This is a genomic window from Chitinophaga arvensicola, from assembly GCF_900110835.1.
Taxonomy (GTDB): domain Bacteria; phylum Bacteroidota; class Bacteroidia; order Chitinophagales; family Chitinophagaceae; genus Chitinophaga; species Chitinophaga arvensicola.
In genome coordinates, this window is record NZ_FOJG01000001.1 from 1,109,707 (window position 1) to 1,167,377 (window position 57,671).

General features: G+C 46.0%; 36 protein-coding genes (2 of these 36 only partly in view). 21 read left to right on the forward strand and 15 right to left on the reverse strand.

The genetic code is table 11. The annotated features are described in order from the left end of the window. Positions 1-534 carry the 5' end (the start) of a M13 family metallopeptidase gene (locus BMW79_RS04800; RefSeq protein ID WP_089891260.1) on the reverse strand. 1,515 nt of this gene lie to the left of the window's left edge, so the window shows 534 of its 2,049 coding nt (coding positions 1-534); it begins with the start codon at positions 532-534; its stop codon lies beyond the left edge, outside the window. Positions 535-675: 141 nt separating this feature from the next. Here BMW79_RS04800 and BMW79_RS04805 point away from each other — a divergent pair, with 141 nt between their 5' ends. The 3 genes from BMW79_RS04805 to BMW79_RS04815 all read left to right on the forward strand — a co-directional run bounded on the left by BMW79_RS04805 (position 676) and on the right by BMW79_RS04815 (position 2,519). Continuing rightward, positions 676-1,863 carry a DUF5009 domain-containing protein gene (locus tag BMW79_RS04805; RefSeq protein ID WP_177192041.1) on the forward strand — a complete coding sequence of 396 codons (1,188 nt, stop codon included), beginning with the start codon at positions 676-678 and terminating at the stop codon, positions 1,861-1,863. 155 nt (positions 1,864-2,018) lie between these two features. Beyond that, positions 2,019-2,264 carry a hypothetical protein gene (locus BMW79_RS04810; RefSeq protein ID WP_089891266.1) on the forward strand — a complete coding sequence of 82 codons (246 nt, stop codon included), beginning with the start codon at positions 2,019-2,021 and terminating at the stop codon, positions 2,262-2,264. A gap of 6 nt (positions 2,265-2,270) precedes the next feature. After that, positions 2,271-2,519 (forward strand): hypothetical protein, encoded by a 249-nt coding sequence (locus BMW79_RS04815; protein WP_089891269.1) that lies wholly within the window; start codon positions 2,271-2,273, stop codon positions 2,517-2,519. A 19-nt stretch (positions 2,520-2,538) separates the two neighbouring features. Here the strand turns inward: BMW79_RS04815 and BMW79_RS04820 are convergent, their stop codons facing one another. From BMW79_RS04820 to BMW79_RS04840, 5 genes are all read right to left on the reverse strand, one after another. Further along, on the reverse strand, positions 2,539-4,431 hold the full coding sequence (locus tag BMW79_RS04820) for a monovalent cation:proton antiporter-2 (CPA2) family protein (protein ID WP_089891272.1): 1,893 nt from the start codon (positions 4,429-4,431) through the stop codon (positions 2,539-2,541). A gap of 4 nt (positions 4,432-4,435) precedes the next feature. Next, entirely contained in the window at positions 4,436-5,038 is a 603-nt protein-coding gene (locus BMW79_RS04825) for an NAD(P)H-dependent oxidoreductase (RefSeq protein ID WP_089896779.1), read from the reverse strand. Positions 5,039-5,111: 73 nt separating this feature from the next. Then, a complete protein-coding gene (locus BMW79_RS04830) occupies positions 5,112-6,965 on the reverse strand; it encodes a chloride channel protein (protein ID WP_089891275.1) in 1,854 nt (617 codons plus the stop codon). A 16-nt stretch (positions 6,966-6,981) separates the two neighbouring features. Then, complete coding sequence (locus tag BMW79_RS04835; protein WP_245752379.1) at positions 6,982-7,902, reverse strand: transglutaminase domain-containing protein; 921 nt, start codon at positions 7,900-7,902, stop codon at positions 6,982-6,984. Positions 7,903-7,923: 21 nt separating this feature from the next. Further along, entirely contained in the window at positions 7,924-10,521 is a 2,598-nt protein-coding gene (locus BMW79_RS04840; protein ID WP_089891281.1) for an NACHT domain-containing protein, read from the reverse strand. Positions 10,522-11,313: 792 nt separating this feature from the next. On the opposite strand from BMW79_RS04840, the gene BMW79_RS04845 reads away from it, so the two are divergent. The 3 genes from BMW79_RS04845 (at position 11,314) to BMW79_RS04855 (ending at position 27,392) form a co-directional block, all read left to right on the forward strand. Further along, positions 11,314-24,177, forward strand: coding sequence for an Ig-like domain-containing protein (locus tag BMW79_RS04845; RefSeq protein ID WP_089891283.1), 12,864 nt, complete (start codon positions 11,314-11,316; stop codon positions 24,175-24,177). 89 nt (positions 24,178-24,266) lie between these two features. Continuing rightward, positions 24,267-25,274 carry a PorP/SprF family type IX secretion system membrane protein gene (locus BMW79_RS04850; protein ID WP_089896780.1) on the forward strand — a complete coding sequence of 336 codons (1,008 nt, stop codon included), beginning with the start codon at positions 24,267-24,269 and terminating at the stop codon, positions 25,272-25,274. Between the two features lie 63 nt (positions 25,275-25,337). Next, positions 25,338-27,392: an OmpA family protein gene (locus BMW79_RS04855; protein WP_177192042.1), complete on the forward strand. Its 2,055-nt coding sequence runs from the start codon at positions 25,338-25,340 to the stop codon at positions 27,390-27,392. Positions 27,393-27,654: 262 nt separating this feature from the next. Here the strand turns inward: BMW79_RS04855 and BMW79_RS04860 are convergent, their stop codons facing one another. Next, positions 27,655-28,158: a hypothetical protein gene (locus tag BMW79_RS04860; protein WP_089891289.1), complete on the reverse strand. Its 504-nt coding sequence runs from the start codon at positions 28,156-28,158 to the stop codon at positions 27,655-27,657. Between the two features lie 433 nt (positions 28,159-28,591). Between BMW79_RS04860 and BMW79_RS04865 the strand changes: the two genes are divergently transcribed. Further along, the gene (locus tag BMW79_RS04865; protein ID WP_218150279.1) at positions 28,592-30,007 is read left to right on the forward strand and encodes an MATE family efflux transporter; all 1,416 of its coding nucleotides are present in this window, start codon (positions 28,592-28,594) and stop codon (positions 30,005-30,007) included. Between the two features lie 80 nt (positions 30,008-30,087). Continuing rightward, positions 30,088-31,011, forward strand: coding sequence for a PfkB family carbohydrate kinase (locus tag BMW79_RS04870; RefSeq protein ID WP_089891295.1), 924 nt, complete (start codon positions 30,088-30,090; stop codon positions 31,009-31,011). 90 nt (positions 31,012-31,101) lie between these two features. Here the strand turns inward: BMW79_RS04870 and BMW79_RS04875 are convergent, their stop codons facing one another. After that, positions 31,102-31,893: a S1/P1 nuclease gene (locus BMW79_RS04875; protein WP_089891298.1), complete on the reverse strand. Its 792-nt coding sequence runs from the start codon at positions 31,891-31,893 to the stop codon at positions 31,102-31,104. A 103-nt stretch (positions 31,894-31,996) separates the two neighbouring features. Between BMW79_RS04875 and uvrB the strand changes: the two genes are divergently transcribed. From uvrB to BMW79_RS04895, 4 genes are all read left to right on the forward strand, one after another. After that, positions 31,997-34,051, forward strand: a complete 2,055-nt coding sequence (gene uvrB / locus BMW79_RS04880) for an excinuclease ABC subunit UvrB (protein WP_089891301.1) — start codon at positions 31,997-31,999, stop codon at positions 34,049-34,051. Between the two features lie 409 nt (positions 34,052-34,460). Next, on the forward strand, positions 34,461-35,852 hold the full coding sequence (locus BMW79_RS04885) for an ammonium transporter (protein WP_089891305.1): 1,392 nt from the start codon (positions 34,461-34,463) through the stop codon (positions 35,850-35,852). Between the two features lie 287 nt (positions 35,853-36,139). After that, positions 36,140-37,225 carry a porin gene (locus BMW79_RS04890; RefSeq protein WP_089891308.1) on the forward strand — a complete coding sequence of 362 codons (1,086 nt, stop codon included), beginning with the start codon at positions 36,140-36,142 and terminating at the stop codon, positions 37,223-37,225. Positions 37,226-37,378: 153 nt separating this feature from the next. Further along, on the forward strand, positions 37,379-38,038 hold the full coding sequence (locus BMW79_RS04895; protein WP_089891311.1) for a DUF2461 domain-containing protein: 660 nt from the start codon (positions 37,379-37,381) through the stop codon (positions 38,036-38,038). Positions 38,039-38,118: 80 nt separating this feature from the next. On the opposite strand, the gene BMW79_RS04900 is transcribed toward BMW79_RS04895, so the two are convergent. Both BMW79_RS04900 and BMW79_RS04905 read right to left on the reverse strand, forming a co-directional pair. Next, positions 38,119-38,370 carry a hypothetical protein gene (locus tag BMW79_RS04900; protein ID WP_079471700.1) on the reverse strand — a complete coding sequence of 84 codons (252 nt, stop codon included), beginning with the start codon at positions 38,368-38,370 and terminating at the stop codon, positions 38,119-38,121. A gap of 316 nt (positions 38,371-38,686) precedes the next feature. Then, positions 38,687-39,676 (reverse strand): aspartate-semialdehyde dehydrogenase, encoded by a 990-nt coding sequence (locus BMW79_RS04905; RefSeq protein WP_089891313.1) that lies wholly within the window; start codon positions 39,674-39,676, stop codon positions 38,687-38,689. 146 nt (positions 39,677-39,822) lie between these two features. On the opposite strand from BMW79_RS04905, the gene BMW79_RS04910 reads away from it, so the two are divergent. The 3 genes from BMW79_RS04910 (at position 39,823) to BMW79_RS04920 (ending at position 44,216) form a co-directional block, all read left to right on the forward strand. Next, entirely contained in the window at positions 39,823-41,529 is a 1,707-nt protein-coding gene (locus BMW79_RS04910) for a lamin tail domain-containing protein (protein ID WP_089891315.1), read from the forward strand. A 93-nt stretch (positions 41,530-41,622) separates the two neighbouring features. Further along, on the forward strand, positions 41,623-42,291 hold the full coding sequence (locus BMW79_RS04915) for a DUF5606 family protein (RefSeq protein WP_089891318.1): 669 nt from the start codon (positions 41,623-41,625) through the stop codon (positions 42,289-42,291). A gap of 203 nt (positions 42,292-42,494) precedes the next feature. Then, positions 42,495-44,216, forward strand: coding sequence for a M3 family oligoendopeptidase (locus BMW79_RS04920; RefSeq protein ID WP_089891321.1), 1,722 nt, complete (start codon positions 42,495-42,497; stop codon positions 44,214-44,216). Between the two features lie 45 nt (positions 44,217-44,261). Here BMW79_RS04920 and BMW79_RS04925 read toward each other — a convergent pair whose 3' ends face one another. Both BMW79_RS04925 and BMW79_RS04930 read right to left on the reverse strand, forming a co-directional pair. Further along, positions 44,262-44,696: a Fur family transcriptional regulator gene (locus BMW79_RS04925; RefSeq protein ID WP_089891323.1), complete on the reverse strand. Its 435-nt coding sequence runs from the start codon at positions 44,694-44,696 to the stop codon at positions 44,262-44,264. A gap of 14 nt (positions 44,697-44,710) precedes the next feature. Then, positions 44,711-45,337 carry an SCO family protein gene (locus BMW79_RS04930; RefSeq protein ID WP_089891326.1) on the reverse strand — a complete coding sequence of 209 codons (627 nt, stop codon included), beginning with the start codon at positions 45,335-45,337 and terminating at the stop codon, positions 44,711-44,713. 201 nt (positions 45,338-45,538) lie between these two features. Here BMW79_RS04930 and BMW79_RS04935 point away from each other — a divergent pair, with 201 nt between their 5' ends. The 3 genes from BMW79_RS04935 (at position 45,539) to BMW79_RS04945 (ending at position 49,978) form a co-directional block, all read left to right on the forward strand. Further along, on the forward strand, positions 45,539-45,952 hold the full coding sequence (locus BMW79_RS04935; protein WP_089891329.1) for a MerC domain-containing protein: 414 nt from the start codon (positions 45,539-45,541) through the stop codon (positions 45,950-45,952). A 248-nt stretch (positions 45,953-46,200) separates the two neighbouring features. Continuing rightward, entirely contained in the window at positions 46,201-47,385 is a 1,185-nt protein-coding gene (locus BMW79_RS04940; protein WP_089891332.1) for a GTP-binding protein, read from the forward strand. Positions 47,386-47,515: 130 nt separating this feature from the next. Further along, positions 47,516-49,978, forward strand: coding sequence for a TonB-dependent receptor (locus BMW79_RS04945; protein ID WP_089891335.1), 2,463 nt, complete (start codon positions 47,516-47,518; stop codon positions 49,976-49,978). A 6-nt stretch (positions 49,979-49,984) separates the two neighbouring features. Here the strand turns inward: BMW79_RS04945 and BMW79_RS04950 are convergent, their stop codons facing one another. The 3 genes from BMW79_RS04950 to BMW79_RS04960 form a co-directional block, all read right to left on the reverse strand. Further along, positions 49,985-50,656 carry a hypothetical protein gene (locus BMW79_RS04950; RefSeq protein ID WP_089891337.1) on the reverse strand — a complete coding sequence of 224 codons (672 nt, stop codon included), beginning with the start codon at positions 50,654-50,656 and terminating at the stop codon, positions 49,985-49,987. A gap of 55 nt (positions 50,657-50,711) precedes the next feature. Continuing rightward, the gene (gene purN, locus BMW79_RS04955) at positions 50,712-51,281 is read right to left on the reverse strand and encodes a phosphoribosylglycinamide formyltransferase (RefSeq protein ID WP_089891340.1); all 570 of its coding nucleotides are present in this window, start codon (positions 51,279-51,281) and stop codon (positions 50,712-50,714) included. Positions 51,282-51,433: 152 nt separating this feature from the next. Continuing rightward, entirely contained in the window at positions 51,434-52,183 is a 750-nt protein-coding gene (locus BMW79_RS04960) for a copper resistance protein NlpE N-terminal domain-containing protein (protein WP_089891343.1), read from the reverse strand. A gap of 447 nt (positions 52,184-52,630) precedes the next feature. On the opposite strand from BMW79_RS04960, the gene BMW79_RS04965 reads away from it, so the two are divergent. The 3 genes from BMW79_RS04965 to nrfD all read left to right on the forward strand — a co-directional run. Further along, positions 52,631-53,905 carry a c-type cytochrome gene (locus BMW79_RS04965; protein WP_245752380.1) on the forward strand — a complete coding sequence of 425 codons (1,275 nt, stop codon included), beginning with the start codon at positions 52,631-52,633 and terminating at the stop codon, positions 53,903-53,905. A 70-nt stretch (positions 53,906-53,975) separates the two neighbouring features. Continuing rightward, the gene (locus BMW79_RS04970) at positions 53,976-57,044 is read left to right on the forward strand and encodes a TAT-variant-translocated molybdopterin oxidoreductase (protein WP_089891346.1); all 3,069 of its coding nucleotides are present in this window, start codon (positions 53,976-53,978) and stop codon (positions 57,042-57,044) included. 110 nt (positions 57,045-57,154) lie between these two features. Next, positions 57,155-57,671, forward strand: the 5' end (the start) of a protein-coding gene (gene nrfD / locus BMW79_RS04975) for an NrfD/PsrC family molybdoenzyme membrane anchor subunit (RefSeq protein WP_089891349.1). It continues 920 nt past the right edge of the window; only the first 517 of its 1,437 coding nucleotides appear in the window; it begins with the start codon at positions 57,155-57,157; its stop codon lies off the right edge, out of view.

The window sequence follows — 57,671 nt, forward strand, 5'->3', positions numbered from 1 at the left end:
ACCTTGTTCCAGCTGTACTACTATCACATCGCTGTTTTTTGCATCTTGCCCGATATACAGGCTACAGAAGGCACCGGTATGAACGTTTAGTTTCGATGCCAGCTGCACCAGCTGTGCAGTATTGGTAACTGCATCAATGGCTTTTAATTCGGCTTCAATAGGTTTGATGCCTTCTGCATTGATACGAACGGAATCCATACCACTGGTCCAGAAGGCGGCTATTTTTTTAGAGATGGGATCGTTCGGATTTTCGACTGCTTTTTCATTGATGATGCGCAGGCGTTTGTATAATTCCTCCTGCACCAGGTTGCCGATGCCCCAGGAACTATATTCCGAAGGGATAGGATTGCGTTTTATCCAGCCACCGTTGGCGTAATCAAAGAAATCCTGTGCGGGATTTACGGTGCTGTCAACGTTTGCTGCTACAGCATCTGGTGTTGGGGTATTGGTATCGGTGGTAGGGGCACCCTGGTTACATGCGGCAAGGCATACTATGGCAGCCAAACCTGTTCCGGTGAGGATGGACTTAATCATAAGCTGTTGTGATTTTTATTAGCGGAAGAAAGGTAATTATTTTTTGCCACCCCGGTTATTAAAATGGGCTCAACGGCAGGAAGAGAATTTAAAGTAAATATTGTATTTTGTTACAAAGTCATCTCCTTACCTGCAACGCTTATGATAAACAATTTAAAGACCGGCCGGATTTTATCTATCGACGCTTTCCGTGGTATCACGATTCTTGTCATGATTTTCGTTAATAGTGTAGCGGGTGTGAATGGCATTCCCACATGGATGCAGCATGCACATGGGAATGAAGACAGGATGACTTTTGTAGACGTCGTATTCCCTGCTTTTTTGTTTATTGTTGGGATGTCTATTCCTTTTGCTGTCAATAGCCGCCTTGCGAAAGGAGATAGTTTCTGGCAGCTGCAGCAGCATATTGCGTGGCGTACCATCGGCTTATGGGTATTGGGTATTTTCATGGTGAATGCGGAACGTGTGAACGAGGCCGCCACCGGGATGAATGGTGCATTATGGGCGCTCCTGTTTTATATCTGTGCAATATTGGTATGGAATGTTTACACGTTTAAAAACAAATGGATTACCTGGTGCTTTAAAGCAGTGGGCATCATTGGATTGGTAATCCTCGGAATAATTTTCCGTGGAGGTGAAGATGGCACAGAGCGGCTAAGTCCTCACTGGTGGGGAATTCTCGGGTTAATAGGTTGGGCTTATCTGTATGCATGTATTTTTTACCAGTTGTTTAAAGGCCTAGCCGGGGCTATTATGCTGATGATCGCTGTTTGCATCGGCTATTATATTTTATGTAAACAACCCTTTATGTCACAGGGGGAATGGAGCTGGCTGACTTCGCAGGCGGGTAATGCAGCGCATACCGCTATTGTGTTGTCTGGTATGTTGCTCACCCTGTTTTATTTTGATGAAGACCTTGGTCTGAAAGGGAGTAAGCTGGTAGCCCGGGTTACGGGTTATACCGCTTTGTTGCTGATCGCCGGTGTGATGTTAAGACCTGCTTACAAACTTTCGAAAATTCATGCAACACCCACCTGGTGTTTGTATTGCAGCGCCATTTGTGTAGCAGTATTTTCTCTTTTGTATTACCTGATAGATGTAAAACAGGTGAGTAAGTGGACTACCTTTTTCCGTCCTGCAGGTTCCAACCCGCTGCTCACTTACATATTGCCTGATATTGTTTTCTTCGCCATGCTGCTTACCGGAGTTACCTTGCCGGCGGTGTTGGGAGAAGGACTGCCAGGCATGCTCTGGTGCGCCTTTTTCGCAGTACTCATGCTTTTCCTGGTAAAGGGATTAAACAAGCTGGGAATCCGTTTACAACTGTAACAATCTTACACGTTACCACGTTTTAACGCTCGTAATGTAGAGAAATATCTACGTGAAATACATCCGTAAGTGGCTGTAGCGCGTAGATATGATGTGGCATTTCGTTTGACCCTTTAAACGCGGAAACAGATTTTTACATCCCAAATAGTTCCCCCATGAAAAAAATTGCAGTTGTATTAGCGTCAGCAGGAGTGATTTTAGCTATCTTAGCGCAGTATGCCTTAACCAACGACTGGATGTGGTTTAAAATATTCCACACCCTTGGTTTCATCGGCTACATATTCATCATCAGCGGACTTGCTTGTTTTTCCCTGTGGTTGATTCATCAGTTTTCCCGTGATGAAAAGAACAGGATAAAACGTTACTACCACCGGGAACAAGGTAATGCTGCACAACGGTAATATTTTATGTCAGACCTCTTCACACTTAAGTTCGTATACAAAGGCCATCCACACATACTGGAAGTACAAACGGCTAATCAGCAATTTAAAACCGTATACAAGGTGATTGTGGAAGAACACGAAATTACTTTTGAACCCGATGAAGAGGGTTTTGTACGCGCTGTTTCCAGTAAACCGATGCACGATCATTTAAATACCGTGGACGTTGGTTTACTACATCATGTGGCCGAATTGATTATCCAGCATATTCAATAGGCAGGAGTTTCCCTGAAAATTATGCTTCGTCACTTTTTTCACCCCTGATTTCGTCCCGTAATGTTTCAGGGTCCCACCCCTGACCTTCATCTACCCAGGTTTTTATCTTGTCGGAGGTGATCAGTTTTTCCATTTCATCAATACGCTCTTTCATAGAGCTGATATATTGTTTTTTATCATCACGGAGGGCGGATAATCCTTTGAGCGAGCGTTCATCCTGACGGAAGAAGGTGCGCGCAGCGCGTTCACTGTGGTAAGCCCGTGTGCCCAGCATCCTTAGGGCATCTACGCCTACCCTGAGGGAGGTATCTACTGTTTCCCGGTAAATATGTAATACACCGAGGTCCATCAGCTCAAAAGTATCTTCATTATTTTCTGCTCTCACCAATAACTGGAGATGCGGAAAATAGCGTTGTGCAATCTTCACTATTTCCAGGGTTTGCTCTGCGTGATCGGTAGCAATGATCAGCATTTTGGCGTCAGCAGCGCCCGCAGCAGCGAGCAGATCATAGCGGGAGGCATCTCCATAATATACCTTGATACCCAGGTTATGCAGGGCATCTACCCGGTCGGAATCCAGGTCAAGGATGGTGGCATTAATGCCATTCGCCCGCAGGAAACGGCCTGTCATACTGCCAAAGCGGCCAAAGCCGGCAATGATCACGGCATTCTTCTCGTTGATTTCATCGGCTTCGCGCTCGGCTTTTACTTCAGAGCGGGTATAATGTGGTTGGATCACTTTTTCATATAATAACATGATCAGCGGTGTCATCGCCATACTGATCGCTACCACAGCGGTCATCATCGCGGTCATCTCTTCACTCATCAACCTGGTCTGATGGGTAAACGATAAAAGCACAAAGGCAAACTCGCCGATATCCGCCAGGGCAAAGGCAAATAACAGGTTCTGATCGGTGCTCAGTTTGAAAATTTTCCCCAACATCAGCAGCACAATAGCTTTCAGTGCCATGATACCCACTACCAGTCCCATGATCAGCCACGGCTGTTCCATGATGAGTTTAAAATCTATAGAAGCGCCAACAGCGATAAAAAATAAGCCCAGTAACAATCCCTTGAAGGGTTCTATATCACTCTCCAACTCGTGGCGGTATTCGCTGTTGGCCAGTACAACTCCGCCGAGAAACGCACCCAGCGCAGAGCTCAGCCCCACCAGGTTCATAAGTACTGCAATGGCCACTACCATCAGCAAAGCCGTGGCGGTAAACAACTCCCGCACACGTGTACGGGCAATGATGCGCATCAGCGGACGCACCAAATATCTGCCGGCTATAATGATAGTGGCTACGGCTCCGAGTACTACCAGCGTCTGACCCCAGCCAGGAAGATTATCCCGCAGGGAAGTAGCGTGCGCAGTGGCTTCTGGCGCAGCATTACCTGCCAGCAAAGGAAAAATGGCCAGCATCGGGATCACCGCAATATCCTGGAACAGCAATACAGAAAAAGCGCTCTGCCCGGCGGAAGTACCCATCCAGCCTTTTTCATTCAGCGTCTGCAATACAATAGCGGTCGAAGACAACGACAAAATCATTCCCAATGCAAGCGAAGTATTCAGCGGTTGTCCTATCAGGAACGCAATGCCGGCAATGGCGGCCGCACTTAATACTACCTGTAGTCCTCCCAAACCAAGTATGGATGAGCGAAGCCGCCATAGCAGCGCAGGTTCCAGTTCTATCCCGATCAGGAAAAGCATCATAACCACACCGAATTCGGCAAAGTGCATGATGTCTTCTCCTTCCCTGCCTATAAATCCGAGTAAGGACGGACCAATGATAATACCCGCTATCAGGTAGCCCAAAACAGCGCCCAGTCCCATTTTCTTGGCTAATGGTACAAATACAATGGCGGCCGCCAGGTATACCATCGACTGAAATAGTAAAGAATGTTGATCCATATTATCAGGTTTGAGCGGGTAGTTGAAGAAGTTGGTTCAGGTTAGCAAGACCAGGCAAAGGTGTCAGATCAAATTTATCGTCCCGCAGGCGTTCCAGTACCTGCTTCAGTTGTGCGGCATCTTCCTGTATATCAGAGAGATCCTGCCGGTGAACGCCATATAACACAAAGGGCGCGGCATACTGCATGTTACACAATTTCGCCGTTTGAATAAATGGTAACAGGAAATCATGGATGGTATGCCCGTGATGACCCTCCAGCGAATAGGAATGTTCTGATCCGCCAGCAGAAATGATATTGCTGAAATACTTGCCTGTCAGGGCTTTGCCTTTATGCCCGTATGCCCATCCATGTTCCAGCACCAGGTCCATCCACTGCTTTACAATCGCCGGAGCGCTGTACCAGTAAAAAGGATGCTGCATGAAAATAATATCGTGCTGTTCCAGGAGTTGCTGTTCACGGGCAACATTGATGTCGAGGTCAGGATATTGCTCATACAGATCGTTGAAAGTCACACCTGGTATATGCTTGACAACCCGCAGCAACTGGGAATGTACCCTGGATTTTTCCAGGGCCGGATGCGCAAAATTTATCAGAACTCTGGCCATTATCGGATTTTCGTATAAAGAAATGTAGGTATTTTTTTCAAAAGTTGCCCTTCCGGGCAAATGCATAATGCCCTTAGCCTTCCGAATATTCCTGTAATAGTAAGCGGTATTTATTAAGAATACTTGATTTGGAGATAAAGCCCATCAATTGCTTATCCTGCACTACCGGCAGATTCCAGGCATGTGCGGTATCAAATTTTCTGATTACCGTGTTGATATCGTCTTTCAGCGAAACAACTGCGGGTGGCGCATGCATCAGTTTTCTGACGGTAATGTTGTCGTATAACGCTGGATTAAACATAATGGGCCGGATATCATCCAGCGTAATAATGCCTTCAAACAGTTGTTGCTCATTGACCACTGCAATAATATTGCGGCTGCCTTCCTTTACCAGTTCTATGATCTGTCGTAAAGTGGCGTTAATAGAGATGGTCTGTACATCTTTTTCTATCAGGTCGTCCATTTTCAGCAGCAGCAGGATGTTTTTGTCGTGCGCATGGGTAAATACTTTTCCGTCTTTTGCCAGTTCTTTGATTTCCGGAGAGATGGGAGAAAACCATTTGGCCATCAGGAAGGAGATCGTGGAAACGATCATCAGCGGAATAAAAAGATCATACCCGGAGCTGGATTCGGCTATCAGGAAGATGGCGGTAAGTGGTGCATACATCACCCCGGCCATTACCCCGGCCATGCCTACAATTACGAGATTGGTCACCGGAATATCGGTAAGCCCCGTCTGTTGGCAAACCATGGCAAAGAAAAACCCAAGAAAGCCGCCTGCAAAGAGGGAGGGCGCGAAATTACCACCATTACCACCACTCTGGATAGTAACAGAAGCGGCAAATGCTTTCAATAAACACACGCAACCGGTGAATACCAGCAACATCCAGCTTTGTATGGGCAGGTACCGGAAGAAACTGTTCTGCAGAATAGCTTCGCCATGCCCCGCTGCCAGCGCTTTTACACTGGTATAGCCTTCTCCGAATAAAGGAGGCAGCGCCACGCAGAGTGCCGATACCAGTATACCGCCAAGGATAGCACGCTGCAGCACCGACCATTTGAGGTAGTGGTGAAAAAAATGCTCTACTTTCTGGGAGATGACGACGTAATACCTGGCGTAAAAGCCACTGAGAATGCCCAGCACAATATAATAGGGTACGTTGTGATAATTGAAGGCTACGCGCGATTCAAAATGAAACAATGCTTCTTCCTGTAAAATAATCTTCGACAGCAGGCTGCCACAAACAGCCGCTACGATGAGGGGCATGAAATCCGAAAACACTACACCGGTTAGCAGGATCTCAAAGGCAAACATCATCCCGGCAATGGGCGCATTGAAAGCAGCGGCGATCCCGGCAGTAGCGCCGGCAGCCAGTAAGAGGGTCCGTTCTTTATAGCCGAGCTTGTAGATCCGTGCGTAGTTGGATCCCAGGGCCGCACCCGTAACAGCGATGGGGCTTTCCAGTCCGGCAGAACCGCCTAAGCCCACCGTGATGGCGCTTTGCACAACCTGGGAGTACATTTTCACCGGTGGAATAAAGCTGGAGTTGCGGGCTATTTCATGCAGAATAGCAGGAATACCTTTTCTCGATTGTCCTTTGAAAAACCATAATACCATCAGGGTGGTCAGTACAATCCCCAGGAAAGGAAATACAATATAAAAGAAGAGTTGGGTACTGAAATGTACTTTATAGGTAATTACATAATGGATGTAGTGAACCAGGCTCTTGAGAATTACCCCCGCTAAGCCGGCGGTACAGCCCACTAAAATACCGGAAAGCAACAGGAACTGGTTGCGGTTCATTTTGCTGTGCAGCCAGTGCAGGATGAGTTCATAGCTTTTCGCGCTTTTTAAGCTGTATTGTTCGAAATCCTTTTTAAATCGAAAAAAGCTATGGTATTTCCGGAGGCGGTTAAACTTGCTCATGCGGCAAATTTAAGGATCAGAGCTCAATCAACCCATAAACTTTATCATTCAGATACGGACCGCCGGGATGCCTGGCGGAATAATCCAGGTTGATCCAGTACTCCCCTTTCAGTTCGTGGTAATAGATTTCTTTCACTGCAGGCCTGGGGAAAAGTGTGATGATGGCCTGTTTCATGATTTCAAATTCTTCTTTGGTGCCGCAATACAGTTCAGGGTAAGCATGACCTTTTATCAGTACAATACGGCATCTGGCGCCGATCGATTGCAGGCACGACATCATGAGAATGGAGTGATCATCACAGTCGCCGCCCAAACCATTCTGGATGGTTTCCTGTGGTGTAGCAAAATATTCATCTCTCCGGGAGTCGAGTACGTATTTGAACTGGCTGTTGATCACACGGAACAGGGAAAGGAAGCGGGTGATCTTTCCATATTTATAAAAATATTCGTCATAATAGTCCAGGGAGTGCTTTACCGAGAAGTTGCGGACTACAGAGTCCTGGAAATTGATTTTCTCCCGCATACCCCGCACGGTTTTATCGCGGTAGCTTTCCACCCTTCTGGGGTAAAGACTGAGGATATCCAGTTGTTTGCTGCCTTTGGTATTCAGGTTGCCCTGTACCATTCCTTTATAATCGTTGAGTACATTATAAAAGGTATATCGGTCGGTAAACTTGTTAACGACCATCACGGTGCATACGAGTAAAAAAACAGGAATGATAAGTGGCCGGAATACCCATCGGAGTAGATAAACAACCACGAAACTAGCCACCACGGCGAGTAACAGGTCAATGTGCCAGCCATTGGCTACCAAAGGGGGTGTGAAGCGGTTGATATAAGGAGCCAGCAATAATAAAGTCAACAGGCTCAAGGTGTTGAACAATATTTTTTGTACTACGGTATATTTGCTTTCGTCTATGGCCATTATGCTACGCAATAAAGCAAAATTATGCCATAATCACCTCGCAAAGTTTGGAACGGCCTGTTTAAAGGATGTACTTTTTCTGATCAGTTCTATCTGCTGTACGGTATCGTTTTTCTGTTTATCCATCTGTAATTCCTGATAGATTTTATTTAACAGGCCGAAATTCATCAGCGCCAGTACTTTGAAATCCAGTTTTTGTGCGTTTTCCACGGCGGTTTCAGCAGTACGAATGGCTTTGTTGAATTCGTGTTCATTAAAATATACACCGGCGTACAGTAATTTCTGTACTGATTCGAGGTATTTTCCACCAAAATAATCTACAGAGTATTTCTTGATTACCTGATCGGTATGGCGGCAAATTCGTGCAGCCGATGCCGTTTGACCTAAGCCGAGGTAGGCCTGGGCCTGCCAGCAAAGCAGTTGAAGACGCAGGGAATCTGTTTTACGATGTTGTAAAGAAGGATATGTTTCAAAGATCCGGGTGGTAAAGCTTAGCAGGTGCTCGTTATCTCCCAGCAGGGTGAAAACGATTCCCATATTTCGGAACACGATTTCCTGCGGCTCTGTGATGGGCTTCTTGCCTCCGCCTGTCCAATAGCGGAAATAGTTATAGATCTTCTCCCGGATATTTTCGTTAATAATGCCAAATTTAAGGAACTCGTAAATGAAGAGCTGTATTTCATAAGGTGTTACCCATAGCTCATCTTCGAATTCGTCGGCGGTGTAGATCTTCTTTATATTATTGAGTTCTATTTCACACTGTTCTGCATCCAGCTGGAGCAGGGCCATGGTAAAAAGCTTACTTCTGATTTTGAGTTTATCTTCCCGGGCTTCAGCAAGTCCCAGCAGCGCGGTGAGTACTTTGCGTTTTCTGAAGTGAATAAATTCGTCGCTGATGAAGGGGCCGATGGGATTCTTCTTGAAGAAGCCTGCCGGGAAGATAGATTTAAGTTCGCCTTGATTGTTGCCGTCGTGCTGGTAGTGTAATACCAGGTATTCCAGCAGGTGGGATTTTTCTATATTGGATAATGGTAAATGCAACATTTTGATGATGCCGTCTATCTGTGCGTGGTTGATAGCGTAGCGCAGCAACCATCTGAATACGCCTATACGGTAGGGCGATTGCGGCAGATGTTCCAGGATGGCCATCAGCAGGGGTTCATTGATTTCCTGGCCGTTCTGTTTCAGGTAGTGCATGGCCACAAAATACTCCAGGAGCATGGTGTGGGCAAAGCGCACCTTCACATTGAACATGATTTCCTGGCTCAGGTTTTCTTCTACCAATATATTATCTGCCAGCAGTTCCTTGTAGGCGGGGAACAGGTCTGCGTTTTGGGTGAGCAGCAGGTTTTTATCTGCATAAATGCCTGTTCTGCCTAGGTCCAGCAGGGTCAGTAATTTCTCTATGATTTTGATTTTGAAAGAATTGCTTTGCGAGTTGAATACCCGGTTCTGGATGAAGCGGGATACAATTTCGAATAAGCTGAGGTGTTCATCTACAAAAGTCTGATCCGGGCCGGTGTTCAACTGGCAGAACAATTGAAGATAATATGGATACCGTAGTTTTTGAAGGAAGTTTTCTGAAAAGAGGCGTACGGTTGCAGGATCGAACTGGTGATTATAAAGGATTGATTTTACTTCCTGCTCTGTTAGCTGGGGCATGTTGATATTGGTTTCCTCATCCATTTCGGCTCCCAGGTACCAGTAGCGCCGGAAGGCGGGGTATTGCTGGGAGTGCTGGAATATTTCTGCCCAGGTGCTGCTCCGGATGGAAAGGATCACTTTCACCCACGGGTACAGGTCGTTGGAGTACACGAAGTCTTCCAGTTTGGAGTAGAGGAGGCGGAGTTTTTCCCCGGCTACGGCAATTTCATCGAAACCGTCTATTATTAATATAAGGCGTCCGCCTTTTTTATCGAAGTGACTGGAGAAATATTCCCGGAAGTTCTCGCCATTGCCCAGGTTCATCTGGTTGTCCAGCCAGGAGGACAGGGAAAACCCTTTGAGCAGGAGGCTGCCGGCAGCATGTGCATGGATAAACCAGCATACATCCTGTTTATAGCGGGCTTCTTTTCCGAACCAGCAATGTTCTGCGAGATGTACCAGTGCGAGCGACTTTCCCCAACCGGAGGGAGCTATCAGGGCGGTGGCGGCGTAATCGCTTTCGAGGAATTTTTCAATATGTGCGTTACAGAAGGGCCTGTGCACAGTGTACGGGAATGCGATGCCAGAGCGGTTTTTGAGGGTGAGCATGGTATAATGGGAAACGGCGTCTGCTTTGCTTTTCAGATCGGACCATTTACTATTATCCAATGCTGCGGCCGAGGGGGACGCATTCGTGGATTTAGAAGCGGTGTTGAGCTTCCGGTAGTGATGTTGCTGAAAATCTTCCCAGTCCTTATACTGACAGTATTGCGAAAGCGTATTAAGGGTATATCTGGAGAAGCTGTGTTGAGCGACAGCAAATCCGAACACCCGTTTAAGCGTAGTTTCGCTTACCAGTTTCGTGGTGTCATCCAATATGGACTGAGAGAGATGTTTGCAATCTCCTGGCAGCATGACTTCAACACCAAACCTGCGCAGAACTTCATTCTGGAGGGTAATGATAAAGTCATAGGATAGATCAATCATAGGGGACAATAAATGGATTTTCGAATTGTCGGTACCTGTTTAATTACGTATGCTATTTGCGTTTAGATTTTCCAAAACACGAATGAACAAAATGAACAGAAAACATTAAATCGAATTATATATATAAATATAATTAATAAGAAATTTGCTCCACTTAATTGGTATCTGTATATCATATATAAATATGATGATGTACAATATAGTATTATTATATAGAATATTATAATATATTAAAATTATTTTATTTAGCAGTAAAATAGAGCCCTCTAACTGCTGACAATGCTGTTTTAAAAAAATCTGCCGGTACGGATTAAAGTGTCAATCTTTTTTATTTCCTCTCCCCTTTTTTTGTTTTTACTCCACGTTAAATGAACGAAATGAACAGCAAAAATCAAAACTGAACAAACTGAATTGATCGAAAGAAATGAACGAAAAAGGCACATCCATAAACCACCCCTTCAATATACATTCGTAGCGTTTTTGTAACATTCTTTTAACAAATAACCGCAAGGAAGCATACTTTTTTATCAACCAGTATCCTTTCCCGAAGCCATTCCTAACCTGCCTGCCTCCCTTTAGAGTTTTGTTGTATCGCAATGAAACCGAACAATTTTTATTCAAATATTTGATGCTATGCATTCAAAAGCTACTCCTAATTGCCCTTTTACTGCTCTTTCCTATTTCCCTCGCCCCACAGGGAAGGCTACTGTGAAAACCAGTATTGCTCACTTTTTTCATAAAGCTGGTTCGTTAGCCTGGAAAAGCCTTTTGTTACTGCTTTTGTTATTTGGTATGTCTACCCACTACGGCTGGGCGCAAACTTATAATACACGTGTATATGCGAATACCCAGGCTAACCAGGTTGTGGGACTTTGTGTCTGTAGTGTTTCCAATCCGGCCAATGCAGTAGATGCCGGTACGGCGGCCCCAGGTTTCCTGAATACCGCGTCCACTGTATCTGCTGATGTCAGTCTTCTCGGAGGAACTGTTTATCAGGAGTATATTTTTTCCGGCGCTACCCCGAAGCCCGCAGTTACGCAGGGTATCATACTCAAAGTCGGTTCCGGTAGTGTATTATCACTCGCTTTATTAAACAGTATTTCTTTACAGGCATATAATGGCGCTACTCCCGTAGGTGCTAAAATACCTTTGTCAGGTGGTTTGTTAAACCTTAACCTTTTAGCCGCAGGTAACCAGGCAGAATTATTCTTTCCTGCTCCGGGTGGCACCGGCACCTACGACAGGGTGAGGATAACTATCGATGGCGGACTGGCATCTGTATTAGTTAGCCTGAATGTATATGCAGCCTATTATGATGTACCTGCTACCGGTACCATCGCCTGCGATAAGCCGATCGATGTGCTGGGAGGTATCAATGGAAGTGTGGGTGCACTTGGAGGTGTTACAGACGCATATAAAGCAGGTGATGGGGACCCCGCCACCTTTGCAGCGTTAAGTGCCGCTGTTTCCGTGGCCGGTTATGCCCAGGCTACCGCAATTTTCCCAGGACTATCTGCTCCCGGGGATTCAGTACGGCTACTCGTTTCCCAATCCGGCTCCCTGTTGAACCTGACCCTGTTGTCAGGTTTATCTATTGTTACTTATAATGGAAATACAGAAGTAGACAACATCACTGCTTCCAGTGGATTGCTGACGCTACAATTATTATCCGGAAGCACCAGTATACAAACGTTGTCATTTAAACCTACCGCAGCATTCGACCGGATACAGGTCCGGCTGGGTGGTGTGCTGAATGTGCTCAGTACAATCAACGTACATGAAATACAACGTGTGGGTCAAAGCCCGGGTGCCGGCGGCAGTGCTGTCCGGACTACGTGTTTTGGAACACCGCTGACCCTCAATGTCAGTAACCCCGATAACGTTAATCTTAATTATACCTGGTACGATTCCACTCAGTTAACAGTGGTTGGTACCGGTTCTTCCTATATTGTACCCGGCACCACAGCTGCTGGTAAGTATCGTTACTATGTTTCGGCTACCAGGAAAACCTGTACTACAGAATCAGCCAAGGCATTGGTGAATGTTCAGGTAAATAATTTTGCAACGGCAGCTGATGTGACATTATCCACCATCCCTGCTGCCTGCCCCGGAGATACTATCCGGATTACGCCTACTTCAACTACTGCCAATAAAAAACCAATTTTCAAATGGTATGCAGATGCCGCGAAAACAACTGCCATTACAGATGGTCAGGTAAACGGCCTTGTGAAATACAATATAGACACTACCGGTAAATTATCCGTTACAGGTCTGGCTGCAGGTACCTACAATTATTTTGTGAGTGTTTCAGATAGCAATTATTGTGAAAACGCTGCCAACAACCTTAAACAGGCTACTGTAACAGTAGGTGTAGGCCCGGCCCCTCCTACCCTGATACAAACTTATACCGTTTCTACCGGTTTGCCACTGACGCTGGTAGCAACACCTGCTCCTGGTACAACCGTGATATGGTATCGTAACGACACTACCAGTGCCTCCTTTGCCAATGGTAGTTCTGTTACATTGCCTGCGTTTACTGTACCAGGCACATATACCTATTTTGCAGGCGATAGCACACCGGGAGGTTGTATCTCCAGCCGTCTGCAGATCACTGTTACTGTAAGCGGTCCGATAGTGACCACCAGCTGTAATGTACCAACCAGCCAGGTAACCGGCACTACATTAGGTTGCGTACTGTGTAGTGTGGCAGATCCTCTTAGCGCTATCGATGCTGATCTCACTAACTTCTCCCGATTAAATATACCAGTCGGCCTGTTGGGAGGTTCGGTATATCAACGGGTGATCTTCCCCGCACCAGGTGCAGCTACCGATAGCATCCGGCTCGACCTGGCTTCACCAGGCGGACTTGCAGATGTAAGTCTGTTAGGAGGTGCAGTTGTGACAGTATATAATGGAGCAACAGTAGTAAGCACTACTACATTGTCGCAATTGCTGACCCTGAGATTGCTGAGCAGTAACCGCTTTATTGCAACAGTTCCTACCGGCGGCGTTTATGACCGGGTGGAAGTGAAACTGACGGGCGTAGTTAATCTGCTGAACTCTCTTGATATTTATAGCGTTCGCGCAGTAGGTCCTAATCCAACCATTGCTGCGAAAAACGTAACCGTTTGTGCCGGCCTGCCTGCTGTATTTAATGCAACAGCCGGACCCGGTACCAGTCTCCGTTGGTATAAAGATTCTACCGGTGGTACTATCCTGAGTACGCAGCCAGCATTTACAACAGACAGCCTGAAAACTGCAGGTACTGTTACCTATTATGTGGAAGTGGTAGATGCCAATGGATGCGCCAATCCTGAACGCATACCGGTTACAGCTACGGTAAATGCCCTGGGAACTCCTGCAGATATTACAGTAACTGGTAACAACGTAACCTGTGGTAGTGCAGTGGCAACGCTGACACCAACTGCGGCCGGTGTTACTACACCTGTATTTAAATGGTATACTGATTCTCTCAGAACAACTGCCATTATAAATGGTGCTGTAATAGGTGGTGCTACCTTTACCATTGATGCTGCCGGCAAACTTTCTGCTACCGGTCTCGCATTGGGAAGTCATACTTACTTCGTCAGCGTATCAGGAACAAACCGTTGTGAAAATGCAGCCGGTAACCTGAAATCAGCGACGATTACCGTAGTGGCAAATCCAGCCCCTCCTGCCCTCATCCAAACTTATACTGTTACCACTGGTTTACCATTGACATTGATGGCTACACCAGCACCTGGTGCTACTGTAATATGGTATCGTAACGATACTACCGGCACATCTTTCGCAAGTGGCAGCTCTATTACATTGCCTCCGTTTACTGCGCCAGGCGTATATAGTTATTTTGCAGGTGATAGCATTGCGGGTGGTTGTATCTCCAGCCGTCTGCTGATTACCATCACTGTAACTGGTCCGGTAGTGACCACCAGTTGTAATGTACCAACCAGCCAGGTTACTGGTACTACATTAGGTTGTGTACTGTGTAGCGTGGCAAATCCTACTAACGATATTGACGTTGATCCGGCTAACTTCACCCGCCTGAATATACCAGTTGGGCTGTTAGGTGGTTCGGTTTATCAACAACTGATTTTCCCTGCAGCTGGTGCTGCAACAGACAGCATCCGTCTTGACTTGTCTTCACCAGGCGGACTCGCTGACGTGAGTGTATTGGGAGGTGCAGTTGTAACAGTATATAATGGAGCAACAGTAGTAAGCACTACTACATTGTCACAATTACTGACCCTGAGATTACTGAGCGGCACACGCTATATTGCTACCGTACCTACCGGCGGCGCTTATGATCGTGTAGAAGTGAAACTGACGGGTGTAGTTAATCTGCTGAACTCTCTCGATATTTATGGCGTTCGCGCAGTTGGTCCAAATCCAACCATTGCTGCTAAAAACGTAACAGTTTGTGCCGGTCAGCGTGCTGTGTTTAATGCTACCGCCGGACCAGGTACCAGCCTGCGTTGGTATAAAGATTCTACCGGCGGTGCTTTCCTGAGCACTCAGCCAACATTTACAACAGACAGCCTGAAAACTGCGGGTGCATTTACTTACTACGTAGAAGTAGTAGATGCCAATGGCTGCGCTAATCCTGAACGCATACCGGTTATAGCAACTGTGAATGCGCTGGGAACTCCTGCAGATATTACGGTAACAGGTAATAATGCTACCTGTGGTGGCGCAGCTGCAACGCTGGTACCCACTGCAGCAAGTGTTACTGCTCCTGTATTTAAATGGTATACTGATTCCCTCAAAACAACCGCTATTATAAACGGCGCTGTTATAGGTGGAGCTACCTTTGCAATAGACACTACCGGTAAACTCAGTGTTTCCGGTCTTGCTCAGGGTGCGCATACTTATTATGTAAGTGTATCCGGCAGTAACAGATGCGAAAATGCAGCTGGCAGCCTCAAATCAGCAACCATCACTGTTTCCGGTGCTCCGGCTCCGCCAGCAGTAGTACAGACGCAAGCCATCAGTACAGGATTGCCACTTACATTAGTGGCCGCTGGTGCTCCGGGTACCATCGTATTATGGTATAGTGATACTACCAAAGCGGCAATAGCTACCGGAGATTCTATTACTTTACCGCCATTCACGAATCCTGGCATATATACCTATTATGTAGGCGATAGCCTGGCAGGAGGTTGCAAATCCAGCCGTCTGCCAATTACTATTACTGTAACCGGTCCGGTAATTCCTGCAGATTGTAATGTACCTACCAGCCAGGTAACTGGAACCACGCTGGGTTGTATACTGTGTAGCGTACAGAATCCTGCTAATGACATTGATTCTGTTCCAACAAACTTTACCCGCCTGAATATACCAGTGGGCTTATTAGGTGGCTCAGTATATCAAAGACTGATCTTCCCTGGTGTACGGAATGCAACAGACAGCATCCGCCTCGACCTGGCTTCTCCGGGTGGCCTTGCTGATGTAAGCGTACTGGGTGGCGCTGTAATTACAGTATATAATGGTGCAACGGTTGTTAGCACACATACCTTATCTCAATTACTCACCTTAAGATTATTGGGTGGTACACGCTATACTGCAGCAGTTGCAGCAGGTGGCGCTTATGATCGCGTTGAAGTAAAACTCACCGGCGTGGCCAATCTGCTGAACTCACTGGATATCTACGGTGTACGTGCAGTAGTACCAGATCCAACTGTTACCACACAAAACGTTGTGGTATGCGCTGGTCAGCGTGCCGCATTAACTGTTACTCCGGCAGCAGGAACTACTGTTCGCTGGTATACAGATTCTACCACCACCGTTATAAAGAGTACCACAAATACTTATAATACTGATACCCTGAAAGTAGCTGGTAAATATACCTTCTACGTTCAGGCCATTGCCGCAAATGGTTGCGCGAATCCAAACCGGATTCCGGTAATTGTAACTGTAAATCCAATCAGCCAGGCTGGCAGCATTACTGTTGCAGACACCACTACTGCCTGCACCAGCGGACCAGCAGTATTGACACCAACCGCTGCTGCAGTTACTGCGCCGGTATTCAGATGGTATAAGAATGCAGATAAAACATCTCCGGTAACCAACGGATTGGTGGAAGGAACAGTAAGCTATGCACTGGATAGTGCTACGGGCAAACTGACTATCACTGGTTTGGCTACTGGTAACTATACTTATTATGTGAGTGTATCCGGCACCGGCCAGTGTGAAAATGCCGCCGGTACATTGAAACCAGCCACAGTTCATGTGGTAACTGCACCTGCAACACCGGTTGTAACCGGCGATGTAGTTGTGACTACTGGTGTGAAAGCAGTACTGAGCGCTCAACCGGTACCTGGCGCCACCATTGTATGGTATAAAGATGCCACTACTACTACGGTGGAAGGAACAGGCGATACCATCCAGGTAGGACCATTCAATAGCCCGGGTACATATACCTATTACGCCGCAGTACAGATTCCTGGCGCTTGCCAATCTGCACGTGTAGCCGTAAACGTGAAAGTGACTGGTAATTTCATTCCTTCTCCGGATTGTAATGTTCCAACCAGCCAGACATCAGGTACTACCCTGGGTTGTATCCTGTGTAGCGTGAATAATCCTACTAACGACATAGACAGTGTTAAAACCAATTTCACAACATTGTCAGTGCCAGTGGGCGCGCTGGGCGGTTCCGTATATCAACAGCTGATCTTCCCACATGCAGGAACTGCTTCAGACAGCGTACAGGTACGTCTGGGTAATTCAGTAGGCCTGGCAGATGTAAGTCTCCTGGGAGGTACATTGATTTCTCTCTACAATAACAATACACTGGTTAAGACAGATACCCTGTCAAGACTGCTCACCCTGCGTTTACTCAACGGACAGCAGTTTACGGCAACAGTAGTAGCTCCGTCTGCCTACAACCGTGTAGAAGTGAAAATGACGGGTGTGCTGAATCTGCTCAATTCAATTGATATCTACGGTGCAAGGATTATCTATCCTAAAGCCACTGTGAATACCACAAGCGCTACGGCTTGTATCAATACCAAAGCCAGCCTGTCCGTAACACCGGCTGCCGGCACTTCCGTACGCTGGTATGCAGATTCGACCAGCAATACCGTATTAAGTTCTCAGAATACATATACTACAGATACCCTGAAAGTAGCAGGAAAAGTAACTTACTACGTAGCGGTACTGGGTGGACCTGACAACTGTCCTAATCCGGAACGTATACCGGTAACTGTTACCGTAACACCTGCACCGCCAGTTCCGGGCGCACCAGCAACGGTGAATATCTGTCCTGGCTCTGACGCCGTACTGCAGGTAACAAACCCTGATCATTCTCTGACCTACAACTGGTACAGTACAGCTACCGGTGGCACTAAACTGAATACCGACAGCGGTTTCGTATTTACTGTAAAAGCAATCGCTAAGGATACTGCCTTCTATGTGGAAGCAGTAAGCAGCTGTGGCGCCGCATCTGGCAGACAGAAAATCAGCATCGTACTGTCCTCTTCATTAAGCGCACCTGTGGTGTCTCCAAATCCTGATTCAACAGTAATTGGCAGACAAACCGCTGTAACAGCGACTTCTAATGCAGCCAATGCACAATTCATATGGTATGGTAGCCAGGCCGGTACAGATAGTCTGTTTACCGGACCTGTGTTTACTCCGCCTGTATCCAATACAATAGGAACGGTTACCTATTGGGTAGAAGCACGGTTAACCGGCGGTGGTACCTGCAAATCAATCAGGGTGCCAGCCGTTATCTACTACGGTCCTGAACCAGGACCAGATCCTGGCCCATGTGAAGGCGCAGCCACACAAACCATTGGCGGCAGCGGATTACTCATCCTGGGTAATGTGTACAATCCTGCCCTGGCAGTGGATGGAAGCCTGAGCACCGGTTCTTCCCTGGTCATTAACCTGGGAGCACTGAATGCACAGGTATGGGAAAGAGTTAAATTCAACGGTGTATCTGCTCCTGGCGATACGGTGAGAGTTTGGTTGTCTAATCCAAGCCAGGTGCTCTCTGCAGCGCTGCTGGGTGGAGTACAGCTGACTACTTATAATGGTGCAACCCCTGGTGATTCACTCGCAGTAAATAATCCGCTCATTAAACTCACCTTACTGAGCAGTAAGAAACAAGCCATCCTTGAATTCGTACCGACTAAACCATTCGACGGAGTGGAAGTGAAACTGAAATCCGGTATTCTCGGTGCGCTGACAACTGTAGACTTTAACTACGCACAACGTGCGCTGGCAGCACCAAACGTGAAGGCTGCATCAGTTACTGCATGTGCAGGCAGCACTGCTACCCTGGAGGTACTTGCCCCAGTAACAGGTGTTACCTACCGCTGGTACAACAGCAAGGGTGTTTACCTCACTGGTAAAGATGGCGTATCCTTCACCAGCGGCGCATTAACAGCCGACACCAGCTTCTTCGTGGAAGCGTTCAGGAATAATTGCGCCAGCAGCGGCCGTACTAAGGTAGATGTGAAAGTAGTAGCAGCTCCTGCAGCACCGGTAGTGCGCGCGGCCAATGTGGAAGTGTGTGCTGGTTCCGATGCGTTACTGGCCATCAATAATCCTGTGAAAGGTTACAGCTACGCATGGTACAATGTAGCCAACGGTGGAACCAGACTGAATCCGGTTCCTGATAGCGGCTTAACATTTATTGTGAAGAATGTAACTGCACAGGCCACTTATTATGTAGAAGCGAAAAATGATAGCTGTAATACAACTTCTGCCACCAGAACGGCAGTCACAGTAAATACTGCTACTGCATTGGCTACACCAACCGTAACACCAGTAAACGATACCATCGTTATTGGCCAACGTCCGGTGTTTACAGCTAAGGCAGCAGCTGCAAATGCAGAATTCTCCTGGTTCAGAACACAAACTGATACAGCAGTGCTGTTTAAAGGAACCACTTTTGAAGGCCCTGCCTCTACCGCACTCGGAACGGTGACTTACTGGGTGGAAGCATCCCTGCCGGGAGCGGCTACCTGTAAGTCTGCAAGAATAGCCGTGAATGCTATCACAATAACTCCGAATGGTCAGGTACCTTGCGAAGGCGCAACTGGTCAAACCATCGGCGGATCAGGCTTACTGGTACTGGGCAACGTATACAACCCACAACTCGCAGTAGATCCGTTCACCAGCACGGCATCTTCCCTGGTAATCAACCTCGGTGCTGTCAATGCTGCTGTATTCCAGAAGGCAACCTTCAACGGATTGTCTACTCCGGGCGATACGGTAAGAGTAATGCTGTCTAACCCTGGTCAGATACTTTCTGCCTCATTACTTGGCAGTGTACAACTGACTACTTATAATGGCAATACCCCTGGGGATTCCGTACTTACATCTAATCCGATCCTGCATCTGAACCTGCTGAGCAGTGGAAGAAGCGCCATACTCTCCTTCGTTCCAACCAAACCATTTGATGGTGTGGAAGTGAAACTTAGATCAGGTGTAGTCGGTACTTTACTGAATGTAGATTTCAATTACGCACAACGTGCTATTGCACAACCAAAAGTACAGGTAACCAACGCTACTATCTGTAAGGGTAAACAAGCTACCCTCAGCGTAATAAACCCTGCACCTGGTATCACCTATAGCTGGTACAACAATAAGGGCAATCACTTGCTGGATAGTATCGCTTACGTAACACCAACCACCCTCGATTCAGGCGTGTACAGTTACACAGTGGTACCAACCAGGAATACTTGTCCGGGTGCCGCATCTGCAGCCACTACAGTAACTGTACTGGGTCTGCCGGCTGCACCGGTACCAACAGGCAATAACGCCTCTACCTGTCTCAATACACCGGTTACCCTCCAGGTGAAGGCTGTAGCAGGTATTCAATACAACTGGTATGATGCGGCAACAGGTGGTGCTAAGCTGGTAACCAACAGTAACCAATACACTACGCCGGCCAGTCTGCAGGCAGGTATCTATAACTTCTATGTAGAAGCAGTGAATGCAGGCAACTGCGCTAATGATAGCGGACGTACGAAGATTACCCTGACCGTAGACAGCGCTGCTACAGCTGCCGATATCCAGATCGCTGACAAGGTGCTCTGCGCAGGTGATACAGCGGTATTGACACCAACTACCACTACTGTTCAGAACCCTGTATTCAAATGGTATGCAAATGCCGACAGAACAGGTCCGATTACACAGGGTGTCAGCAACACTGGCGCATTAACCATTACCGGATTGAGCGCAGGTACATATACTTACTATGTAAGCGTAAGCAACGCGGGTAAGTGTGAAAATAAAGCGGGTGATCTGAAGGCCGTGAAAGTAACGGTAAATCATACTTCAACAGGAAGTGATATCGTGGCAGCAGATTCTACTATCTGTGCAAATACCACGGTTAAACTGACCGCTGCTTCCACAACAGTAACCAACCCAATATTCAAATGGTATGCAGATGCTGCACTGAAAACATTCCTTGCATCAGGTGCAACATATACCACCAATACATTAACTGCGAATACTTCATTCTTTGTAACGGTAGAAGGCGATAACAGATGTGCTAACGCACCAGGAGCTGCGAAGGAAGTGAAAGTGACGGTAAGCACCGTACCGGTTCCAATTGTGAAAGCATCCGCTATCAGTATCTGTGTAGGCGATACCGCCACACTGAGTGTGCAGAATGTAGACAACACGTTGACTTACCGCTGGTATAGCGCCGCTACTGCAGGCACATTATTGTTCACCGGACCTGTGTACCAGGTAACTGGCCTCACCGCTTCGAAAGACTTCTACGCGGAAGCTTCTCTGGGTGGCTGTAGCAGCGCGTCCAGAACGAAGATCTCCATCGGTGTGGGTGTAGCACCTACTCCAATCCTGGAATCCAATAATGTAACAGTATGTGAAGGTGGAACAGCGATACTGAAAGTGACCTCTTCTATCGATAAGATCACTTACAAATGGTACACTGCATTAACAGGTGGTAATGCTGTATTTACCGGACCAATCTTCACGGTAAATAATGTAACCGCCAATACGACCTATTATGTAGAAGCCACCGGCGATACCTCCAATTGTGGTAAACCATCTGCAAGAGCAGCCGCCAAGATCAACGTGGTACCTGTACCAGCTGCGCCGGTACTCGTAAGCAACAAGTTGGACATTTGTAAAGGTGGTGATGTTACCCTGCAGGTACAAAGCCCTGTAGCAGGTGCTACCTACGAATGGTACGATGCTGCCACAAATGGCAATAAAGTAAATGAGGGCCCAACATTCAATATTACTGCCCTCGATAGCACCAGGACTTATTACGTACAAGCAGTGATAAACGGAGGCTGCCCAAGCGCGAGCAGAACCAGCGCCACCATCACTGTAAACAGCATACCAACGGTACCTGAGATCGCATCCTCTTCCCTGTTCGTTTGTCAGGGTGGCAGTGTAACGGTTTCTATTAAGACGCCGGCAGCGGGTGTGATATACCGCTGGTACGACGCACCAACAGGCGGTAAATTGCTTGCCACCGGCAACAGTTACACCACCGGTGCGCTCAATGCAAACACAGACCTTTATGCAGAAGCCAGTAATGGTAATTGTAGCAACAGCGTGAGGGCCAAAGTATCCATCGGTGTAGGACAGGCGCCAACACCAATACTGGAAAGCAATGCGCTGACCATCTGTATGGGTACTTCCGGTACGCTCCGCGTAACATCTGCTACCAATGGCATCACCTACAAATGGTACACTTCCGCCGCCGGCAATGACTCTGTAGGTGTAGGACCAGTATTCCAGACAGGAAATCTCAACAGCACCACGGACTTCTACGTAGAAGCCACCGGTGACGCTACAAAATGTGGTAATGCTTCCAACAGGGTGAAAGCTACTGTTACGGTTGTAACACCGCCAACTGCTCCGGATGTAGTGGCCTCCGCACTCAAAACATGCGCTGGTACCGGCATCACTGTGGCAGTGAAAACTATCAGACCTGGTATTACTTACCAATGGTATGATGCGCTTACGGGTGGTCATCTGCTCTCCTCTGACGCTGTATATAGTGTTCCGGTAGTTACTACAAATACTACCTTCTATGTACAAGCCAACCAGGGTAGCTGCTCCAGCACCAGAACGGCAGTAAGTGTATCTGTGGATCCAACACCGCCGATACCATCTGTTCAGTCTGATGACCTGCTCACCTGCATAGGCGGTAGCGTAACATTTAATATCAGCAATCCGGATGCGACAGTAACCTATCGCTGGTATGATGCACCGAACGACGGCGTATTCCTGGCAAGTGGTACTTCTTATTCTACTAAACCACTGGCAGCCACTACTATCTTCTATGTAGAAGCATTAAACAGCCAGGGTTGCAGCAGTGCACGTAAAGCGGTAACCGCCGAAGTGAAGAATGAAATAGATGCGCCACTGGCAGATCCGTTGACCGTATGTAGCGGACAAACAGTGGTATTGTCTGTGAAAGCAAGAAAAGCCGGTATCATTTACAAATGGTTCTCTATACAGCGTGGTGGTACGGAAGTGTTTACCGGTCCTGACTTTACCATTACACCGACCGTAAGCGCCGTATACTTCCTGGAAGCATCTACCAGTGGAGGTTGTATCAGCTCCAGCAGAACAAGGGTAGAAGTAACAGTGAATCCGGCGCCAGGTGCACCAGCAGTGGCCAGTGCTACCATTAAAGTTTGCTCCGGTCTGACCGCTACATTAAATGTGCAGAATCCGGATGCTACGCTGACATACAACTGGTTCACTACACCAACAGGCGGAACTTCCGCATCGTCTGGTGCTTCATTTACGACCCCTGTGGTAACGGCGAATCAGATGTATTATGTAGAAGCATCCAATAATAACGGCTGCTCCAGCCCAACACGTACCGCTGTAAGCGTACAGGTAACATTACCACCGGCCGCGCCGGTAGTAGCAGGTGGAGATGCAGTATGCCCAGGTAGCTCAGCTACACTCACGGCTACTTCTACCACACCGGATGTTAACTTCCGCTGGTACTCAGTAGCCACCAATGGCACACCGATCACCACCGGTCCAACATTTGTTACAGATGCGCTGAATGCAAATACCACTTATTATGTAGAAGCATTCACAACAGGTGGTTGCACCAGCTCCGCCAGAACAAGGGCCGATATCGAACTGGCACAACCACTGCCTGCACCGGTTGTAACTGTGGATAATACAACAGCTACTTCCATTACCTTCCGCTGGTCACCGGTAACAGGTGCACAACGTTACGAGGTAACTACAGACAATGGCATCACATTCCTGCCGCCAAGTTCAGGTGCAAATGGAACCACGCACACTATTTCTGGTCTGCAGCCTAATCAAAGCGCTACTATCCAGGTAAGAGCGATCGGTGCCTCTATCTGTCAGAACAGTGCACTCTCTGCTGCCGTAACAGATAAGACCAAGAACCCTCAAGGCAACAATATCTTCGTACCAAACCTCTTCAGTCCGAACGGTGACGGTATAAATGATATCGAGTATGTATATGGAACCGCTATTGCACAACTTGAATTCAGGATCTATAACCAGTGGGGTCAATTGGTATTCACATCAAAAGACCAACGTCAGGGATGGGATGGTACCATGAGTGGACAGAAACAACCAGTAGGCGTATACGTTTGGATCGTGAAAGCAACAATGCAGGATGGTACAGTCATCACGAAGAAAGGTAACGTAACCCTCATGCGATAGTCATGATTAATCAAAAAAACCAAATCAGTAATAAAACCGGGGTGCTGCAAAGCATCCCGGTTTATCCAGAAATACTAAAAAATGTTCCTATGAAAAGGATTTTTATAGTCGCAATAATTTTATGGAGCAGTTTGTTGCCCAGGACTTCTGTAGCCCAGGTAGACCCCCACTTTTCACAGTATTATGCTTACCCGTTATGGCTTAATCCGGCTTTAACAGGTGTAATAGACGGTGATTACAGGGTAAGCGCCGATTATCGCAACCAGTGGGCCAACTACGGAAAGCCATTTTCGACTGTAGGCATTTCCGCAGATGCTGCTACCGATAAGAACATTGGCGTTGGTATCAACGTGATGAATATGGCCGCAGGTGACGCAGGCTATAATTACTTCAATGCCATGGCCAGTGTATCTTATACCGGGGTAAAATTTGGCCGTACCAAAACCAGTCAGCTGGTATTTGGTATCAATGCAGGTCTCATTAACAGAAGATTGGATCCTGCTAAGTTTCAAACAGGTAGCCAGTATCAGCCGGTAACCGGTTTTGACCCCAGCATCTTTAATGGTGAAAATGTAAGCAATACTACTTCTAATCAATTCGACGCCGGCGCAGGTGTGGTGTACTTTGATGGTAATCCCAATCATATGTTTAATCCATTTGCCGGATTCGCTGCGCAACATCTTACACAACCAAAAGACCCTTTCTCCGCAGATGGCAGTGAAAGAAAATTACCTGTAAGATACCTGGTGCATGGTGGTACCAAAATCAGGTTGAATGAAGCCCTTACCCTTACTCCTACCGGGCTTTACATGAGACAGGGTAACGCAGAGGAGATTGTGGCAGGGATGTATGCACAGTTGATGGTAAACCCCGAGTTCGATTTCCTGGTAGGTGGAAACTATCGTTTCAATGATGCGGTAATTCCTTTTGCCGGTTTCCATTTTAAGAGTTTCGTACTGGGTATGAGTTATGATGCCAATACCTCCAATATGCGCCGCCTGGTAAATGGCAGCCAGAGCTTTGAAATCTCACTCTCTTTTATCAGCCGCAAAAGAAGGATGCTGAACGAAGAATACTTTATTTGTCCCAGGTTATAATCTACAAGAAACCGGATCAGAATGGAGGAAAAAACTTATACAGAAAAAAGAAATGGAACCCTCATGAAAAAAATTACACTCTGTTGGCTGGTGGTTTTTGCGGGAATGATTAACTCTATACAAGCGCAGTATGTTTACGATTTCAAACATACCGCTGATGTATTTTATAATTCAAGGGATTATTATTCCGCAGCTCAGTACTACAATAAGGCACTGGGAACTTTCAAAATCAAGCCGGAACAGGTATTGCCCTATACTGTCGGAGGAGCGCCTCCCAGTGGTAAACTCAAAGATTATCAGCAGGTAGTAGCCAGACTCGCGGAATCGTACCGTCTCTTTTATGACTATGGTAATGCAGAAACATGGTATTCTCAGCTGGTGGGATTCAATAACCCCGCATTCCCACAGGCGCGTTACTGGTACGCAGTTTGTCTCCGGTTCAACGGGAAATACCAGCAGGCATTGGATGAGTTTAATAAATTCAAGCAAAGCTATACCGCCGCCGATGAATTGTCTGTAAGAACACCACTTGAAATTGCCTGTTGCGAATTCGCCCTCTCAGAAGCTAATAAACAACCGAGATTTACAATTGTAAAAACCGCTGGTAACGTTAATGAAGGTGGCGCAAACTATGCACCGGTTATCCTGGATGCTAATACGCTGTTGTTCACCTCTTCCCGCTCAGAAAATCCCCCATTACCTACCACGGTTAAACAGCCAGCTCCAAAGAAACAACCCAAAAAAGGAACTCCCTATGTAAACGATCTTTACACTGCTTCAGGCAGCGATAATACTTTCGATAACAGCCAGAAACTGAAAATTCCCGCCACAAAAGGCCTGGATCAGGGCGTATCTGCCATCACACCAGATGGTAACTCCCTGTACATTACTCGCTGGAGCGTAAAAGATGGCGTAAAACAATCCGCTATCTATTTCAGCAGCCGTCAAAACGGAGTATGGTCGGAACCAAAAATATTAGGAGATAATGTGAATGTTGCAGGCTACAATTCCATGCAGCCTTATATCACCGCAGATGGTAAATACCTCCTGTTTTCGTCTAACAGACCCGGTGGTATGGGTAAAAATGATTTGTGGTATTGCATCATGACAAACGGTACTCCCGGCGGCGCCAGGAATATGGGAACCGCTATTAATACAAAAGATGAAGAACAGGCGCCCTTCTATGATGCTGAGAAAAATTTACTGGTATTCAGTACAGATGGCCGCGTAGGTCTTGGTGGCCTCGATTTCTTCCAGAGTGAGGGCGACTTCGGAACCTGGTCTACCCCTGTAAATATGGGCAAGCCGTTAAATTCTCCGAAAGATGATATCTATTATACCGCATTGGATAATACACACCCTTTCGCAGCCGGATTTATCAGCTCCGACAGGGAATCTATCTGCTGCCTGGAAGTATTCAATATTAACCGCATCCGCAAAATAGCCAGCGGTCTTATTGTTGACTGTGATACGCATCAGCCGTTGCAGGGAGCTACCGTTACCTTACTGGATACCGTCAGAAGAAAGACGATCCGTAAAATGACCCTGGACGCAACCGGCAGATATACCTTTGAGGTGGATCCACAACGCTATTATAAAATAGTGGCTGAAAAAGATAACTACTTTACCAAGGCCATTTATTTTAATACCGATTCACTGGTTAGAATCGATTCGATGGACAATCCAACACTCTGTCTCAAACACTATGAGATAGAAAAACCGATTGTACTGAATAATATCTATTACGACTTCGGTAAGGCGACGCTCCGCCCTGAATCGAAAATAGTGCTGGACACCGTAGTAGACATGCTGAACGATAATCCAAAGTTAACCATTGAAATGAGCGCACATACTGATAGCGTGGGCTCTGTTAAGTTTAACGACAAATTATCTCAGGAACGTGCACAATCATGTGTGGACTACCTGATCAGCAGAGGTGTTTCTCCTGAAAGACTCATTGCGAAAGGCTATGGTAAATCCAAACCTATTGCACCAAACTCGCTGCCTAATCATAAAGACAATCCGGAAGGCCGTCAGATGAACCGTAGAACTGAATTCAAAGTCTTGAAAAGACAAGTTCAGGTGAAGGTGGAAGATGATGGAAACAGTAGTCAATAATATTTTCCCTTAGCCCGGCCTTAACCGGATGCTATCCATATCCTGCAATAACCATTTGAAAGCCGGCCTTTGGGTCGGCTTTTTTTTATGCATGTGGCAGGTACGAAATATCCGCTTCCGTTAGAATGAATTCGGAAATGTGCGCTGAGAAAATATTAAATTAGGAATCCTTATTAAATAAAATACAGGAACAAGCATGTTCATATTAAATGAACATGCTTGTGATAGTTTTAATGCAAAATTTGTAACAGGAAGCAGTTAATTACTTGCCAAAGCTACCGATAGCAATGGTGTCAGCACCATTCATCACTTTCAGGTAAGAAGTGAGTTCAATGGCGTTGTTGTATTTAAAAGTACTGTCTTTCTGAGTGCCACCAGCCTGGGAAACCTTGATAGACTTCACTTTTGTCAGAAGGTCCGCTTTCAGTGCAGCACCCGTGCCTTTGAAAGTTCCTTTGATCAGTGTATCTGTTTTAGGCGCTGCAGCAGTACCGGCAATCAGGTATACGCCATGAGTGGCATCCTTTACGTTCTTGGTAAGATTTAATACGACGTTTACACTACTATCGGTATTTTCGGAGATAGTAATGTCTCCCACTTTTTTATCTTTATCTGCACCGGTTCCTTTCAGTTCAAATGATTTAGAACGTGGTGTGGCTGGCGGTGGTGTTGGGTTGTCGTCGTCTTTGCAGGAAGTAAAAGTAATACCCAATACAGTAGCGATCACTACTCCTGTCAGGAGTGCGTTTTTGTTGAACATAAGCATGATATCCGTTTTAAGAAGGTGTTACGATTGTGATTATGATTGTGATGTTTATTGTTTATATAGGTTTTCGGCGCTTACTTGTGATGTTAAACGGAGGTGTAAATAAAATGTTACAATAAAAAGTTGCGTCTTTTAAAAATATTTTTTCTGATGGTCTGTAATACTTGTCTGTATTGAGTTTTGAGCGGTGCTATTTTTTAATAGTGATAAGTATACATCCTTACTATGTGTTCCACCGCTTAATTTAAAAGATCGTTTTTGCCGGTAAAGAAATTAAATTACATTTGTAACGCATCATTGAATGCCCGAATTGATAGCAATATGAAAATGTAATAAGACGCCGGTACTTCCGCTTGTCGCCCTCCCACTTTCCTGATTTAGTTTGCAGCGCCACTGATTGCGTTGTCCCTCTTTTATTTTTCAAAATTTAGTTATGCCTCTTTTAACGAAAATGCTTCAGCGCATCCCTCGTTTGTTTCAACTGTTCAAGATAGCCGTTGCCGGTAGTGAGAAGGAGTTCACCACCGGAAGTATTGATAGGGCGATATTGTTACTGGCCATTCCTATGGTCCTGGAAATGGCCATGGAATCGTTATTTGCAGTAGTCGATATTTATTTTGTGAGCCACCTGGGCGTAAATGCCATTACTACAGTAGGACTTACAGAATCGGTATTGACGCTGGTTTATACAGGTGCTATGGGGTTAAGCATGGCGGCTACGGCCATGATTGCACGAAGAACCGGTGAGAAGGATCCGGCTGCTGCTGCACATGCCGCTATGCAATCACTATATCCCGGCTTGCTTGTTTCCGTGTTGGTTAGTATAGCAGGGATATTTTTTGCGAAAGATATATTACTGATAATGGGCGCCGCCAAAGAAGTGGCCGATTACGGGTATGTATATACGCAGATTTTACTCGGCGGTAACATGGTGATTATATTGCTCTTCCTGATCAATGGTATTTTCAGGGGGGCCGGTGATGCTGCATTGGCTATGCGGGCACTCTGGATTGCCAATGGTCTTAATATTATATTGTGCCCTTTACTGATTTCAGGATGGGGACCAGTTCCGGCCATGGGGTTGAAAGGAGCTGCTATTGCCACTTTTATCGGCAGGGGCACCGGCGTCATTTACCAGGTATATCACCTGGTAAAGGGTAAAAACCTGATCCGTATTACGAGGAATCACCTGGCGCCGGCTTTCCCACTCATTGGGGCGATTCTAAAAATAGCGGTCGGTGCTACAGCACAAATGCTGATTGCCTCGGCCAGCTGGATTTTCCTGGTGCGTATTATCTCTCACTTTGGTAAGGATGCAGTAGCGGGATATACCATTGCCATAAGGGTCGTGATCTTTACCATTTTACCTGCCTGGGGAATGGCGAATGCGGCCGCAGCGCTTGTAGGGCAAAACCTTGGTGCACAACAGCCGGAACGGGCCGAGAAGTCGGCCTGGAGAGCTGCTTTTTTTAACCTGGTATTTCTGGGTCTGGTGGCGGTCGTATTCATGACATGGGCGCCGGCTATTATCCGGTTCTTTACGGACGATGATATTGTGGTGGGCTATGCCGTGCAGTGTATCCGCTTAATGAGCGGCGGATATATATTCTATGCTTACGGGATGGTATTGACCCAGTCTTTCAACGGCGCCGGGGATACCCGTACCCCCATGTTGATCAATCTATTTGTCATGTGGCTATTTCAGATGCCATTGGCCTATCTGCTGGCTATCGTCCTTAAACTCGGTCCTGTAGGGGTTTTCTGGGCTATTGCCATCTCGGAGTCTACTGCTGCCATAGCCGCTATCCTGTTGTTCAGGCGGGGTAATTGGAAAAGGATAAAGATTTAGCTTCCTGCTTTCTTTTTAAGTAATTACCTTTGCCAGGTTTTGTATTAAATTTTAACATAATAAAAATTAACTCTAATAGCATGTCACTCACAGTCGTAGGTTCTATGGCGTTCGATGAAATCGAAACCCCCTTTGCAAAGTCCGGAAGAATCATTGGTGGTTCCGCCAATTATATCGCTTGGGCTGCCTCAAATTTTGTTCAGCCAATTAACCAGGTTTCAGTTATTGGAGAAGATTTTCCATCTTCTGAACTGGAGGCCCTGAAAGCTAAAGGTGTGGTGTTGGATGGCGTGCAGGTGAAGCAGGGAGAGAAATCATTCTATTGGTCCGGTAAGTACCATATGGATATGAACACCCGCGACTCACTGGCAACAGAACTGAATGTACTGGGTGATTTCCAGCCCGTTATTCCGGATAGCTATCAGGGAAGCGAGTTCCTGATCCTGGGTAACCTGACTCCCCAGGTGCAGATGAGCGTGATCGATCAGTTTAAGGTGCGTCCCAAGCTGATTGTTATGGACACCATGAACTTCTGGATGGATGTAGCTCTGGATGATCTGTTGAAAGTGCTGAAAAGAGTGGATGTACTGATGGTTAACGACGGGGAAGCCCGCCAGTTAAGCGGTGAGTATTCTTTGGTAAAAGCTGCCCGTAAAATCATGTCTATGGGCCCACGTTACCTGATCATCAAGAAAGGGGAGCATGGTGCGCTGTTATTCTACGAAAACCATGTGTTCTTCGCACCTGCTATGCCATTGGATGATGTTTATGATCCAACCGGCGCCGGTGATACTTTTGCAGGAGGCTTTATCGGTCACCTGGCGAAAACAAAGGATATTTCCTTTGAAAACATGAAAACCGCTATCATAGTAGGTTCTGCCATGGCTTCTTTCTGTGTGGAGAAATTTGGTACAGAGCGTATCCGTGAAGTAACACATGAAGAAATTGCTGCCCGTCTCGAACAGTTCGTTCAGCTGGTGAACTTCGATATTGACCTCGTATAGTATGGCCCATTAGCGGGTAGGTTAAAATATTTGGGGAGATGGAAAGGATATATCCTTTTCATCTCCCCAGATTATTTTACGGCCCTGCGCTTATTTATAAATGCTATTGAGGATGGCAGCCAGTCTGAGACCACCTTTCAGCAGTTGTTGATTCAAATCTGCCACAAAAACATAGTTATACCGGTAGCTGAGTTTGGCATCAGGCTGCGTATAGGCATACACGCGATCGGAGAGCTGGTGTGAGTCGAACATCCAGTCGGCGATAGATCCCTGCTGTATGGCCTTAATTTCCGCTACAGATGCAATATCCAGTGCTTTGGTGTATTCGGTGTAGCTCAACTGCTGGAAATCGATCAGTTGTTCGTCCCAAACCCGGTGGAGGTTGGATGGTTTATCGAACCACATCACGGAGATCTTGTTGCCTCCCATATCTTCGTCACGGCCAACATGCAGCGGCTGGTGCATATCTCCTATCATGTGTACCAGGAACGTGAGCGCAAATACCTGTTTTTCTTTAGGCAGTTGCTTGTTTTTCAGATCCTTTATCATGGCCTGTGTTTCGGTATACAGATTTTCGTCGGTGGCAGCGTTGAGTAACTGATCAAACTTTGCGCGGTCGATGTTGCCCGGAAAGTCCAGGTAGTGCCACTTGCTGGTATGATCATATTTGTGGGTGGTATCTGATTTGATGAAATCAGGCCAGTTGGCGATCATCGCCAGGCTTTGCCGGCCAAGGATGTTGGTAATGGCTTTGCGCGCCTGTGGAGTAAGGTGAAGCCACGCTATTTCTGCCGTGATGCGGTGACCATTAGGTCCCCAGGCAAAAGAGGCAAGCGGAAGCAGGAAGGCCAGAAGCAGGCCCATTAGAATTTTTTTTCTCATAAGTCCGTTGTATGTGGCAGCAAAATTAAAGCTTCTTTTTTAACACTTCCATTTCCTTATTCTTAAGTATTTTTACAGATAGTCCTCAAATACAGATTTCAATATGTCTTTTAATATACATGCTCCATACGCTCCCGCTGGTGACCAGCCGGAAGCGATCAAACAATTAACCCAGGCGGTGCAGGCCGGAGAACCATTTCAGACGCTGCTGGGCGTAACAGGATCCGGTAAAACATTTACAGTGGCCAATGTGATTCAGCAGGTGCAACGCCCTACCCTGGTACTTACCCACAACAAGACCCTGGTGGCCCAGTTGTATGGCGAGTTCAGGCAGTTCTTCCCTGATAATGCGGTAGAATATTATGTGTCTTACTATGATTATTATCAGCCGGAAGCGTATATGCCTGTCAGTGATACCTATATAGAAAAGGACCTGGCCATTAACGAAGAGCTGGACAAACTCCGTTTAAAAACAACTTCCAACCTGCTCTCCGGCCGCCGGGATATTATAGTGGTAGCCAGTGTATCCTGTATTTATGGTATTGGTAATCCTACAGATTATGAAAATGGTATCATCCGCATCCAGAAAGGACAAACGGTGAGCCGGAATACCCTGTTGCACGGATTGGTGAACTCCCTCTATAGCCGTACCACGGCCGATTTTAATCGTGGAAACTTCCGCGTGAAAGGCGATACTGTTGATATCAACTTGCCTTACGTGGATTATGGCTACCGGATTACTTTTTTTGGTGATGAGATAGAAGAAATAGAAACGATTGATGTGCAGAACAGCAAGCGGATTACCGTAGTGGAAAGTGCTGCTATTTTCCCGGCTAACATGTACCTGGCGCCAAAAGATATGATGCAGCAGATCATCTTTGAAATACAGGATGAGTTAAAGGCACAGGTAGAATATTTTAAAGCCAACGGAAAGCTGATAGAAGCGCAGCGTTTATCAGAAAGGGTAAACTATGATGTGGAAATGATCCGTGAACTCGGCTATTGCAGCGGTATTGAAAACTATTCCAGGTTCCTGGACCGTCGTAAGCCCGGCGCCAGGCCATTCTGTCTGCTGGACTATTTCCCGGATGACTTCCTGCTGGTGGTAGATGAAAGTCATGTGACCATCCCGCAGATAGGTGCTATGTATGGGGGCGACCGTTCCCGTAAGTTGAACCTGGTGGAATTTGGTTTCCGTTTACCTTCTGCGATGGACAACCGGCCACTGAACTTTTATGAATTCGAGAATTTAGTGAACCAGGCCATTTTTGTGAGTGCTACTCCCGGTGATTATGAACTGAAGAAAACAGAGGGAGTGGTAGTGGAGCAGGTGGTACGTCCTACTGGTTTGCTGGAGCCGCCTATTGAGGTGAGGCCGAGTGTAAACCAGGTAGATGATCTGCTGGAAGAAATTGACAAACGGGTACAGAAAGGCGACCGTGTGCTGGTGACTACGTTGACCAAGCGCATGGCAGAGGAAATGGACAAGTACCTGGGACGTATTAATATTAAGTCGCGTTATATCCACTCCGAAGTGGATACCCTGGAACGTATTGAAATATTACGTGATCTGAGGTTGGGTAATATAGATGTATTAGTGGGGGTAAATCTGCTCAGAGAGGGACTTGATTTGCCGGAAGTGTCGCTGGTGGCTATTCTGGATGCAGATAAGGAAGGTTTTCTCCGGGATGAGCGCTCCCTGACGCAGACGGCCGGTCGTGCGGCGCGTAACGTAGATGGGTTGGTAATTTTTTATGCAGATAAGATAACGGAGAGTATGCAGCGTACGATGGATGAAACAGATCGTCGCCGTGAGAAGCAGGTGGCTTTTAACATCGCACATAATATTACACCGCGCACGGTGCGTAAAACCAAGGAACAGATCCTCGGACAAACGTCAGTATTGGAAATCAAGCACTTCGATGAAAATTCACCGATGGCAGTGCATGATGAGGTGCAGTTGGTGGCGGAAGATGCGATGGCCTATGCTAAATCTTCTGCTGCAGGCGTAAAAACGATTCCACAGATGGAGAAGTCTATTGCCAAAGTGAAAAAGGATATGGAAAAGGCGGCGCGTGATCTTGATTTTATGGAAGCGGCCCGTTTAAGGGATCAGATGTTCGCAATGGAGCGGGAATTGTTAGAAATGAAACAATAATCGGTTCCCCAAAATGAGAACATTATATGTAATTATTTATAATATTAAATAGTTGCTCCAGCAATTAACATAATAAAAATGTAATTTATATAATATTATTTATCAGGTGTTTGTGTGCTTATTCTCTCACTTACAGTAACACATGCACCTGGTAAATTTGAAAAATGTTAACCTTTCCTTAATGATTGTCTAATTATATTGATAATCAACTTATTATATTTAAATATCAACGCTTTAAAACCCCTGATATCTAAAAAAATAATAATTAATATTATTATTAATTTTAATATCATTGATTTAATCCTAATTATCGGGGGTGTTATTCAAATATTTCTATTTTTAGACCCTTCTATTTGATGTTTTAAATTTCACACCTACTTTTATTTAAGAAATTTAAAAATCAAACGCTATGAAGAAAATATCTTTTCAGGACTATCTCCCCTTCATTTTCCTTGCGCTGATCGCAATTGTTGGAATTTTTATGCCTGCCCTCCCGAATTTTGCTGATACGAGCAAATATAATTCCTCCGATATCGCCTGGATTCTTGTAGCATCTTCCCTGGTATTTTTGATGACTCCCGGTTTGTCCTTCTTTTACGGAGGCATGGTAAATAAAAAGAATGTGATTTCTACCATGATGCAAAGCTTCATTGCAACCGGATTAATCAGCGTTGTTTGGTTAGTAGTTGGATTTAGCCTGGCGTTTGGTAAATCTTATCATGGTATTATCGGAGATCCCAGTACCTTTTTTATGTTTCAAAATGTAGGGTCAGGAGCCCCCTGGAGCCTGGCCCCCACTATTCCGCTGTTATTGTTTGCACTCTTCCAGATGAAGTTTGCCATCATTACACCGGCCCTGGTGGTTGGAGCAGTAGCGGAAAGGATCCGTTTCACTTCATATGTACTCTTCATGGTATTGTTCAGTTTACTGGTGTATGCGCCTATCGCACACTGGACCTGGCATCCTGATGGTATCCTGTTTAAATTAGGTGTACTCGATTTTGCGGGTGGTACAGTAGTACATATCTCTGCAGGTTGTGCTGCACTGGCAGGAGCGCTGGTACTGAAAAGAAGAAAAGATCACATCGAAAAGAAAGAATTACAACCTGCAAATATTCCCTTTGTATTACTGGGTACCGGTTTACTCTGGTTCGGCTGGTTCGGTTTCAACGCTGGTTCTGCTCTGAGCGCAAGTGCACTCGCTGCTACCGCCTTTGCTACTACCAATACCGCTACTGCTGCCGCCGGTTTATCATGGGTATTCTTTGATGTAATCCGCGGAAGGAAACCATCTGCACTCGGATTCTGCATCGGTGCTGTAGTTGGTCTGGTAGCCATCACTCCTGCTGCTGGTTTTGTTGCTATCCCGCAAAGTATATTTATCGGCTTCATTGCTGCCATCATTTCCAACATCGCTGTACACTGGAAATCTAAAACCAGCATCGATGATACACTGGATGTATTCCCTTGCCATGGCTTAGGTGGTATGGTGGGTATGCTGCTTACCGGTGTATTTGCTACCAAAGCTATCAACGAAGGTGGTAACAATGGTTGGTTCTACGGCAACTTCGACCTGTTCAAAAATCAGGTACTGGGTCTGTTACTGGTAGTAACCTACAGCTTCGTAGTATCTTATGGTATCTTCAAACTCATCAACCTGATTCACCCACTGCGTGTATCTGAAGAAGAAGAAGAACTCGGCCTGGATGTTACACAGCACAACGAAAACTATCATCCTTCTATGATCAGTGTAACCGACAACGGTTCTCTGAAAGAAGAAGATGAACTGGTTCACTCTTGAAATAAAAAGTCGCTCGCCGGCTTCACTAAAGAGGTACCGTTCTTTGAATACGATCTTTATCAACTTTATTAAAAAACGCATATACTTTACGTTGTAAGAACCTGGAATGGATAATTGGTAATCGAACTTGCTGTAAATAAGTGAAACTCGCACCAATCATTGATTATTGATTATCCATTCCTTCTATTTCTGAATGTAGCATCAGAAACACAAGCACGCACCCCCGAAACAATCCGTGAGAAAAGGCCGCATTAGTACTTACCATTTTATCAACCAAATTTATAAGTATGAAAAGAATGTTAACGACCTTGTTTGCCATGGGCACTACTCTTGTTGCCATGTCGCAATCCACCACAGATAGTACATCTGCACCCGCTTTTAAATTATCAGGATCAGCAGATGTGTATTATAAATACAATCTCAACGGAAATTACACTGATAATAAAACCAGCTTTACCAATTCCCACAACTCTTTTGAATTGGGAATGGTATCGTTGAAAGTAGAGCACGGATTCAAAAATGGTAGCATCGTTGCCGACCTCGGCTTCGGTAAAAGAGCCGGAGAATTTTCCTATAATGATGTACCCGGTTCTTCCAATGGCTTATCTATGGCCATCAAACAACTGTACGTATCTTACCAGGTAACTGAAAAAGTAAAGGTAAGCCTGGGTAGCTTCGCCACACACATCGGCTACGAGTTGGTAGATGCCTATGCCAACAGAAATTATAGCATGAGCTATATGTTTAGTTACGGTCCTTTTTTCAATACAGGTGTAAAGGCTGATATTGCCCTGACCTCCTCTTTAAGCGCCATGGTAGGGGTGTTTAATCCTACCGACCTGAAATCTGTATCCCTCAACAGCCACAAATATATTGGTGCACAGCTGGGCTTTGCTCCTGCAGAAACACCCATTAAATTATACCTGAACTATCTCGAAGGAAAAGATACTTTCGGTATTCAGAACCACCAGGTCGACTTTGTTGCCACTTACCAGATCAACAAAGTATTGGGTCTGGGCTACAATGCTACCTATAGCACCTATTCTGATACACACGCACCTAAGAGCTCCCGTGAAAGCGCCAAATGGTGGGGAAATGCACTCTACGTAAACCTGGACTTCACAGAAAAATTCGGTCTTACTGTACGTGGTGAATACTTTAGTGATAAAGATGGTCTGAAAGTATTTGGAGCAATACCTGAAGGTGGTAATGTAGTAGCTGGTACACTTACTTTTAACTACAAGGTAGGAAACCTTACTATTATGCCGGAATTCAGACTGGATAAGGCTTCTGCTGAGATATTCAACAAGTCGGATGGCAAACCTTATGATATGACATCCAATGTATTATTAGCCGCAACCTACCATTTCTAGTAGATTTTATTCACTCAGGTGCAGGTGTTTACCATCCGAAGAGATCGCCTTCCGGTAAATATCCTGCACCTGCTTTTTATCCTCCCCGGGATGGCTCCTCAAAAATCAGAAATCCATAAATGATTTGTATTATCTTGGTGGCAAAAAGAAGTAATGCTGCAGCCTTCCACGTTGAAATTCCTTAAGCTACTCAGGCTGAATAATAATAAGGTCTGGTTTGATGAGCACAAAACTGAATATATGGCCGCCAAGGCCGATTTTGAAAGCATGGTCCAGCAACTGATAGATGGCCTGATAAAACAGGATGCTACTATGCAGGGCTTACAGCTGAAAGATTGCGTGTTCCGTATCTATAAAGATGTACGTTTTTCCAAAGATAAAACTCCTTACAAAATAAACATGGCCGCTTCCTTCCAGGCTGGCGGCAAAAAATCAACGCTCGCAGGCTATTATTTTCACCTGGAACCAGGCGGCAATAGTTTTGCTGGCGGTGGTATCTGGATGCCTGCTGCTCCCCAGTTGAAAAAGCTCCGCCAGGAAATTGATTATAACTTCCAGGAATTTGAACAGCTGATTTCTAATAAGGAGTTTATAAAACACTTTGGCAAAATAGAAGGCGATGCGCTGAAAACAGCTCCGCAGGGCTATCAGCCTGATAACCCGGCTATTGCCTATCTGAAACTTAAAAGTGTAATCGTTTCTCACCCTTTTACGGATGAAAATAGTACACAACCCGCGCTGGTAAGGGAAATTCTGAAGACTTTCGCCATTATGCAGCCGTTGGTACAATTCATTAACCGCGCCATGGACTAAAGCTAAAAAGTGGTTTATTAGTTTAGCAAACGGATTTCACGCCTTTTAAACCAATAAACCACTTCCCTGGTTGCCCAGGATTAATTCTTATGAATCAGGAATTCGAACGGACGAGCTTTACGATTCTTTAAAAGATTTTCTTTGTCCGTACGTGCGTGGGCAAAACGTTGATTGTAAACATTTGCCACTTCAATAATAGGTATAATTCCATCCAGAGTATCCTGCTGATCAACGATGTTCATGATCCTTGATACTTGTGAAGAGAAATTGGTGCTCCACTCTTCGGTGAACTTGTGCATTAACAGAAGCTCGCGATTGGTGTTGGTTTTCATAGGACTTAAGGGTGTTTTCTGATTAGAAAATAACGAAAAATACCGGCATCTCTAAAATTGGACTCCTCTTCTTTTTCAAAGAGGTTAGTTGGCATAGGATTATTACTACCAAAATTGGATTTTATCCCGCACAAATCAATACTACTTCCGTGTAATTTTTAAGCTTTATGTGTTATGCTTTTGTAAAACGCGTAAAAAAGAGCAAGCGGTAAAACGCTTGCTCTTAATGAGTTATAAATATATTTTCGTATAGTCATATACGGGAGCCACCAATAAGGGTAGTATAACCCCTTAATTACATAGCACAACAGTATGATTACAGCCAGTTTTTGCCGCTGAGGTATTCTGCAATCTGTACCGCGTTGGTAGCTGCACCTTTACGGAGGTTGTCTGCCACAATCCACATGTTCACTGTTTTGGCCTGTGTTTCATCCCTGCGGATGCGTCCTACAAACACTTCATCTTTGTCGTGCGCATCCTTCGGCATAGGATACAACGCTTTAGACGGATCGTCTACAACTATTACTCCTGGCGTACTTTCAAGCAATGCTCTCAGTTCGGCCACATCGTATTCATTTTCAAACTCAATGTTCACGGATTCACTATGACCACCCATTACCGGAATACGTACAGTCGTAGCCGTTACCAGGATGCTGTCATCTCTCATAATCTTTTTGGTTTCATTGACCATCTTCATTTCTTCTTTCGTATAGCCGTTGTCGAGAAACACGTCTATCTGCGGAATAACGTTCAGATCAATCGGATAAGCATATGCCATCTCACCGGTAATACCTTGTCTTTCATTCATTAACTGGGTTACCGCTTTTACACCGGTACCGGTTACTGACTGATAGGTAGAAACCACCACTCTTTTAATTTTATATTTTTCGTGCAAAGGTTTCAGCACCAACACCATCTGTATAGTGGAACAGTTAGGATTGGCAATGATCTTGTCTTCCTGGGTAATGGCATCGCCATTTACCTCCGGTACTACCAGTTTCTTGGTAGGATCCATTCTCCAGGCACTGGAATTGTCAATTACCGTAATACCAGCAGCCGCAAACTTGGGCGCCCATTCCAGGGAAGTGCTGCCACCGGCAGAGAAAATTGCGACATTCGGCTGCATGGAAATCGCCGTTTCAGCATTCACCACCTTCCAGGTCTTGCCCTTAAATGTTACTTCCTTACCAACGGACTTCTCAGAAGCCACGGGAATCAATTCAGTAACGGGAAAATTTCTTTCCGTTAACACCTGTAACATTTTTGAGCCTACCAGTCCGGTCGCTCCAACTACGGCAACTTTCATTTTGTTTTACATTTTAAATTTTGGAAGCCCAAAATTAATATATAGGAGGCGCTTTTCATAGCATTAAGAATTTTTTTTACCATTTGCATGGCATTAACATAAGAGCGCGATCTGAATGCTAAGTTTGAGTACCCAAAAAATAGTCTATGCGCCTACCCGTTGTTTGTTGCTGCCTGCTGCAGGCCCTGGCCGGTTTTACCCAGACTCCGGCCATTTACGATGTTGTTATCCATGAAGTGATGCCCAAACCTACGCCCGTAGCCGGATTGCCCCCCTATGAATATATAGAGCTGCGGAACATAAGTACAGCGCCGGTGCAGCTGAAGGACTGGCGCATTGCCATAAATAAGCGGGAAGCCTTACTGCCGGCTTATTTACTGCAACCCGACAGTTTGCTGGTCCTCTGCGCTCCGGCTGCAGTAAATAGTTATAACATTCCCAATATCAGGGGAATAGATCGTTTCCCGGCCATTGCAGACGATAGTGCACTCATTGTATTGTATGATGCATTTAGAAGGGTAATACACGCCGTTGACTACCATCAAGGCTGGTATGTGGGTGGAAAGGGTATAAGGGGCGGCATCAGCCTGGAAATGATCAATACGGCATTTCCCTGTAGTGGAAAAATGAATTGGGCGCCCAGTACCGCCCTTTCCGGTGGTACCCCCGGATGGCCCAATGCAGTTGGCGCGGGTACTATAGATCCCGGTAAACCGGATCTGTTGTTTGCTTCGCTGACCGATAGCCTCCATGTTTTACTGCAATTCAGCAAAACGCTCGACAGCGCCCTGGCGGCCGATCCCGCCCGTTATCAATGTAGCGGAGGGATAAAGGTCAATGCCTGCCGGGTGATCCCTCCCTTATTTAATAACGTAGAGCTGCGACTGTCGGCACCTTTGCAACCAACCGCCGTATACACCATCCAGACTAACGGGGTAGCGGATTGCAACGGAGAAGTGAGTGGCATATACAACAGCATCACCCTGGGCCTGCCGCAATTTCCGCTGCCGGGGGAGGTCCTCATCAGTGAGGTATTGTTTTACCCTCCCCCGGGTATCCCCGAATTTATAGAACTGTATAACGCCAGCCGGAAAGTGATCGCGCTAAATGAGTTACGCCTCTGTGCCCGTAAAGCGGATGGCCGTTTTGAAGTTTTTAAGAAGATAATGAACGCAGGGCGACTGCTGATGCCCGGGCAATTACTGGCCATTACCACCAACACGGCCCTGCTTTGTGGATATTATCATTGTAAAGCACCGGAGAATATCCAGGAAACCGGCAGTTTGCCTTCCATGCCTATGGCAGCGGGACGAATAGTCCTGTTGCGGGCTGATAGTACCGTCATAGATGAACTGCCTTACACGGATGGACAACACTTTCCACTGGCCAGCCAGTTAAAGGGTATTTCCCTGGAACGGCTGGACTATCACTTGCCGGCGGCCGATGGCAGTAACTGGCAATCGGCCGCCGCTACTGCAGGTTATGCTACTCCGGGTAGTCCTAATTCCCAACGCCGGGCCAATGCAGGGGATTCTCTCAATATTGCATTGCTGCCGGAAGTGTTTTCGCCCGACAATGATGGCACGGATGATCAGGTACAGCTTTCCTGGCAACTGCCCGGTCCCGGCTTTGTAGGAAATGTTATTATTTATGATTTACAGGGTAAACCAGTGAGGTACCTGGCCCGCAATGTACTGCTTGGAAATAGCGGATATTTATCATGGGATGGAATTGGTGAAAATGCAGTAGTTTTACCGCCAGGGATTTATATATTTTTTATAGAGATATTTAATCCCCGTGGATTCGTGAAACACTGGAAACGCACGGTGGTCATGGCACGAAAGTTGAATTGACGCACGCCCCCGTCGCAGGCTTTTTAAAGGCCAAAAATAGCCGTGGGCAATCTATTATAATTATTTATATTTGCGCTTCCTAAAAATTTGAACATGCAGTACAGAGAAATTGTTGCAGTAACCGGATTGGGCGGTTTGTTTCAGTTAGTAGCCAGCAAACAAGATGGCGCCATCGTAAGGTCACTGGAAGATAAAAGTACAAGGTTTGTATCTTCCCGCGTGCATAATTTTACTCCACTGGAAAGTATTGAAGTATTCACTACCGGCGAAAACGTAAACCTGGCTGAAGTTTTCAAAGCCATGGATGAAAAAGCAGCGTCACACCCGCTCGTAGCAGGTAAAGCAGATAACAATGCTATCAAAGCTTATTTCAAAAGCGTATTCCCTGAATTCGATGAAGACAGAGTGTATGTGAGTGATATGAAGAAGATGGTAAAATGGTTTGGTATCCTCAAAGCAAACGATCTGTTGAAATTTGAAGAGATCCTCGCCGATGGTGAAGGTGAAGTAGAAGAAGTGGCAGTAGAAGAAACCGCTGCTCCTGAGAAAAAGAAAAAAGAAACTCCTGCAGCTGCTGAAGAAACAGCTACAGAAGAAAAGCCTAAAAAGCCACGCGCTAAAAAGGCAGAAAAAGAAGAAGGCGAAGGTGCAGAAGAAAAAGCACCTAAGAAAGCCAAAGCTAAGAAAGATGACGCGCCGGTAGCAGAAGGTGAAGAACCTAAAAAAGTTGCTAAGCCACGCAAGAAGAAAACAGAAGAATAGTAAGAAGACAACTGTCTGATACTTTCAAATCAGTCAGGACCATATTTCAGGCTTCTATTTACAGATGATTATTTTCTGTAAATAGAAGCCTGAATCGTTTTAGCATCCCGCTTTTTAACGATTCTTTTTAGCAATAGACGCCCGGCATTAGCATAAAAATGCCTAAATTTCTACATCCGAAAATTTTTAAAATAACAGATAGCATGGATAAACTAAGTGCAGATATAAAGAAACTACCGCGTACATTTCTCCCGGAAGATTTTAAAGTAACTACCTGGGACGCCCTGCAACCCTACTTTGAAGCACTGCAGCAAAGAAATATCAACAGCGTGACGGACCTGGAAAAGTGGCTCAAAGATATGAGCGAACTGGAAGCTGTTATCAGCGAAGATGCTTGCTGGCGCCAGATCCACATGACCTGCGATATTACAGACAAATCACTCGAAGAAGCATTTGCCTACTTCTGCATGGAAATTCAGCCCAAGCTGCAACCCTATGCAGATGCACTCAATAAAAAGCTGCTGGAAAGCCCGTTTGTAAAGGAACTGGATGCGGACCTGTATAAAACCTATCTCAGGAATGTGCAGAAACAGGTAAAACTGTTCCGCGAGGAAAATATTCCTATCCAGGCAGAACTGAGCGTAATGGCCCAGCAATATGGTGCTATTGCCGGTAAAATGACCATCAGGGTTAAAGACCAGGAATACACCCTGCAACAGGCGGCAAAGTTCCTGGAAAACAGCGACCGTGCACTACGTGAAGAAGTGTTTACCAAAACAGGCGCACGCCGCCTGGAAGACAGGGCCGCATTGGATAACCTGTATACCGGACTGGTTGCGAAACGCGACCAGGTCGCCAAAAATGCCGGCTTTGCTAATTACCGCGATTATAAATTCGAAGAACTGGGTCGCTTCGACTATACAAAAGAAGATGCATTCCAGTTCCATGAAGCGATTAAGGCACATATTGTTCCATTGGTACAGCAGATCCTGGAAAAACAAAAAGCAAAACTGCAACTCGATACCTTAAGACCATGGGATACAGAAGCAGAACCGGTAGGCGTAAAGCCGCTGGAACCGTTTCATACCGGAGAAGAACTGGTGAATAAGGCCATTGCTACGTTCGACGAACTGGGACCATTCTTTGGGAATTGCCTGCGGGTAATGAAAGATATGGGCCGCTTTGACCTGGAAAGCCGCAATGGTAAAGCTCCCGGAGGTTATAATTGCCCACTGGCAGAAACAGGTGTGCCTTTTATTTTCATGAATGCGGCTGGTCAGATGAAAGACCTGACTACAATGGTGCATGAAGGCGGTCATGCGGTACACTCTTTCCTCAGTCACCACCTGGCACTCAGCGCCTTCAAGGAATATCCCATGGAGATTGCAGAAGTAGCCAGCATGAGCATGGAACTGTTTACCATGGATTACTGGAACATTTTCTTTGATGATGAAACACAGTTACGCCGCGCACGCCTCCAGCAACTGGAACGCGCCATCACCATTTTCCCGTGGATCGCTACCATTGATAAATTCCAGCATTGGGTGTATGAACATCCACAACATACCACCGAAGAAAGAACGGCCAGATGGCTGGAAATACTGAACGAGTTTTCTCCGGCAGTGGTTGACTGGAGCGGTCATGAAGACTACCGCGCTATTACCTGGCAGAAACAACTGCACCTGTTTGAAGTGCCTTTCTATTACATAGAATACGGTATCGCACAACTGGGTGCTATTGCCATGTGGAAACAATTCAGGGAAAATAAAACACAGGCGCTGAACAATTACGTACAGGCGTTGAGTTTAGGTAATACCAAAACATTGCCTGAATTGTATAAAGCAGCAGGAATTAAATTTGATTTCTCACCGGCTTATGTAAAGGAGCTGGCCGATTTCGTGAAAGCGGAAATAGAGAAGATATAAAGAGAAGAAGCCTTTGTGAATCGCTTGTTCACAAAGGCTTCTTAATTATTTGCAGGATTTACAGACCCCACTCACCACTACTTCCACATTATGTGCGGCATAGCCTTTAGGAAGCTGTATTTGCGGCACATCTGTTTCATCTAAACAGATGGTATTGCCACACTCCTCACATTTAAAGTGAATATGATGATCATGGTGATGATGCTCTGAGCATTCCGATTTGCATAAGGCGTAGCGCACAGAAGTATCTGTAGTTGGTATTTTATGAATGATTCCTTTATCGAGGAAAGTCTGTAAGGTTCGGTATACGGTAACGCGGTCGAACGACTGGCCTGCCAGCTTTTCGAAATCGCTGTGTTCCAGTGCGCCATTGCTTTTCATGAACAGTTCCAGGATCTTAGTCCTGGTTTCAGTTACACTCAGCTTGCTCTCGCGTAACAATCCACTTATTCTTTCTGTTATTTGTTGTTTGGTGCCCATGATGAAAAAAAACTTTATTCTTCCATTAAACGGTCTATGTCTGTAATCAGCCTGTTCACATCCTGTTGCTTGGTACCTTCATACAGGCCACGTATCTGGCCGGCCTTGTCTACCAGTGCAAACCATTGGGTGTGTACAAAGTCTTCTTCCCCGGTATAAACGCCGTCGTCTACCAGGTAACCCTGCCGCGCCATACGGTACAACTGCTTCTTATCTCCGGTGAGGAACCACCAGTTTTTAGCATCAGCATTATGTTTGGCGGCGTATGCTTTTAGCACGGGAACGCTGTCGTGTTCCGGATCTACTGTATGCGAAAGGATCAGGAAATCGGGTTTGTCTTTATATTTTGCATACACTTTATCCATATTGGCATTCATCTTCGGACAAATACCAGTACAGGTAGTGAAGAAGAATTCAGATACGTAAATTTTTCCTTCCACATCGGCTTTCGCTTTGGTTTTTCCATCCTGATCCGTAAAGGAAAATCCCGGGACCGTATGACCTGGCGCGCCCAGATGAGGCAGTTTATCTTTTCCAAAGAAGGTGCCTGTCTCTCCTTTTATAACAAATCCTGCGTAGCCCAGGAAACCCGCGCTCAGCACTACAAAAAACGAAATCAGTATAATTGCTTTCTTCGACATAGGTATAATCCCTGTTTTGTTCAATATACAAAGGTAGGGCATAGTTGACAGATACCCATCAGTACCATTGATCTCCCAATTTTTTAACACACCTGCAACGTTTTACAATTGATAAAATAATTTATCTGATAAATGAGTGTGATTTATTTTGCAACAATGTTGCAAAATTATGTAGTTTTGTCCGGATAGAAAAATGGGGACATGGAATTGAATATTTTAAAGAAGATGAATCTGGACAGCATCGGGATTGGCGCGTCCGTTTTATGTGCAGTGCATTGTGCGGTACTTCCGTTGATGCTAACGGTACTGCCCTTGTTGGGTTCGCATGTATTGGAGAATGAAAAACTGGAATATGGACTGCTCTCCTTTTCTTTTGCAGTGGGCTGTTTTTCGCTGGGACGCGGATATCTGCGTCATCACCGCCGGTTAACACCGATGCTGCTATTTGCGGTTGGCTTCGCTTTGTTGCTGGGTGGCCACTTTGTAATAGACGGCGGTTACTGGGAACCAGCTATCATTTTTGCCGGTGCCGTTGGAATAACGGGAGCGCATATATTAAATCTCAGACGTTGTAAGGAATGTGCAGTGGGGCATAAGCAGGAAGCCCAGGGATAATGGCTGTGTGAAAAGCGAAACTTACTGAAAGTAAGCAAGTCTGGTGTTTGTAGAGGAAAATACAACAGGCGCTGTGATCGAAAGTACGCTGTATATCTGTATCAACGGTGCGTTACCTTCATTATATCACCCGCTATCAGGTCCTGCAAAAAGAAAAGAGTCGCCGAATCGCATCACTCATCATATTCATTTTGAAAATACTATACAGCACTACCAAACATCACGTATAGCAATATAATTCATCACATATGGAAAGATTACCTGTTACGGTGCTGAGTGGTTTCCTCGGCGCGGGGAAGACTACTTTGCTCAATCATGTCCTGCATAACCGCGAAAATCTTCGTGTAGCCGTTATTGTGAACGATATGAGTGAAGTGAACATCGATGCACAATTGGTGAAAAATGAAAACACACTTCACAAAACGGAAGAGCGCCTGGTAGAGATGAGCAATGGTTGCATCTGCTGCACCCTTCGGGAAGACTTGCTGAAGGAAGTGGCCGCGCTGGCGGCGGAGAAAAGATTTGATTATCTCCTGATTGAATCTACCGGTATTTCAGAACCTATTCCGGTAGCGCAAACTTTCTGTTACCAGGACGAAGCCAACAACATTGACCTTAGTACGGTTAGTCAGCTGGATACCATGGTGACCGTGGTAGACGCCTATAACTTTATCCGCGACTATAGCAGTATCGCGCAGTTGCAGGACAGAGGCCTCACAGACGATGCTGCTGATCAGCGCACCATTGTAAACCTGCTGACAGACCAGGTGGAATTTGCGAACGTGATTGTGCTGAACAAATGCGACCTGGTAACGAAAGAGCAGCTGGGGAGCCTGAAAGCAGTGATACGTAAGTTAAATGCTACGGCTAAGCTGGTGGAGTCGATTAAAGGACAGGTGCCTTTGAAGGAAATTCTGAACACAGGTCTTTTTGATTTTGAAACCACCTCCCAAAGCGCCGGCTGGCAAGCCGAACTGGAAAATGAGCATACCCCGGAAACAGATGAATACGGAATCTCTTCTTTTGTATACCGCAGGCGCAAACCCTTTCATCCGGAGCGTTTCTGGAATTATATCAATGAACGCTGGCCGGGAAACGTGATCCGAAGCAAAGGCCTTTTCTGGCTGGTTTCCAGACCGGACATTGCTGTTAACTGGAGCCAGGCTGGCGGATCATTGAGGGCAGAGAAAGCTGGTTACTGGTGGTGCGCCATACCCCGGAATCAGTGGCAGATGGACACCGAAACATATGCCCTGATTACCAGCCGCTGGGACGATCGCTTTGCAGACCGCTACAATGAGCTGGTAATCATAGGACAAGAGCTGGAGGCACATGATATTATCATCGATCTCGATGGCTGTCTTTGCACCGAATCGGAGATCAAAGACTTCAGAGCAGGACACATCTTTCATGATCCTTTTCCTGATATTTAGATTAGTCTAAAAAATAATTAAGACGAGTATAAAAATAGAGTATAGTTTTGTTGAAAATATAAGTTTGGAAGTGTAATCCATGTTACTATCCTGAAAACTCCCTTATACTTTAAAACCTACATTATTAAGCATGAAACAAACATTTACATTACTATTCTTCTTACTACTTGTCAATACAGTATATGCCCAGCAAGGCAACCTGAAAGGCGCGGTTACCAATAAAGACGGTAAACCGGTACAATTCGCCAACGTAGCTATACCTGCTTTGAAAACCGGTGCAGTAGCCGATCAACAGGGACTTTTCAGTATACCCCACCTTGCTGTCGGTACTTATGAAGTGAAGGTATCAATGGTAGGATACCAAACGATTAAGTTGAAGAAAACGATTGTAGCCGGACAAACAACACTGCTGAATGTGTTGCTGGAAGAAGATTTGTCAAAGCTGGAAGAAGTAGTGGTAACTGGTGTTTCACGCGCCACTGCCGCCCGGAAAAACCCTATACCCATTGCCGTTATAGGGAAAAGAGAAATGAACATGAACGTAAATAATAACATCATCGATGCTATTATTAAAGGAGTACCTGGCGTGAGCGCAGTGACCACCGGTCCCAATATTTCAAAACCTTTTATCCGTGGATTGGGCTACAACCGCGTACTGACGCTGTTCGACGGCGTAAGACAGGAAGGACAGCAATGGGGAGATGAACATGGCATTGAAATAGACCAGTATGGTATTGGTCGTGCTGAAGTGGTTAAAGGGCCGGCAAGTCTTACCTATGGCTCCGATGCTTTAGCCGGTGTGATCAATATGATCCCTGATATTCCGGAGCTGACATCCGGCAAATTGCAAGGTAGTTTTCTTACTGATTATCACAGTAACAACGGTATGATAGGTTCTTCACTGGGACTGGCTTACCGGCAAAACGACTGGAAATTTGTAGCACGGGCCACTGCCAAGGCAGCACATAATTACCACAACAATGTGGATGGCTTCGTGTATGGAACCGCCTTTCGGGAGTACAACCTCACAGCACTGGCCAGTGTGGATAAGTCATGGGGCCATTCGCAGTTTGGTGCCACACTTTATGATAACACCCAGGAAATTCCCGATGGTAGCCGGGATTCGCTTACACGGAAGTTTACAAAGCAGGTAAAGGAAGATGATGACATAAAGAACAGGCCACTGGTACCGGATAATGAGCTACGCTCCTACTCCATTAATCCGTTGCATCAGCATATCCAGCATTACCGGGTATATAATCATACCAAATGGAATATAGGTAACGGAGATATCAATACGATGATTGGTTTGCAGCAAAGTATCCGCCGGGAATATAATCACCCGGAAATGCCTGCGCAACCAGGATTGTATGTAGTGCTGAATACGCTGAACTACGATGTACGTTACAACCTGCCGGCTATGGGCGGCGTGGAAACTACCGTAGGCGTGAATGGGATGTACCAGTCCAATAAAAGCCGGAACGGAACAGATTTCCCGATTCCTGATTACAACCTGTTTGATATAGGCGCCTTTGTATTTGCGAAGAAGTCGTTCGGAAAGGTAGATGTATCCGGAGGCGTCCGTTACGACAGCCGTTCTATCCGCTGGAATGATTTTTATGTAGGTGCCAACAAACAAAACGGATTTGAAAAGCATGTATCGGTACCGGATACGGCGGGTGCACATCTCCAGTTCCCGTATTTCCAGCATCAGTACACCGGTGTATCCGGAAGCTTAGGCGCCACCTGGAATATCAGTCAGCGGATATTGGTAAAAGCCAATATCGCCAGGGGGTACCGTGCGCCGAATATCACGGAGATCGGCTCCAATGGCCTCGATCCGGGTGCACACATTGTATACCTGGGTAACCGGACATTTAAGCCGGAGTTCAGTTTGCAGGAAGACATCGGTATCCAGGCATGGTTGCCTGATCTGGATATCAGCGCCGAGTTGTTTAACAATAACATTGAAAACTATATCTACCAGGCAAAGCTATACGATGATAACGGCAACCCGGTAGTGATTGTGCCAGGGAATGCTACCTATAAATACCAGCAGTCTGCCGCCCGTTTGTTTGGTGCTGAAGTAAGTGTAAATCTACACCCCCGCCGGATTGCGTGGTTAACCATGAATAACAGCATTGCCTATACGCAGGGTCGCAACAGGAACATGGAGCTGATCCGTACACACGGTGATGACGCAAGATACCTGCCCTTTATTCCGCCTACGCATATACGAAGCGAACTAAAGGCGACGACCCAACGTAATCATGGTATATTTACCAAAAGCTATATCCGGGTGGAAGCAGATATAATTGCGGACCAGCCTCATTTTTACGGGGTAGATGATACGGAAACGTTTACACCGGGATATACGCTGTTCAATATCGGCGCCGGAACGGGGGTGGTGAATAAGAAGGGTAAAACGGTGTGTGAACTGTTTCTGCAGCTCGATAATGTGGCCGATGTTGCCTATCAGGCAAATATGAACCGTTTGAAATATTTTGAGTACTACAGTGCTTCGCCCAACGGCCGACTGGGGATTTACAATATGGGCAGGAATTTCAGTGCAAAAGTGATCGTACCTTTTTAGATAGCATTAGCGGAGTTTAAGTCCCATTTTAATACCTATCTGCAGGCTGGGTAATACGCTTACCATCTTGCCATCGTTCAGGGATACTTTGTTATCATCAAAATGATAGGTATTATAATGATAGATTTTACTACGGATACCTACGCCAATAAAGGGATCGAGGATGAAGCGGTCTTTTTTGAACTGTCGTCCGATCAGGAGTTGTAGGCCAACCACTGTTTTATCGCCGGAGTTGGTGTAGGTAACGTTGCTGAAGGTATTGTCTTCATTGGGATAGAAAACTTTTTTAACGAACAATACAGGTTCAAAGTAGGTACCTGCTGCCCTTGCCGGGGCCATATCCCGCGAAATAAGAAACCAGCGGGCGCCAACACGGAAGCCGAGTCCCCTGCCATCTACAAATTGTTCTGTACTGATATCGGGCTTTTTCTGCCCGATATCAATTTTTTTAGCCAGCACATAATCCGGGTAATCTGTATAGATGCCGCTGATACCTACTTCCAGGCTGAACTTATCCGTTATTTCCTGTTCCAGGTAAATATCGAGTTCATTGATTAAAGTAGTAGGATTTACTTTGAGAAAGGTGCTCCTGCTCAATTGCTTTTTGTCATCCTGTTGTGCAAAGGATGCGAGTGTCAATAAACAGGATAACCATATTAACAGCAGTGTCTTTTTCATACAGTTGTAAGGGTTAGACTGGCTTTAGGACCTTATTCCTGGCGTGTGTGAGCCATCAGAAAGTGGTCAATAATCGTTCCACAATTACCGGAAACCATTGATGCTCCAGCGCCTGCACTTTGCTTGCTACAGTTTCCGGGGTATCATCCGGTGTAATAACGCAGCGTTCCTGGAGGATTGTTTCTCCGTCATCGTATTTTTCGTTTACGTAATGGACGGTGATCCCGCTTTCTTTTTCTCCGGCGGCGATCACAGCCTCGTGTACAAAGTGTCCATACATTCCCTTTCCGCCGAATTTTGGCAACAGTGCCGGATGGATGTTAATGATGCGGTTGGGAAATGCCTGTACCAGGTTGGCCGGAATTTTCCATAAAAAGCCGGCGAGTACCACGAGATCAATCTGTTGCTCCTGTAATAACTGAATGTATTTATCGGAATGAAAAAAAGCTTCTCTTTCAATGATAATACTGGAAATGCCTTCGCGTTCGGCAATCTGTAAAACACCGGCGCCGGGTTTGTTACAAACGATAACGGTAACCCTGCCCTTGTCTGAATTTCTGAAATGATCTATAATTTTCTGCGCGTTGCTTCCTGCACCCGATGCGAATATGGCAATATTTTTCAAAATCTCTTGCTGTTTTGAGTAGGATACAAAAATAGATAATTTAAAACATGTGGGCGCATGCTTATTTGAAGAAGCAGTTATAAGAACCGGATTCAGTCTTCTTTCCAGGGTCCGGGAACTTCAATAATCACACAGGAAACACCTTGCAAGGTTTATTTGATATACTCCCCGCAGCCCTGGTAAGTTTTATCTTTTACCTGTACCTGAACGGTATTGGGTTTCATCAGTCCGCTCATGTCGTCGGCGCACATCGTATTGCGGATGCTGACGGTAATGCCGGGGGCGGTATACACCTTTAAGGTATCGGTATTGGGTTGGGCCGGAGGCAGGGATACCTGCAGGCTATCGCCATTCATATTCCGGAAGCGGAGCTTCTGCTTGTCAAGATCGAGGGTCCAGCCGGGTTCGTTGCCATTGGCGGTAAACCGGATGCCTACCTTTGATTTTTCAGCAAGGAGTTGTCTGCGGTCGCCTCCTTCTACTGGTTTCAATATATAATTGCTGGCGAGCACGCCTTCAATTCTTTTGCCTTTGGTATCGAGGAGCAGGAGTTTGCCTTCGGCAGACAGGAAAGAGCTGCTGTCGGTTTTCTTTTGGATCACGACAGTGGAGTCGGAGGTTTGCTTCCAGGTGCCGGTTTCCACGGAGGCGATGCTTTGCCCTCTTCCCTGGTAGGCAACGAGTTCGCTGAAGGTGTGGTCGTCAAACAAACTGATCTGGTAATCCATGCCGGGGCAGTCGGCACAAGGCAGGGTGCCCTGGTAGGTGCCGGTCAGAACGGGGGCGGTCCGGGTGGCAGAGGGCGTATGTGGTACGGAACTGTCCGATCCGGAAGTGGTGGTGTTATTATTACAGGCCGCGAGGGCAGAGAGCAGAACAGGCAGCAGAAGGATTTTTTTCATGGGATTGATTTTTTGGTAGCAGATTGAACATTCTGGTCCGCTGGCAGGTTATTATGGTAAAAATAGCAACTCTCACATAAATTAAGAGCGCTGACAGATAATATATTATATTGTGTGAAAGGATATAGGGGACCACTATCTTATTTTCATCTGCATATATTATAATTATATCCCCGCAAACCTTGCCCCACGTTATGATGTAGACGTGCGTCCACAGTGGAATCAAACTTTCAATCAAAATAATAAGTTCTGAAAGGATATAATAGGTGAAGTGTTTAAATAGGCCAGCAGAAAGACTTTCGGCTCAATCGTTGCTCAAAAATCAGGTTAAAAACAGCATCTCATAAGACAATAAATTTTTTTAATTGTTGGTAAATTGTCAACATTCTGTCTTATTTTTGCTGGCACTTTTAAGAAACTTTAGGTCAAATCTAAACTATATAGGCTGTGTATCGTCGTGTTTCCATTCTTTTGCGCAAGCATTTTGTGAGTGTGCTTATTCTATGCGCTAGTATAGTAATTCCGTTTTCTTCTGTTAAGGCAGCGGATCCAGCGAAGGGTAAAGCATTATTCCAAACAAATTGCGCTTCCTGCCATAATGTCCATAAAAAGCTGACAGGTCCTGCATTAGCGGGGGTAGAAGATCGCTGGCCCGATAAGAAATTATTGCACCAGTGGATCCATAACTCTGCTTCTGTACTGGCTTCAGGGGACAAATACGCCAATGAGCTGTTCAATCAGTACAACAAGACAGCGATGACCGCTTTCCCTTCATTATCCAATGAAGATATTGACGACATCCTGGCTTATGTAAAGAATGAAGAGAAAAATACACCTGGCGGAAAGACAGCTGTTGCTGACCCTAATGCTAATGAGACGGCTGATAAAGGCAATGACAACAGTTTACTGTTCGGTATCATTACCCTGATCCTCGCAGTAGTAGCGCTGATCCTCATGCAGATCAACAGCAACCTGAATAAGCTGGCTGGTGATAAAGAGGGTGTTCCTACCGCAGATCCTGTTCCTTTCTACAAAAATAAAGCTTACCTGGCCCTGATCATCCTGGTGCTCTTCATGGTAGGCGGTTACCTTACAATTCAAGGGGCTATCGGCCTGGGTCGTCAGAAAGACTACATGCCGGAGCAACCTATCTTCTATAGCCACAAGGTGCACGCCGGTATCAACCAGATCAACTGTTTGTACTGCCACGCCGGTGCTGAGAAGAGTAAGCATGCCATGATTCCTTCTGAAAATATCTGTATGAACTGTCACAAGGCCATTAAGGAATACTCCGGTCCTGAGCTGACAACTGCAGAAGGCAAGAAAATCGACGGTACTGCTGAAATCGCAAAATTATACGATTACGTAGGATGGGATCCTGAAGCTGGTAAATATACCAAGCCAGGCAGACCAATCGAATGGACCAAGATCCACAACCTGCCCGACCACGTTTACTTTAACCACTCTCAACACGTGGTTGCCGGTCAGCAACAGTGTCAGACCTGCCACGGTGCTATCACCGAAATGGATGAAGTACACCAGTTCTCCGATCTCTCTATGGGATGGTGCATCAACTGTCACCGTACTACTAAAGTGCAGTTCGCTGACAACAACTATTACAGCATCTTCGAAAAGCTTCATCAGGATATTAAAGATAAGAAGATCGATAGCGTAACAGTTGAGATGGTAGGTGGTACTGAATGTCAAAAATGTCACTACTAGGAAGGATTTAGAGAGATTTTCTCTTAATCAGAAGATATCAAAATTTATAAACGTAACTCGTTAATATAACATGGAGCAAAAAAAGTATTGGAAAGGCTTGGAGGAGTTGCACAATACCGATGCGCATCAGGAAATTGTGAAGAACGAATTCAGTGAAGAACTACCGTTCGAGAGTGAAGGCCTGTTGAATGCTACTACCCCCCGCAGGGATTTTCTGAAATATCTGGGGTTCACCACCGCTGCTGCCGCTATCGCTGCCAGCTGTGAAACACCGGTTAAGAAAGCTATTCCGTATGTAAACAAACCGGAAGAAATCACCCCGGGTGTAGCCAATTATTATGCTTCTTCTTACGCCATTGATGGCGAATACGTACCAGTTGTGGTGAAAACCCGCGAAGGTCGTCCCATCAAAATGGAAGGGAATACTTTATCTACCATCACACAGGGCGCCACTTCCGCAAGAGTACAAGGTGCGGTATTGAGCCTGTATGATACTGCCCGTCTCCGTTTCCCATCTATCGGTGGTACGGAAACAACCTGGGCAGAACTGGATAAACAAGTAGGTGCAGCACTGGCCGGTTTAGGCGGTGCTCCTGTTGTTTTATTAAGTGCTACCTTACTCAGCCCCTCCACTAAGAAAGTGATCGGCGAGTTCCTGGCAAAATATCCAAACTCCCGCCACGTAGTATACGACGCAGTTTCTTACTCCGGTATACTCCAGGCAAATGAAGCCTCCTACGGTAAAAGAGTTGTTCCTTCCTACCACTTCGAAAATGCAAAATCGATCGTGAGTCTGGGAGCCGACTTTATCGGAACCTGGCTGAACCCGGTTGAATACGCCCGCCAGTTTGCTCAAACCCGTAAGATCAATGCGCAGAAACCCGAAATGTCCAAACTTTTCGCGTTCGAAAGCCATATGAGCCTCACCGGTGCAAACGCGGATGAAAGATATACACACAAACCTTCTGAAACCGGTGCAGTAGCACTGGCCCTGCTGGCTGCAGTAGGTGGTAGCGTAACCGCTCCTGCCATTGCCGACAAGCGTGTGGCTGATGGTATCAAGAAAGCTGCGGAATCACTGAAAGCTAACGCCGGTAAAGCACTGGTAGTAAGCGGTTCCAACGATGTAAACGTACAGATCATTGTAAACGCCATCAACAACATCGTTGGCGCCAATGGTACTACCATCGATTTCGCTGCTCCTTCCAACTACCGTCAGGGTATTGATAGCGATATGACTAAACTGGTAAGCGATATGAACGCAGGCAGCATCGGTGCTGTACTGGTTTATGGCGCTAACCCTGCTTACGACTACTTCGAATCTCAGAAATTCGCAGAAGGTCTGAAGAAAGTGAAACTCGCTGTATCCTTCAACGACAGAAACGACGAAACCACTGAACTGTGTAAATACATCGCTCCTGATCATCACTTCCTGGAATCATGGAACGATGCAGAAGGAAGAACCGGTTACTACAGCTTCGGTCAACCTACTATCCTGCCGCTGTTTAAAACACGTGCGATCCAGGATACCCTCCTCACCTGGTCAGGTAACGCAACTACCTGGGCTGACTACCTGAAAAATGAGTGGGTTAGCAAACTGGGCGGACAGGAAGCATGGGATAAAGCATTACAGGACGGTGTGGTTGAACCAGCTACTGCTCCTGCTTTAGGTGGCGCCTCTTTCGCCGGTGATATTGCCGGTGCTGCTGCGAAAATCAACAGCGCGAAAAAAGGTGGTGGCAAACTGGAACTGGTACTGTACGAAAAAGTGGCAATTGGTAGCGGTAAACTCGCTAACAACCCATGGTTACAGGAAATGCCTGATCCAATTACCCGCTCTACCTGGGGTAACTACGCTTGCATCTCCAACAAACTCGCAAAAACTTACTCTACTCAATTAGGTGACGACTACGAAATCAACGTTGAGAAGAAAGTACTGAAAGTAAAATCCAACGGTAAAGAAATCGAACTGCCATTGCTGATCGTTCCAGGTATTCACCCGGAAGTAATCGCCATCGCAGTAGGTTACGGCCGCGGTGCTAACGTAGGAAGAGCGGCTGCCGGTATCGGTAAAAACGCTTATCCTTTTGTAAGCTTCAATGGTCAGACATTTGACTACTTCACTACAGATGCTGCTGCTGATGCTACCGGTGCTAAAGAAACCGTTGCATTAACACAAACACATAACAGCTACGAAGGTCGTCCTATCGTTAAAGAAACTACCCTCGAAGAGTTCATCAAGAACCCGCTGGAAGTAAACGAAGACAGAAGGGAACTGAAGAAATTTGGTCCTGACTTCCGTAAAGATGCTACCCTCTACCCTAACTTCAGCTACCCAGGTATCAAATGGGGCATGTCTATCGACCTGAACACCTGTTTCGGTTGCGGCGCCTGTACCATTGCCTGCCAGGCAGAAAACAACGTTTCTGTTGTAGGTAAAGAAGAAGTAGCAAAAGCACACGAAATGCACTGGATCCGCATCGACCGCTACTTCAGCGGAGATGAAGATAATCCGGAAGTAGTGTTCCAGCCTATGCTGTGCCAGCACTGCGATAACGCTCCTTGCGAAAACGTTTGTCCGGTTGGTGCTACCAACCATAGCTCTGAAGGTATCAACCAGATGGCTTACAACCGTTGTATCGGTACCCGTTACTGCGCTAACAACTGTCCTTACAAAGTACGTCGCCTCAACTGGAGAGACTGGAACGGTGCGGACAGCTTCGAAAATAACCTGTACGATGTTGCTGACATGAACGATAACCTGACCCGCATGGTTCTGAACCCGGATGTAGTGGTTCGTAGCCGTGGTGTGATGGAAAAATGTTCTTTCTGCGTACAACGTTTACAGGAAGCGAAACTGGATGCGAAGAAAGCAGGTCACCCGATGAAAGACGGAGCTGCTAAAACCGCCTGCCAGCAAGCTTGTGGCGCTGATGCAATCGTATTTGGTAACATCAACGATAAGAACAGCGAAATCTATAAGATTCGTAACGAGCAGCAGGTAGACAGAATGTACTATGTGTTGGAAGAAACACACGTACTGCCTTCTATCAGCTACCTGGCGAAGATCAGAAACAAGGACGCCGCTCCTAAAGCAGAAAAAGCACCTGCTCACAAGGAAGAAGCGCACCACGCTTAATGATCTTAACCGGTAACCGTTAAGAAAAAGACAGAAAAGAACAGAATCTGAGATCATAACAAAAGACAAGGGCTAGTAGCTAGAAGCTAGCAGCTAAAAGCTTATAGAATATGCATTTAAAATACGAATCCACACTGAGAGAACCTTTGGTTGACGGGGTTAAGGATTATCACCAGGTAACGGAAGATATCATTAGTCCCATTGAAGGGAAGCCTGGAAAACTGTGGTATGTAGGCTTTTTTATATCCCTGACACTGTTGGGCTTCGGCGCATTTTCAGTGTTCTGGCAGATCTATTTCGGTGTCGGAGTATGGAATCTGAATAAAACCATCGGTTGGGGTTGGGATATTACCAACTTCGTATGGTGGGTAGGTATCGGTCACGCCGGTACCCTGATCTCCGCGATCCTCCTCCTGTTCCGCCAGGGTTGGCGTACAGGGGTGAACCGTGCAGCAGAAGCGATGACCATCTTCGCCGTAATGTGTGCCGGTCAGTTCCCGATTATCCACATGGGTCGTGTATGGATGGCGTTCTTTATCCTGCCTTATCCAAATACCCGTGGTCCGGTATGGGTTAACTTTAACTCTCCGCTCCTCTGGGACGTATTCGCGATCTCTACTTACTTTA

Excerpts from the sequence above, each read along its gene's own strand:
- BMW79_RS04805 (WP_177192041.1), top strand. The coding sequence starts at position 676 with ATGATAAACAATTTAAAGACCGGCCGGATTTTATCTATCGACGCTTTC.
- BMW79_RS04810 (WP_089891266.1), top strand. The coding sequence starts at position 2,019 with ATGAAAAAAATTGCAGTTGTATTAGCGTCAGCAGGAGTGATTTTAGCT.
- BMW79_RS04815 (WP_089891269.1), top strand. The coding sequence starts at position 2,271 with ATGTCAGACCTCTTCACACTTAAGTTCGTATACAAAGGCCATCCACAC.
- BMW79_RS04820 (WP_089891272.1), bottom strand. The coding sequence starts at position 4,431 with ATGGATCAACATTCTTTACTATTTCAGTCGATGGTATACCTGGCGGCC.
- BMW79_RS04825 (WP_089896779.1), bottom strand. The coding sequence starts at position 5,038 with ATGGCCAGAGTTCTGATAAATTTTGCGCATCCGGCCCTGGAAAAATCC.
- BMW79_RS04830 (WP_089891275.1), bottom strand. The coding sequence starts at position 6,965 with ATGAGCAAGTTTAACCGCCTCCGGAAATACCATAGCTTTTTTCGATTT.
- BMW79_RS04840 (WP_089891281.1), bottom strand. The coding sequence starts at position 10,521 with ATGATTGATCTATCCTATGACTTTATCATTACCCTCCAGAATGAAGTT.
- BMW79_RS04845 (WP_089891283.1), top strand. The coding sequence starts at position 11,314 with ATGTCTACCCACTACGGCTGGGCGCAAACTTATAATACACGTGTATAT.
- BMW79_RS04850 (WP_089896780.1), top strand. The coding sequence starts at position 24,267 with ATGAAAAGGATTTTTATAGTCGCAATAATTTTATGGAGCAGTTTGTTG.
- BMW79_RS04855 (WP_177192042.1), top strand. The coding sequence starts at position 25,338 with ATGAAAAAAATTACACTCTGTTGGCTGGTGGTTTTTGCGGGAATGATT.
- BMW79_RS04860 (WP_089891289.1), bottom strand. The coding sequence starts at position 28,158 with ATGCTTATGTTCAACAAAAACGCACTCCTGACAGGAGTAGTGATCGCT.
- BMW79_RS04865 (WP_218150279.1), top strand. The coding sequence starts at position 28,592 with ATGCCTCTTTTAACGAAAATGCTTCAGCGCATCCCTCGTTTGTTTCAA.
- BMW79_RS04870 (WP_089891295.1), top strand. The coding sequence starts at position 30,088 with ATGTCACTCACAGTCGTAGGTTCTATGGCGTTCGATGAAATCGAAACC.
- BMW79_RS04875 (WP_089891298.1), bottom strand. The coding sequence starts at position 31,893 with ATGAGAAAAAAAATTCTAATGGGCCTGCTTCTGGCCTTCCTGCTTCCG.
- uvrB (WP_089891301.1), top strand. The coding sequence starts at position 31,997 with ATGTCTTTTAATATACATGCTCCATACGCTCCCGCTGGTGACCAGCCG.
- BMW79_RS04885 (WP_089891305.1), top strand. The coding sequence starts at position 34,461 with ATGAAGAAAATATCTTTTCAGGACTATCTCCCCTTCATTTTCCTTGCG.
- BMW79_RS04890 (WP_089891308.1), top strand. The coding sequence starts at position 36,140 with ATGAAAAGAATGTTAACGACCTTGTTTGCCATGGGCACTACTCTTGTT.
- BMW79_RS04895 (WP_089891311.1), top strand. The coding sequence starts at position 37,379 with ATGCTGCAGCCTTCCACGTTGAAATTCCTTAAGCTACTCAGGCTGAAT.
- BMW79_RS04900 (WP_079471700.1), bottom strand. The coding sequence starts at position 38,370 with ATGAAAACCAACACCAATCGCGAGCTTCTGTTAATGCACAAGTTCACC.
- BMW79_RS04905 (WP_089891313.1), bottom strand. The coding sequence starts at position 39,676 with ATGAAAGTTGCCGTAGTTGGAGCGACCGGACTGGTAGGCTCAAAAATG.
- BMW79_RS04910 (WP_089891315.1), top strand. The coding sequence starts at position 39,823 with ATGCGCCTACCCGTTGTTTGTTGCTGCCTGCTGCAGGCCCTGGCCGGT.
- BMW79_RS04915 (WP_089891318.1), top strand. The coding sequence starts at position 41,623 with ATGCAGTACAGAGAAATTGTTGCAGTAACCGGATTGGGCGGTTTGTTT.
- BMW79_RS04920 (WP_089891321.1), top strand. The coding sequence starts at position 42,495 with ATGGATAAACTAAGTGCAGATATAAAGAAACTACCGCGTACATTTCTC.
- BMW79_RS04925 (WP_089891323.1), bottom strand. The coding sequence starts at position 44,696 with ATGGGCACCAAACAACAAATAACAGAAAGAATAAGTGGATTGTTACGC.
- BMW79_RS04930 (WP_089891326.1), bottom strand. The coding sequence starts at position 45,337 with ATGTCGAAGAAAGCAATTATACTGATTTCGTTTTTTGTAGTGCTGAGC.
- BMW79_RS04935 (WP_089891329.1), top strand. The coding sequence starts at position 45,539 with ATGGAATTGAATATTTTAAAGAAGATGAATCTGGACAGCATCGGGATT.
- BMW79_RS04940 (WP_089891332.1), top strand. The coding sequence starts at position 46,201 with ATGGAAAGATTACCTGTTACGGTGCTGAGTGGTTTCCTCGGCGCGGGG.
- BMW79_RS04945 (WP_089891335.1), top strand. The coding sequence starts at position 47,516 with ATGAAACAAACATTTACATTACTATTCTTCTTACTACTTGTCAATACA.
- BMW79_RS04950 (WP_089891337.1), bottom strand. The coding sequence starts at position 50,656 with ATGAAAAAGACACTGCTGTTAATATGGTTATCCTGTTTATTGACACTC.
- BMW79_RS04960 (WP_089891343.1), bottom strand. The coding sequence starts at position 52,183 with ATGAAAAAAATCCTTCTGCTGCCTGTTCTGCTCTCTGCCCTCGCGGCC.
- BMW79_RS04970 (WP_089891346.1), top strand. The coding sequence starts at position 53,976 with ATGGAGCAAAAAAAGTATTGGAAAGGCTTGGAGGAGTTGCACAATACC.